This window comes from Desulforamulus putei DSM 12395 (genome assembly GCF_900129195.1).
Lineage (GTDB): Bacteria > Bacillota > Desulfotomaculia > Desulfotomaculales > Desulfotomaculaceae > Desulfotomaculum > Desulfotomaculum putei.
In genome coordinates this window covers 57,672-107,043 of sequence record NZ_FQUY01000009.1, presented here as the reverse complement: position 1 = coordinate 107,043, position 49,372 = coordinate 57,672, and the positions used below count along the sequence as shown (strand labels likewise).

Sequence of the window (49,372 nt, the reverse complement as noted above, 5' to 3'; positions counted from 1 at the left end):
CGGGTGCTGTATCCTCGTTCAGCCAGCTTCTCTTGCAGTGTGCTTCGTTTAAGTTGCCCGGGCAAAGCCAGCCCTTCCCATTCCAAAATTTGAATAATCTGTGCAACGCTGCGGGTAGGAACCTCTCGGCGGAGCAAGATAGCTTGTTCTAAAAGTTGTGGGGTAATAGCATCTTCCTTTTGTTTATTGCCTTTCCCTTTAGGCTTTAAGCCTTCAAAGCCTTCTTTACGATACTGTGCCAGATACCGGCGTAATGTTCGCTCAGATAAGCCCATCTGTTCACAGATTTGGGTTTTAATCTGCCTGGCTTTAGCGGGATCCAGTCCGTCTGCCAAAAGTGGAGATAACAATTGTACCCGCAGGGCTGCTATCTCTTCGGCTTTTTTCTGATCCTTCATGCTGAAAACTCCTCTCCATATTTGGTTTTCAGCATGAGTATATCTTAGGCATTCCCGGACAAGAATGCAGAACGGGTATGTAACCATAAATTTAAATTTGTTATTGGACGGACAATTCTCCCCAGCCAACCGGGAGCATCACCCACAAAATGTCCGATACGTTGGAGCGCGGACTGTGGAGCCACGGACAGGATATCCACAGGGACCTGGAAATTCCGAATGCTAAGTGAAATCAAGCAACCGAGCAGGTAATTGGCCATCACTTGAAACCAATTCCTCCAACGGTACAGAGTACAATCATCCGCAGCGATGGCTTGGACAGAATCATTACTTACCACGGTTTCAATGCTGTCGGCATCGTACCGTTTGTATGGTACTATGAAATCCGGCAGTTCATGATGAATCTTACTACAATGAGTACACCGCAATCTACGAATGTTCAACACGATAATATCACCGGATGGTTTGATCGATTTGCGTAGACGGCTTCCGATTACCCTTAGCTCTCTGCCACAACAAGGGCAAGGGACTATTTCCGCACCCCTAACAAAAAACGCCATTCTCAGGATTCTCAACCAGCGAAAAGTTTGATACAATGATCATACATACTTGGTTGGGGACATCTCTAGTGATACTGTTGGCGCAGTACCACATGCTACAGAGATGTCCTTTTCCTTTCTCTAAGTTATGGTCATTATATCCATCTATTTCTGGACAGGCAATACCGTCAGCTTCTGGGCTTTTCAACTCAGCCCCAACACTATATGTCTGTTAGAAGTATTGCTATATGGAAAAGTTTTTCTTAGTATTAGTGTAAAAAATATCCAGACATGGTATGTCTAGTCGAAATTGTCGTCAAACCATCTTTGTCGTGAGGAAAAATAGCATAGATAATTTATATAAATAAAAAAACAGGCTAAATGCCTGCTTCTGATGAGACTAGAAGTAACTCTTGGAAGGAGTTACCGTATAACCCTTGGAAGGGGTTACCGCCAGCCTCAAAGTTAGATTACCATGAATATTTTGTTTTGTAAATATGTTTTCCAAAATTTTTAATAATTATTCCTAGGCATAAGAAAAATTCCGAAATTCTTGGTATTTCTTTCGTTTAAATAATTATAGGTTAATTGATTGATAATTGAATATAATTCTGCAATCCATTTTTCAAAACCGTTATTTGGAGGATGTTTATCGAGGTCTAATTCATAGAAATGTCTCACAACCCCTGCCATCAAATCAGCAACCTGTACGCCAGGGGTAATTATAGATTTCACAAAAAGAGGCATTTCCAATATGTGTAGTGTTTTACCAATATTATGCTTAAACAAATAATTATTTATAGCTTTCCACATGATCTTGTCCTTGGATTCCTCATCAAAAACAAGTAATGCAAGGTCCTTTCTTCTTTCCGCCTCGTGGCTAATTCTTTCTAACAAAAATCTATATCTATTCGGTAATACGTTAGAGGATTCTATTGGAAGGGGGTTATTAGGTCTTTCCATAACTGCTGCAAATACGGCAACATTATATCCAGCAATTGCATTTAATACTTCATCGGTTAGTTGTTTATTATTTGTTCTTACTGTCAAACTCTTCGGATTTAAAAGGTTAACAGACTTAATCTCTCTTGGGTTATTTTCGTCTTCAGGGCCAAATATACGCTCTTTAATGTTATGTATTCTGCGTGTTAAGTCGCCAACGTCACGTTCATCCATACATAGGGTAAGCAAAACAGGTCTTTTCACTGGATCATTAGGATGAAGACACCCGGACTGATCGGCAAAAGCAAGCATTGTACCCCTCCCAAGAAAAAAATAAAACCATATTCCTTATGAAGATTTTCACAGATATGAAACAATATGTCAAGGTAAAGTCTTATTCTGTAAAGGTGAAGTAAGGGCAAAAAAATACCCGGGGCTTTTTAAAAACCCCGGAATTCCTTCGTCACTGGAGCGGGTGACGGGGATCGAACCCGCAACCCTCAGCTTGGGAAGCTGATGCTCTACCATTGAGCTACACCCGCATCTTATTAATAATTATATCCGCCTGTTTTAAAAAATCAAACATCAGGGAAAACGTTCTGACAACACTGTATCGGGGTATTTTTTATACTGTTGGCAAGAAAAACTTTCTCATATGGCAATACTTTTAACAGGAATATGGGGTATACTGTCAGAATTAAAAAACAGATATATACTAAAATACACGACGAATATTATCACTTTGTGGATTGAGGTGATGATGGCTTGCGGCTTGAGGATATAACCAGGGGTGCCATCGTGAAGGGTATATTGCCGGGTGTCCCGGTAACCATCATTGATGTCAACTGGTATGGTAACACTGTACTGGAAGTTACCTATAAAGGTCCCCAGGGGCAAACCGGACAGGAGTTACTGTTCAGGGACAGAGAACCTTCTCTGGAATTGATAAATGCCGGGCAAACATGGCAATTGGATGGGGATGGAGCCAAATTCCGACTTGTTTCTGAAGCTAGGCGGATCAGGCTGGCCCATCTTTTTGATCCCATGCTGGCCGTGCACACCTCTCAGGTGGAGCCCCTGCCGCACCAGATAACTGCTGTTTATCAGCAGATGCTTCCCAGGCAACCCCTGCGGTTTCTGCTGGCGGATGACCCCGGGGCCGGCAAGACCATCATGGCCGGTCTACTAATTCGAGAATTAATGATGCGTGGAGATTTAAAGCGCTGTCTGATTTGCGCACCAGGCAGTCTGGTGGAGCAATGGCAGGACGAAATGCTGCGGCGCTTCCAAATTCCTTTTGACATGATTTCCCGCCAGTCTTTTCAGGATAGCCGCACCGGCAATCCCTTTTTGGAAAAAAACTTAATTATCTGCAGGCTGGATCATCTTAGTCGAAATGAAGATGTCATAGAAAAACTAAAGCTAACTGACTGGGATTTAATCGTGGTGGACGAAGCTCACAAAATGAGCGCTTCGTTCTTTGGCGGTGAGTTAAAGGCCACCAAGCGGTATAAGCTGGGCAAACTTCTCGGCAGTATCACCCGGCATTTCCTGCTGATGACCGCCACGCCCCATAACGGCAAAGAAGAAGATTTCCAACTTTTTATGGCTTTGCTGGACGGGGATCGTTTTGAAGGAAAGTTCCGGGACGGTGTTCATGTGGTGGACACCTCTGATTTGATGAGACGAATGGTGAAAGAGCAGCTTTTGAAATTTGACTGTACCCCCCTGTTTCCCGAGCGGGTGGCTTATACCGTTACCTACCGCCTGTCGGACCAGGAAGCAGCCCTTTACCGGGAAGTCACCAAGTATGTCCGGGAGGAATGGGACCGGGCCGACGCTTTGGAAAACGAAGGGCGCAAAGGCACCGTGGGGTTTGCCCTGACCATCCTGCAGCGGCGGCTGGCCTCCTCGCCGGAAGCCATTTATCAATCCCTGCGCCGCCGCCGGGAAAGGTTGGAAAAACGGCTGCGAGAAGAAAAAATAAACAAGCGGGGAGCTGATGCAGTCATTGATATGCTGCAGGGACTACCCCAACTGAGTCCGGAAGATATTGAAGATATGGATGAATTTCCTAGCTGTGAGGATCAGGAAAAGGAACAGCAAATTGTGGATCAGGCCACCGCAGCTCGGAGCATTGCTGAACTGGAAGCGGAAATAAAAATCCTCAAGAACCTGGAAACCATGGCCTATCATTTGACCCAGAGCGGCAGGGATAAGAAATGGGAAGAATTGTCCAGCCTGTTACAGGGCCGTGGCCATATTCAAGGGGTGGACCAGGTTTTTGACAGCCAGGGACATCGGCGCAAGCTGGTTATTTTCACCGAACATAAAGATACTTTGCATTACCTGTACCGACGCATTACTAATTTACTGGGCCGGGATGACGCCGTTGTTGCCATTCACGGCGGTATGGGCCGGCAAGAGCGTAAAAAGGCCCAGGAACTTTTTACCCAGGATAAAGATGTCTTTATCCTACTGGCCACCGATGCCGCCGGTGAAGGGATTAATTTACAAAGGGCTCACCTGATGGTAAACTACGACCTGCCCTGGAACCCCAACCGGCTTGAGCAAAGATTTGGCCGTATTCATCGCATTGGCCAGACCGAGGTTTGCCATCTTTGGAACCTGGTGGCCGAGGAAACCAGGGAAGGGGACGTGTTTATCCGCCTGCTGAAGAAACTGGAAACCGAGCGGGAAGCCCTGGGCGGTGCGGTCTTTGATGTTCTGGGTAAAGTATTCCAGGGTACCCAGCTGCGGGAATTGTTAACCCAGGCCATCCGCTACGGGGAACAACCTGAAGTACGAGCCAGACTAAATCAAGTGGTAGATAACGCCTTTAACCGGGACCAGCTGGCCCGGTTATTAGAAGAGCGGGCCCTGGCCAGGGATGCCATGGATACCAGTAAAGTGCTGGCCATTAAAGAAGAAATGGAACGGGCGGAGGCCCGGCGGCTGCAGCCACACTTTATTGCTTCTTTTTTTATAGAAGCCTTTAAACTGCTGGGTGGCAGTATCCGGGAGCGGGAGGCACGGCGTTATGAGATCACCCACGTGCCGTCGATAATTCGCCAGCGGGGCAGGCAAATAGGCAGCGGGGAACCTGTGCTGACGAAATATGAGCGGGTTTGTTTTGAAAAGGAGCTTATTACCCAACCGGGCAAACCCATGGCGGCCTTTATTTGTCCGGGACATCCGTTGCTGGACAGCGTGGTGGACCTCATCCTGGAGCAATACCAGAGCCTGTTTAAGCAGGGGGCGGTGCTGGTGGATGAGAAGGATGTGGGGGCTGAACCCAGGGCTTTAATCTACCTGGAACATAGCATTGTAGACGGTCGCCAGGATCCAAACGGCAACCGCCGGGTGGTTTCCCGACAAATGCAATTTGTGGAAATAGACCGGCAAAATCAGGCCCGGCAGGCCGGCTATGCCCCTTATCTGGACTACCGGCCCTTGAAGCCGGAAGAAATGCCCTTCATCCAATCTTTAGACCTGAACCAATGGCTCCGGGAAACCCTGGAGAAAACATCCGTCAGCTATGCCATTGAGCAGCTGGTGCCTCGGCACCTGGCTGAAATAAAAGAGCGTAAAGAGGAACTGGTGAATAAAACCATGATGGCGGTTAAGGACAGGCTAACCAAGGAAATCGCCTACTGGGATCACCGGGCTGAGGAACTGAAGTTACAGGAACAGGCCGGGAAAATTAATGCCCGGCTGAACTCGGTCAATGCCCGGCGGCGGGCGGACGAACTGCAGGCCCGGCTGACCCAGCGGCTGCAGGAACTAGAACAGGAGAAGCAGTTGGCCCCGCTGCCGCCGGTGGTGGTGGGCGGCGCCCTGGTTATTCCCGCCGGGCTGCTGGCCACCCTGCAAGGAAATAGTACAGACGAACCAGGTCAGTTTGCCCGGGATACCAGAACGGTGGAAAAACTGGCCATGCTGGCAGTCATGGAAAGGGAAATTGCCCTTGGCTTTGAACCCAGGGACGTGTCCGCTGAAAAATGCGGCTACGATATCGAAAGCAGGGTACCGGGCAGCGGCAAGCTGCGGTTTATCGAAGTTAAGGGCCGGGTGGCCGGGGCCCGGTCGGTTACGGTGACTAAAAATGAAATCCTCACCGCCTTAAACAAACCAGACGACTTTATCCTGGCCATCGCCACCGTAGAAGACGGGCGGGTGGCCGGGCTGACCTACGTTACCCGGCCCTTTCAGAGCCCCCCGGATTTTGCCGCCACCAGTGTAAATTATGACTTAGAAGAACTACTTAGCAGAGGAGCACAACCGGCATGACCTACAGCAAGAAACTGATTGAAGTGGCCCTGCCCCTGGAAGCAATTAATAAGGAAAGCGCCCGGGAAAAATCCATCCGCCACGGACACCCATCTACCTTGCATTTATGGTGGTCCCGGAAACCTTTAGCCACCTGCCGGGCGGTACTGTTTGCCAGCCTGGTGGACGATCCCGGTACATATCTGGAGGGAAAAACAGCTGAACAGGAACGGCAGCGGCTGTTTGAACTGATAGAAGAACTGGTTAAATGGGAAAACAGTAATAATGAAGCAGTGTTAAACAAGGCCCGGCGGGAGATTGCCCGTAGTGTGGCCCGGCAAAAGGGGATAGCATTGCCCGACGACATGCCGCCGGAGCAGGTCAAAGCCTTCCTGGCTGAGCAGGCCCCGCCGGTGCTGGACCCCTTTGCCGGTGGCGGCAGCATCCCCCTGGAGGCCCAGCGGCTGGGGCTGAAGGCCTATGCCAGCGACCTGAACCCGGTGGCAGTGTTAATCAATAAGGCTATGATTGAAATACCTCCGCGGTTTGCCAACCTGCCCCCGGTGAACCCCGAAGCCCGCAGCCGCATTGGCAGCGAGGTGGCCTACCAGGGCGCCGCTGGCCTGGCTGAGGACATTAAGTATTACGGCCGGCTGGTGCGGGACCTGGCTCATGAAAAAATCGGCCGCCTGTACCCGCCGGTGCAGCTGCCGCCGGCGCAGGGGGGCGGTGAGGCCAGGGTGATTGCCTGGCTGTGGGCCCGGACAGTGAAGTGTCCCAACCCGGCCTGCGGGGCACAAATGCCATTGGCCAGTAAGTTCTGGCTGTCCAAGAAAAAGGGGAAGGCAGCCTGGGTGGAACCGGTGGTGGATCACCAGGCCGGCCCGCCGGAGGTTAGTTTTCAGGTGCGGACCGGCCAGGGTGGGCCGCCGGACGGTACTGTAAACCGCCGGGGCGCCGCCTGCCTGTGCTGCGGCACCCCGGTGCCCTTTGACCATATCAGGGCCGAGGGACAGGCCGGACGCATGCAGGCCCAGCTGATGGCGGTGGTGGCCGAAGGGCAGCGGGGCCGGGTGTACCTGAACCCGACGGAAGAACAGGTGTCTATTGCCGGCAGAGCGGTGCCGGAGTGGAAACCGGAAAGTGAGTTGCCCAGAAATCCCCGTGATTTTAAAACTCCCAATTATGGGATGTATACCTATGCAGACCTGTTTACCAACCGCCAACTGGTGGCCCTCACCACCTTCAGCCAACTGGTTAACCACATTCGCCGGGTGGTGGAGAAGGATGCCCTGGCAGCCGGAATGGCCAGTGATGAAACACCTCTAGCCCAGGGTGGTACCGGGGCCAAGGCTTATGCCGAAGCCGTGGCGGTTTACTTGGGGTTGGCAGTTGATAGGTGTGCTGATTACTGGTCAACTATTGCAACACCGGGTGATGGTTTTATAAGAAATACATTTGCAAGACAAGCAATACCAATGAGTTGGGATTTTATTGAAGGGAATCCATTTAGTGAATCAACTGGTAACTGGCTAGGAGCATGTAATTGGATAGCTTTAGTATTAAATGAATTACCTAAAAATGGATGGGGTAAAGTTTATCAAGCGGATGCTACACAAAAACAAGAGGTAGTTAATATTAATAACAAAATAATTTCCACTGATCCACCTTATTACGACAATATTGGTTATGCTGATCTTGCTGATTTCTTTTATGTTTGGTTGAGGTATAGCTTAAAAGACATATACCCAGAATTATTCAGAACTATGCTTACTCCTAAGGCTGAAGAACTGGTGGCTACTCCCTATCGTTTTCAAGGTAACAGAGATAAAGCAAAAGAGCACTTCGAAATAGGTTTACAAAAGTCTTTTAAAAATATGTGCAATGTTACAAACTCTAATTACCCGGTGACGGTTTACTACGCCTTTAAACAGGTAGAAAACGACGGGGAAGGCGGCACCGGGAATCTTGGCCAGCACCAGCTGGCTTCCACCGGCTGGGAGACCATGCTTACCGGGCTTGTAACTTCGGGTTTTCAGATCACTGGTACCTGGCCTATGCGTACAGAACGTACAGCTAGAACGGTATCACTGGGTACCAACGCCCTGGCTTCCTCCATCGTCCTGGTCTGCCGCCCCCGGCCCCAGGATGCCCCGGTGGCTACCCGGCGGGAGTTACTCTCAGCATTAAAGAAACAGTTACCGAAATCTCTCAAAGAACTCCAGCACAGCCACATAGCCCCGGTGGACCTGGCCCAGGCGGCCATCGGTCCCGGCATGGCGGTGTTTTCTTCATACAGCAAGGTGCTGGAGGCGGATGGCTCACCCATGACCGTGCGTACCGCCCTGGCCCTCATTAACCAGGTACTGGACGAGTACATGGCCGAACAGGAGGGGGAATACGATGCGGATACCCGCTGGGCGGTGGCCTGGTTTGAACAGTACGGCATGGAAGCCGGCCCCTACGGGGATGCGGAAACCCTGTCCAAGGCCAAGAACACCAGCGTCAGCGGCCTGGTGGCGGCCGGCATCCTTACTGCCCGGGCCGGCCAGGTGCAGCTGTTGGCCCGGGGCGATTATCCTGAAGACTGGCAGCCGTCCAGGGACAACCGCCTGACCGTGTGGGAGGCGGTACAGTACCTGATTCTCCACCTGGAGAAATCCGGCGAAGAGGCAGCCGCCCGGTTGTTAAAGGAGCTGGGTGGGCTGGCCGAAGCAGCCCGGGATCTGGCTTACCGCCTGTACAGCATTTGCGACCGTCAGGGCCGGGCCGGGGAGGCCCTGGCCTATAACAGCCTGGTGGTGGCCTGGCCCCGGCTGCTGGAACTGGCAGCCCGCATGCCGGACCAGCCCCAACAGGGTCGGCTCTTTTAAGTGAGGTGAACTATCATGTCTTTCAGTAATTTAGAACGGGTAGGAAAAGGCCTGGAAGTTTTGCGCCGTGGTCTTATCCCTTATACCATGCGTGAATTTAAAGCCATGTACGGTGACCGCTGGTGGCAGGTGGTGTCAGAGAATTCTCTCACCGGCGCTATCGGGCTGGAAAGAAGGAAGGAAGGCAAAGCCGCCGACGAGGCCTATGCCTCTCTGGATGTACAGGCCCTGCTGGTTTTGATGTGGCATAACTGGAATGAGGTATTCCAGGTGAAGCTGGGCCACGCCGGCCGTAGCTATGTCAGTGAGCTAAGGGAGGTACGGAACCGCTGGGCCCACCAGCAGCCCTTTACCGCTGACGATGCTTACCGGGCCCTTGATACCATAAGCCGCTTGCTGGAGGCCGTCGGTTCCGAACATGCCCGGCTGGCCAAACAGCTAAGCAAAGAATTGTTGAGAAAAAGGTTTGAAGAAGAAGCCAAAAAGGAATTAAAAAGGACCGCCCGGGAAGAAACCAAAACCGGCGCCATGCCCGGCCTGAAGCCCTGGCGGGAAGTCATCACCCCGCACCCGGATGTGGCTTCGGGATGTTACCAGCAGGCGGAATTTGCCGCTGACCTGGCCCAGGTGCTGCACAATGAAGCCGAGATTGAGTACCAGGATCCCAATGAATTTTTCAAGCGCACCTACTTAACCGAGGGCTTAACCCACCTGTTAAAGATGGCCCTGCAAAGGGTGGCGGGTCTGGGCGGCGACCCGGTGGTGCAGCTGCAGACCTCCTTTGGCGGTGGGAAAACCCACTCCATGCTGGCCTTATATCACCTGTTCGGGGGTATGCTGGCCCCGGGGCAAATCCCCGGTTTGGAGCCGATCCTGAAGGATTTGGGATTGTCCCAGATTCCCAGGGCCCGCCGGGCCGTGCTGGTGGGCACTGATTTGTCCCCGGCCCAGCCCAGAATAAAGCCGGACGGCACCGTGGTGAATACCATGTGGGGTGAAATGGCCTACCAGTTAGGTGGCAGAGAGGCTTACCGGTTGGTGGAGCAGGAGGACCGGCAGGGAGTATCACCGGGTTCCGGCACCGTGAAGGAACTGTTCGACACCTTTGGTCCCGCCCTGGTGCTGATTGACGAGTGGGTGGCCTTTGCCCGTAATATTTACGGCGTCAGCGGGTTATGCGCCGGCACCTTTGATGCCAATATGACCTTTGCCCAGGCCCTTACCGAAGGGGCCAAGCGATCCCGCCAGTCCATGGTGGTTACCAGTATCCCGGCTTCGGACATTGAAATTGGCGGTGAAGGGGGCCAGGCTGCCCTGGAGCGGCTGCAGAATACCTTCGGCCGGCTGGAATCCGTTTGGAAACCGGCGGCCATGGAAGAAAGTTTTGAGATTGTGCGCCGCAGGTTGTTCAGCCATACTGTTGATTATGCCGCCAGAGATGCTGTTATTGAGGCATTTATCAGGATGTACCGGGAATTGCCCAGAGAATTTCCCCGGGAATGCGGGGAAGCGGAGTACCGGCGCCGCATGCAGGCGGCTTACCCTGTGCATCCGGAATTATTTGACCGGCTGTACTTGGACTGGTCCACCCTGGAGCGGTTCCAGCGCACCCGTGGTGTGCTGCGCCTGATGGCTGCCGCCATTCACCAGCTCTGGGAACGGGAGGACAAATCCCTGTTGATTATGCCCGGTACATTGCCCCTGGACAGCCCGCCGGTACGCTATGAGATGACCCGTTACCTGCCGGACGGCTGGCCCCCGGTATTGGATGCCGACATTGACGGGCCGGTATCCAGGCCGCTGGCCCTAGACCGGGATAACCCCAACCTGGGGCGTTATTCAGCCTGCCGCCGGGTGGCCCGGACCATCTTTGTAGGCAGCGCCCCTTCGGTGGCGGCCCAGCGGATCAGGGGTTTGGAGGAGGTCAGGCTGAAACTGGGCTGCGTGCAACCCGGGGAATCCCCCGCCACCTTTGGCGACGGCCTGCGCCGGTTGAGCGAGCAGCTTACTTATCTCTACAGTGATAACAGCCGGTTCTGGTTTGATACCCGGCCCAGTGTGAACCGCCTGGCTGCTGACCGGGCAGAACAGATGGGGGAATGGGTGGACGAAGAAATTAAAAACCGCCTGTGCAAAATCAGGGATAAGGGAGACTTTGCCGGGGTCCATATGGCACCGAGCAGCAGCGCCGATGTAGCCGATGAGCAGGCTGTCCGCCTGGTGGTATTAAATTACCGGCAATATCACAGTAACGGCGATGCTGACTCCCCGGCTTTGCAGGCAGCCCGGGATATCCTGGAAAACCGGGGCAGCGGGCCGCGGCAATACCGGAATACCCTGGTCTTTGTGGCCACAGACAAAAACAGAGTGGCTGAACTGGACCGGGCGGTCAGACAGTACCTGGCCTGGCAGTCCATTGATAAGGACAAGGAGGAGCTGAATTTAGATGCCTTCCAGACCAGACAGGTGGAAGCCAATGTCAGACGCGCCAATGATACGGTGGACGCCCGGATGCAGGAGGCCTATGCCTATTTACTGGTGCCCACCCAGGAAGGCACCGCCCCGGTGGAATGGGAAGTAAGCCGTATTTCCGGCGGTTCCGATAGCATGGTCATCCGGGCCAATAAAAAGCTAAGAAATGCTGAGCAGTTAATTACCCGCTGGTCCCCGGCCCTGTTAAAAATGGAGCTGGACCGCTGGCTGTGGCGAGAAACCCCGCATATCGGTATTAAAAACCTGTGGGGATATTTAACCACCTACTGTTATTTGCCCAGGCTGAAGGACGAACATGTTTTGCTGGAGGCAATCCGTGAGGGGATTTGCGGCACTGAGTATTTCGCCTATGCGGCCAATGTTTTAGAAGATGGCAGATACCAGGGATTAAAATTCGGTGATCTGGCTGCCATTGTACACATTGACAACGCCAGCGTTCTTGTGAAGCCCGCTGTAGCCAGGGAACAACTGGGACGGGAGGCTGCGGCGAGAAAGGCAGCCGCAGAAATCCGCAACGGTGGTGTATCCTATACTCCCGGTACAGACTCCGGTGGAAGATGGACAGGGATGGAAAATGGCAGAACAGGAACCTCAACTGCAGAAGCAAATGTTTCGGATGAAGATATTGTTATCAATGTAGCAACCCCTGTTGCCCCCAGACCCAGACGTTTCTATGGTAATGTTAACCTGGACAGCACAAGGGTGACCCGTGATGCAGGAACCATTGCTCAAGAGGTCATTTCACACCTGACAGCATTAATGGGAGCTGAGGTGGAAATAACCCTTGAGATCAATGCCAGGGTTCCCAGCGGTGTGCCCGACGATGTAGTGAGAACCGTCACGGAAAACTGCCGCACCTTAAAATTTATCAGCCACGGATTTGAAAACGACTAGATACCGTGACTCTGCTGCATAGCCCTTCGGGGCTATTTTTTTGTATAGACCGAAGAATAACAGAAGGATTTTAGTAATTTATGGAGAAAAGGGAATAAAAATTTTTGTGGAGGAAACGATGACCACTATAATTGGACTAACTGGGTCTTTTGGAAGTGGTTGTACTCATATAGCTAAAGATTACCTTGAAAAAAGAGGATTTAAGTACATTTCATTATCTAGCATATTAAAAAATAAATATTTTACAAACAACAGGAAAGAAGCAGAAAACAGGCAACAGTTGCAGGACTACGGTAATAAATTAAGGTCTGAGAATGGGCCTGAATTTTTGGCTAAAATTGCTGTAGAAGAAATACAGAAAGGTTCTAAAGAGACTAAGTGGGTTGTAGACAGTATAAAAAACCCTGGCGAGGTCAAGTTTTTTAGAAATTTATACCCTCACTTTTATTTATTTGGTGTATTTGCCGATTACGAAGTCCGATGGAAAAGGAAAAAGGATAAGTACCAAGAAAATGAAGGGATTTTTAAAAAAGATGACAAGCGAGACAGCAGTGAAGAATATGAATATGGACAAAGGGTGAGGGACTGTTTCTCATTATCCGATGTAATAATATCAAACAACATTGATTATAGTCCAGGTAATGACGATCAATTAGCAATGGAGGCTAAAATTGATAGTTATCTCAAACTAATAGAAAGACCTTCCTCTAGACCTCCTACCCAAGAGGAATCCCTGATGGCTATGGCTTATGCAAACAGCCAGAGATCTTCCTGCCTGAAAAGAAAAGTGGGTGCAATAATTGTTGACGAAAATGGATTTCTGTTTAGTTCAGGATATAATGAAGTGCCTCTAGGAGAAAAACCATGCAAAAACGGTTACGGGAGGTGTTATAGAAGTCTTATTAAAGACCAGTTCAACAAAGTAATTGATGATTTAGAAAAGGATCCCGAAAAAAATAAAGCTTTAAAGACGCAATTTATTACAAAAATTAAGATATTAGATCATTGTAGAGCCTTACATGCAGAGGAAAACGCTATTCTAAATGTTGCAAGGTTTGGAAGTTCCATTGCATTAAAAGGAGCTACTTTATATACAACAACCTATCCCTGTAACTTATGCGCCAATAAAATTGCACAAGTAGGAATTAAAAAGTTAGTTTATTTAGAGCCATATCCAATGGAAGAGGCTAAAGTAACGTTAAATTCAAGCGGTATTGAACAGAAGCCTTTTGAAGGAGTATCTTTTATTGGGTTCTTCAAGTTTTTCGGAGGAGAGATCATATGATAAAAATTTGCCCAAAATGTAAAAATATTGCACATTTTAATTCATATTTTAAAGCATATATGTGTTTAGATCCTCAGTGTTCTTGGATGGAGGAAGTAATTCCTAAACGAATTGAAAAGTCCCTGCATGAAAGAAAGATTGCTGTTAAAAGAACACACCAGTTTGCGTGTGCTAAATAATCAGCTTCCCAAGCTGAGGGTTGCGGGTTCGATCCCCGTCACCCGCTCCAGTTAACATGAAACTGCTCAAAAGCGAGCGGTTTTTTTGTGCTTTCTTTCCCTTGGCAGCCAAAGACCTGTGAACCAACTTTTGCTTGCCTTGGACAAACCAGGTGCTTTATAATTGAATGCGGAAAGGGGATGAAAGACTCATGAAGCATATTAAAACATTAAATAAGAAGTCCTTAACAGCAACCTTGAAAACCGGCGGTTGCGGTGAGTGTGCCACTTCCTGTCAGTCCGCTTGCAAAACCTCTTGCACCGTGGGCAACCAGGTTTGCGCCAAGCAAGCGTAGGCAGTTCAAGTGGGAAACACGGCAAAACCAACCTTGTCTCCGCGGGATCCTTTTCCCCTGGGGATAAGGTAATTTTTTTTGGAGGGACTTTATGATACATAAATTTATCTTTGACGGTGTCCGTATTGTCTTAGATGTCCACAGCGGGGCAGTCCACGTGGTGGATGAACTGGTGTGGGAACTTTTAGAACTCTACCGGAGTAAATCCAAAGACGAAATCTTGCAGGCCCTGTCCGCCGGCTACGCCCCGGCAGAGATTGAACAGGCCCTGGCTGAAATAAAGACGCTGCAAGAGGAGGGCCTTTTATTTACCGCCGACCCGCACCAGGAGGGCTACCGGCCCCGGACTGACGGTGTGGTCAAGGCCCTGTGCCTCCACGCAGCCCACGACTGCAACTTGCGGTGCAAATACTGTTTTGCCGGCCAGGGCCAGTTCGGCGGCCCCGGCGGCTTAATGTCCGCCCAGGTGGGCCGGGCAGCCATTGATTTTCTAATCAAGCAATCGGGCAATCGCAAGCATATTGAAATTGACTTTTTCGGCGGAGAACCGCTGCTTAATTTTAAAGTAATTAAGGAACTGGTGCCCTACGGCAGGGAAAAGGCCAAACAGGCAGGTAAAGAAATCAAGTTTACCCTGACCACCAACGGCATGCTTTTAAACAAGGAAGTACAGCAGTTTCTCCTGGACAACCAGATGGCCGCCGTGTTAAGCCTGGACGGCCGGCCCGCCGTCCACAATGCCATGCGGCCCACGCCGACCGGCAAGGGCTCCTATGACAGGGTGCTGCAGGCCTTTCAGGAGTATGTGCAGCAAAAGCCGCCGGGAGGTTACTACATCCGGGGCACCTACACCCGGCACAACCTGGATTTTAGCCGGGACGTCATCCACATGGCGGAACTGGGCTTCCGGGACATTTCTGTGGAACCGGTGGTGGCCGGTAATGAGACAGATTATGCCTTTCGGCAAGAAGACCTACCTGTCCTGCTGGAAGAGTACGAGAAGCTGACCCGGGAGCTCCTGGCCCGCCGGGAGGCAGGAGATCCGATTAATTTCTTCCATTTTAATATCGACTTAAACGGCGGTCCCTGTTTGCCCAAGCGTTTGTCGGGCTGCGGCGCCGGCTATGAATACCTGGCAGTTACGCCGGAGGGAGACCTCTACCCCTGTCACCAGTTTGTGGGCAGGCCGGAGTTTTGGCTGGGCCATGTGACCGAAGGTATTAAGAAACCGGAAATTGTAGAGAAATTCCGCCAGGCCCACATTTACAACAAGCCCCGGTGCGTCAACTGCTGGGCAAAATTTTACTGCAGCGGCGGTTGCCATGCCAACGCCCAGGCCTTTAACAACAACTTGCTGGAGCCCTATGAAATCGGTTGTCAGTTGGCCAGAAAGCGTTTTGAGTGTGCCATTTATTTGCAGGTCAAACAAGCAGGACTAGCATAAATATTGAAAGAACTCCGTTTTCTGCCTGGAAACGGGGTTCTTTGTCTTTTACAAAAACTTTACCTGGACAAAATATTGTGATAAAATATACGTGCCTTATTTTGCCTTTCTACGACTTCTTTTCCAACTAAATAGGGTTCCATAGAGAATTAGCGGATATGTTCTCGAAAGGAGTTGAACCATGCAGTTACAAGAAAAGTTAGCGTCTTTGAAAGTTTGGCTGGCGAAACAGCCCAAAGCCTTCCAGCAGGGTATGGGTGCGTTGTTGGTAGCGGTATTGGTTTTCGGCGTGGTTTTCGCAGCAAGGGCCAATGGGGCCTGTGCTGTTGCGGTGGACGGTCAGGTTGTGGCAGTGGTGAAGAACAAGGCTGTTGCAGAAGCGGTTGTTAACTCGTTAGTGAAGGAACATCAAGAGAAAGCGGCCAATGTAAAGCCCCTGCAGAAGATTACATATAAGACAACTGATGCGAAAACTGATTTGGTAAGTGAAGAGGAACTCAAGCAGTTGCTGGCCCAAAGGTTAACCTTTGAAGCCACGGCTGCAGGCATACAGGTTAACGGCAGCTTAAAGGCAGCCGTAAAAGATAAGGCAACGGCGGAAAAGGTGCTTGAAAAACTGAAGCAGTCCTACCAGGTTGGCCCTGACTATAAGGTGGACTTCCAGGAAAAGGTTGCCGTGGTGGACGTGCCTGTCCAGGCGGACAAAGTATTATCGCCGGAGGCCGCCTTAAAGCGCCTGAAGGGTGAGTCGGACACCCCTAGGTATTACACGGTAAAAGAAGGCGACACCCTGTGGGACATTGCCATGGCGTGCAAAGTAAGCCCCGACGATTTGCTGGCCAACAACCCCGGTTTTGAGCCTGAAAAAATGCAGATTGGCCAGAAGATTAAAATGGTTGGCGTACCGGAGCCCATCATCAATGTGGTGGCCGTGGCCGAGAAAACCGTCAAGGAAGAAATTGTGCTGGCCCAGCAGGTAAGAAAGAACCCTAAGCTGCCCTTTGGCAAGACAAAAGTGATTCAGAAGGGTGAAACCGGTCTTAAGGAAGTTACTTATCAGATTATCGCAGTGAACGGTCTGGAGACCGAACGTAAGATTTTAAGCGAAAAAGTGCTGAAAGAAGCCAAACCGCAGATCATTGAACGCAGCGCCCAAACCATGGTGGCCTCCCGTGGTTTCAGGCCCGGCGGCGCAATCTTGTCCCCCTTCGGCATGAGAAACGGGCGCATGCACACCGGTGTGGATTTGGCAAGGCCTTACGGTTCCCCTGTGGGGGCCTACAACGCCGGACGGGTCATCCGGGCGGGTTGGTACGGCGGCTATGGCAAATGTGTGGACATCAGTCATGGTAACGGTATCGTAACCCGTTACGCCCACTTATCCAGCATCAATGTCAGTGTGGGTCAAACCGTTGAAAGAGGGCAAAACATCGGTCGGGTGGGTTCCACCGGCAGATCCAGCGGGCCGCACCTGCACTTTGAAGTGATCGTCAATGGAGTTCCAAGAAACCCCATCGGTTACATATAAGACGTATAATACCTCCCGGATGTTGCACGGGAGGTTTACTTTTTTTAAACAATTTGTTATGATTGTCCATAGCAATTACCGGCAACAGACTGAGGTGATGACCTTTGTTCTTTAAGAATTTATCTCCCCGGGCCAGGCAAAAACGCCTGCAGCGGATTGTTTTCGGAGTCCTGGTGGCGGTTCTGTCACTGGGCTTAATCGGTTCCTCAGTGGTCTGGTCCGGTTTAGGCGGCGCTCAGAAAGAGTCCCAGGCCCCCGCCACCCCGGAAGAACGGATTAAATTACTGGAAGAACAGTCCAGAGAGAAACCCAATGACAAGGGGCTGCTGCTCTCCCTGGCTTCCTATTACAGTCAAGCCGGCAAAGTGGATCAGGCAAGGGAAACCTATCAAAAAGTGATAAAGCTGGACCCCGGGGATGTCGCTGCCCGTCAGGACCTAGCGCTGTTGTATTACACACAGGGCGACCTCGGGGCAGCGGAGCAGGAATTAAAGAAAGCGCTGGAGATTGAACCCGCCAACCCCGATGTCAATTTTCAATATGCCAAGCTGCTGGCGGCCAAAAAGGACTACACTGCTGCCATAGCCCATATGGAAAAGGTTCTGCAGACACAAAAGGAAGGACCAAAGGCGGCAGAAGCACGCAAATCCATTGAAAGTTGGCAGACGGAAGTCGGACAATGATTGTCCGGCTTCTTTATATTTCCACTAGGACCGGCGCCTCCATGGTAATATAATAGAACTGATTAATTGGTTAGAAGGAGGTGCTGCTATGCCCGGCATTGTGCAAAACACTGATGCGGCTGGAATGCACCGTTTTTTAGGAATTACCCTGGCTGCCTTCATTGTCCTGGCGGCCTTTTTTGTGAAACTGCCAAACGCCGTGCGATCCGCTGCCTATACGGTTTTCAGGGAGGGTTTAAAACAAAAAGCCCTGTGGACCACCCGCCATATGGAGACTCTAAACGGGGAGCATTTTATCGTTCGCTACACCGAAGGAAATGAGGCAGACGCTCAGTTAGTGCTGGCAGCCGCCGAGAAATTCTACAGCCCCATTGCCGAGAAATACGGGTATGCCGGCCGGTCAAAGATCCCTGTGATTGTTTATCCTTCCAGAGCGGAGTTGAACCGTAATTTCGGCTGGCAGGCCAACGAAAGCGCCATGGGCGTCTACTGGACCGGCGTTATTCGTGTTCTCTCCCCCAACGTATGGGTTACCGAAGAAGACCCTCATTTCTACCGGGAGGAGTTTATGAATGCAGGTCCTATGGCCCATGAGTTTACCCACCTGGTAGTGGACTATGTCACCGCAGGCAACTACACCCGCTGGTTTACCGAGGGAATCGCCCAGTATGAAGAATATAAGTTAACCGGTTTTGAATTTCAAGATATGGAAGCCTCATTGGACCAGCCCCTGTACCGCCTGGATGAAATGGACATGTATTTTGATAACCTGCCCAACCAGCCTCTGGCCTACCGGCAGTCCTATTTGGCCGTCCGTTATGTGGCAGAAGTCTATGGCGAAGCATCTATAAAAAACATTCTGAAGAGTCTGGCCCAAAACAATAAAATAGACCGTGCGATACCCGAGGTACTGGGAGTAAAAATGGAGACATTTGAAAAAAATTATCAGCACTGGTCGCGGGAGCAAGAAAAACTGCGCAAATTGTAGGACTTTTGGCCTGAATTACTGAACAAGCAGGAATTATCCGGTAACTTAGAGAATACATTACTGTTGATTCGGGGAGCGATACCTAATTAGGAGGTCAAAACAGTTGAGCAACCTTATAATTGCAGGAGGACAACCGCTCCATGGTAAGGTCAGGATAAGTGGTGCCAAGAACGCTTCCCTCGCTATTTTATGCGGCGCTTTGTTGGCGGAGGATGAGGTTGTTTTAGAGAACGTCCCGGATATCAGTGATGTCCGGATTTTGCTAGAAATTTTGGGAACCATGGGTGTTAAAGTTCGCTGGTTGGAGGAAAATACATTATCCCTCCGCAGCCCCGAACAGTTGACGGAAGAGGCGCCCTACGAACTGGTAAAACAGCTCAGGGCATCCAACCTGTTGCTGGGACCCATGCTGGCCCGTTACGGCAAAGCGTCCGTCTCTCTGCCCGGCGGCTGCAATATCGGGGTCCGACCCATGGACCTGCACTTTAAAGGCCTGGTTGGCCTGGGAGCAAAACTAAATCTGGAACGGGGCTCTATTCAGGGAAAAACCGGACGCCTGACAGGAACTAGGATTTACCTGGACTTTCCCAGTGTAGGGGCCACCGAAAACATCATGATGGCCGCCTGCCTGGCCGAAGGCCAGACAGTTATTGAAAACGCAGCCAAAGAGCCGGAAATTGTTGACCTGGCCAACTTCCTCAACGCCTTGGGGGCCAGAGTTCGCGGGGCCGGTACCGATTTAATCAAAATTGAAGGTTTGCCTCGCTTAAAGGGCGGTCGCTATTCCGTTATTCCCGACCGCATCGAGGCAGGGACCTTCATGGTTGCCGCCGCTGCCACCAGGGGCGATGTGCTGCTGGAAAACGTCATTCCTCGCCACCTGGAACCTCTCAGCGCCAAGCTGCGGGAAGCCAATGTGGAAGTCCTGGAAGGGGAGGATACCATCCACATCAAGGCAACCAACCTGCAGCCCAAAAACATTGATATCAAGACCATGCCTTACCCCGGCTTCCCCACCGACATGCAGTCTCAAATGATGTCTTTCCTTTCCACGGTACCCGGTACCAGCATCATTGTGGAAAACATCTTTGAAAACCGCTTCCGGGTAGCCGATGAACTAAAACGCATGGGCGCTAACATCAAGGTGGAAGGCCGTATGGCCGTCATCGAAGGGGTACCCTCCCTGCAGGGGGCCAAAGTCAAAGCCTCCGACCTCCGGGCGGGCGCGGCGCTGGTGATCAGCGGCCTGATGGCCCAGGGAGAGACCGAGATCAGCAATGTAAACTACATCGACCGCGGCTACGCAAACCTTGAACAAAAACTCACCAGCCTCGGCGCCCGCATCCGCAGGGAATAATCTAAAGACATCAGGAAAAACTACCAATGGGCGTGCCACAGGCACGCCTTTCTTTATAACCTTTATTCAGGAGACCACCATGAGAATATCCATCCTGGCCGTCGGTAAACTCAAAGAAAAATATCTCTCCGAAGGGATTAAAGAATACCTCAAACGCATGACCCCCTATGCCAGAGTAGACATCACCGAAGTTCCCGACGAACCCTGCCCCGAAAACGCCTCCCCGGCCATCGCAGACCAGGTCCGCCAAAGAGAAGCCGACCGTTTGCTGAAAAAACTCCGGCCGGGAACTTTCCTTATTGTCCTCGATCCGCGGGGCAAAATGTACTCGTCGGAGGAAATGGCGGACAAGCTCCAGGCCCTGGCCCTTAACGGCCGCAGCGATGTCACCTTTATTATTGGCGGCTCCGTCGGGCTGGCCTCAATGATCATTGAACGAGCCGATCTGCTGTTATCTTTCTCCAAGTTAATCTTTCCGCATCAGTTGATAAGATTAATGCTGATGGAGCAAATTTACCGGTGGTTTAAGATAATGAAAAATGAACCATACCATAAGTAACGGCAAGACTCACGGACTCACGGGGACGGTTCTCTTGACTCACGGGGACGGTTCTCTTGAGTCTCAAGCGTCGGGAAACTTAATATTTAGCGCCAAGAGTTTAGCGAATTTCAAGCTCCTATTTTATCTTGTCACAAGAACACACCCAATATTAAATTTTGCTTAAGCGGCTGATGGTTACGTATACATGTGGGGTGAGAACATGCCAAGGCAAGCCCGGCAAAGCAGTAAAACAGGGATTTACCATATCATACTCATACTTCTACTTGTTATCCTTTTGAGCCCAGCCCAGGCCTTTGCTTCAAACTTCAACGATACACAGAATCACTGGGCGAAGGAAGACATTGATTCTATATCTCAGGAAGGTATTATGAAAGGCACTGGCCCTAACACATTTAACCAACCAGGCAGAAATGGCGGGAATATTAAACCGAACAGCCAGGGTTATAAATAACTACACTCCCCCGCAGGTTGATGCAGAAACCTTTAAAGGGCAAGGACAACTGGCCTTTATCTGGCAGGATTCCCTTTACAACTTGGATGGGAATGCAGCATGAATCATAATTTATGTGAATAAATAATGTCCGAATACGAGAATAAACTGCCAGGCTATCAACATGTACTTGGCGCTATGCATGAAAACTGAACAACCTATCTTGCTATTTTAAAAAGATTAAGGCAAAATAGGGTTGTTGGTATGTAGTAGATAGTCGCATCTTATAGGGAGGACGTTATGTCGGTACAAGCTGTAATTGAGTTTTTCAATCAGCGAAAAAAGCCTGTGGAAATATTAACCTTTGAAGATACAAGTACCGTTGCGAAGGCGGCCGAATCCTTGGGAGTAACCCATGGAGAAATTGCCAAGTCATTGTTATTTAAAGTTAAAGATGATTATATAATGATTGTGATGGCCGGGGATAAGCGTTTGGATAACCGAAAGTTTAAAGATGTTTTTCAAACTAAGGCAAAAATGCCCGAAGTTGACGAGGTCATGGCGGTGACAGGACATCCCGTGGGCGGGGTATGCCCCTTTGGGTTGAAACAGCCAGTTCCTATTTATTTAGACAAGTCCTTACAAGTATATGAGCGTGTTTTTCCGGCAGCGGGGGAAACAAATGCTGCCGTCGAGTTAAAAGTGGATGAACTGAAGGACATCACCGGGGGACAGTGGGTGGATGTATCGAAAGATTAAGTGACTCAAGGGGACGGTTCAAAGAAAGCAACCTCCGCAGTTTCCATGCTGTTCGCTCTCGTTTGTTGCCTGATCAACCCTTAGTCCGATGCAGGGGGGAACTATTACCGTGATTCTCTGCCTTTCCCATCGGATATCATTATGAAACTATATCTCAACAAATGCTATATCTTCAGCTTGTAGACTAAATGAGCCTCCTGGAACCGCAAGAATTTACGGTATCCAGGAGGCTTTTTTCTGCACAAGATCTTACCTTGACACCTGAAACACTTCACGGGTGATTTTTAGTTATAGCGAGTCCCGGTAGATGGTTTCCACTGTCTTTCTGTCGGCGGTAATGGGCGCCAGGCTTAATAATAAATCTAAACTGGGTGTGGTAAAGGCCAGGTCTGTTAATTTAGCGATGTCTGTTTCCTTAAATCCTATATCCGTTAATTTTTCTGTCACCCCCACGGTAAACAGCCACTTTTCTACCCCCCTGGCAGCTTTTTCGGCTTCCGCAGGAATTCCCTGGAGATCTGGAACAATGGGTGAAAGCACATCGGCCAGTATTTCGGGTTTAGCGGGGTAAATTTGCTTGACTACCGCTGGAAGAATAACCGCTAAACCCAGGCCGTGGGCCAAATTTGGTTGCACGGCGCTAAGGGGGTGTTCCAGGGCATGGGTAAAGTGCAGCATGCCGTTGTCAAAGGCGATGCCTGCTATTAAGGAAGCATACAATAGATAATACCTTGCAGTTAAGTCCCCCGGATGGGCCAGTGTCTGGGGTAAATACCTGGCAATCAACCGGACGGTCTCCTTGGCCAATAAAACAGAAAACGGACTGGCTACCTTGGTGGTGGCTGCTTCAATAATATGGTTAAGGGCATCAATGGTTACGAAGCGGGTTTGATTCTCCGGAAGTTTTACCATTAGGGCGGGGTCATCAATGGCGTAGAGGGGGTAAATGCAATCATAGGCGATGGCCGGTTTGTAGTCCTTTTCGGGAATGCTGACCACCGCAAAACGGTCTGCCTCTGTACCTGTACCATGAGTAAGGTTAATGGCAATGATGGGAACAGCCATATCCGGACTAAATTTATATTCATATAAATCCCTGGCATTTTTGTCCGGATACTTCATCAAAATGGCAACACTTTTGGCTGCATCAATAGGGCTGCCACCGCCGATGGTAATCACACCCGTGGCCCCGAATTCTAATGCCAGCTTGGTAGCTTCATCCACTTGATCCACCGTAGGGTTGGGTGTCACCTTATCGTATAAAACATAATCGATAGCGTTGTCATCCAGGGCTTTCTTAACATCATCCCAGGCTCCGGTTTTAATGTAGGACGCTTTTCCGCAGACAACAACAACCTTGCTTAGACCCCTTTGTTTTATCTCACTGGCGATATCGTAAATTTTCTTGATGGCACCAACGCCCAGGTAGACCGTAGTTTTAACTCTAATCTCCCTTACTTCGTTTATGGGTATCTTTGTTTCCCACATGACAAGCCCTCCTATCTTCTTTTAGCGATTCATTTTAACCCGATTATATTGTTTCCTGGAAGATTTATTTTAATGACTGGGAGACTCAAGGGGACGGTTCTTTCGAGTCTTTGTTTGCCGGCAAATTTAATTTTTCGCACCAGATAGCTTAAGGTAAAACTTCAAGCTTCTATTTTTTACTTGGCACAAGGATTATTTGTTAATATATAGAAGAAAACACCCTATATTAAATTTTGTTTTTAAGCGGCTGATGGTTAGGAAAACATGTGGGGTGAGAGCATGCCAAGGCGGGCCCGGCAAAGCAGTAAAACAGGGATTTACCATATCATGCTGAGAGGTATAAACAGACAGAGCATATTTGAAGATGATGAGGATAGAGAGAAATTTTTGCAGGTACTTAATAAATACAAAGAAATATGCAGGTACCTGGTGTACGGATACTGCTTGATGGACAACCATATACACCTTCTAATAAAAGAAGGTGAGGAAATTTTAGCCGACGCAATGAAAAGAATTGGTGCCAGTTATGTATATTGGTATAACAGGAAATATGAACGGTGCGGGCATCTGTTTCAAGACAGGTATATGAGTGAACCTGTGGAAGATGATAGTTATTTGTTAACCGTACTAAGGTATATACACCAAAACCCACTAAAAGCGAAGATAGTTAACCATATTAAGGAATACAAATGGAGCAGTTATGGCGAGTATCTTGGTAAGGAAAAAATCATTGAGCCCGCACTAATATTTAATATACTCTCAGAGGATCTTAGCAGGGCGAAGGGCATATTTGTTCAATTTATGAATCAAAGTGATGACAGCCCATTTCTTGATATAAATGAGACGAAAAAAATATCGGATAAAGAGGCTAAGGAGATAATAGAAAGGTATGGAAACTTAAAAGCAGCCGGAGAACTCCGCAAACTTGAGAAAGATAAGCGCGATGAAGTGTTAAGAAAGCTTAAGCAGATTCAAGGGATATCCACCAGACAAATAGCGAGAATAACCGGGATATCCCAAAGTGTCATTACAAGGGCATAGACTCAAGAGAACCGTCCCCTTGAGTCTCTTGGAGTCGACTCAAGAGAACCGTCCCCTTGAGTCTTCCCCAAGGGCATAGACTCAAGAGAACCGTCCCCTTGAGTCTTCCCCTTGAGTCTTCGAGGAGAATACAATGAATTTAAAGAAAAATGCTGCAAAACTAAACAATTTCCATTCAGACAGGCTGCAGACTGGTACGCGTGTGCTGGTGATGACCGCTGTGTCGGGGGAGAGGGATGCAGTGCTGCGCGGCCTGGATGGCGATGCAAGATTTGATGTCATGGTGGCGGGCGTCGGCCCGGTCATGGCCGCAGTGAGTACTGCAAAGGTATTGGCATCTGCCGAATATGACCTGGTTATCAGCGCGGGTATCGGCGGGGGCTTTCCTGGAAAAGCTGAGGTGGGTTCACTGGTGGTGGCAAATGAGATTGTTGCCGCTGACTTGGGTGCAGAAACCCCGGAAGGCTTTTGCAGTTTGGACAAGTTGGGCTTTGGCTCCACCCGTATCCCGGTCGATGCGAACCTGGTAAAGGGTGTGACTGAGGCACTGTTCGCCGCCGGGTTGTCGGTCCATACTGGCCCTGTGCTTACTGTATCGACGGTGACGGGCACCGATGAAAGTACTGCTGAGCTGGCTGCACGGGTGCCGGGGGCCGCCGCCGAGGCGATGGAGGGGTATGGCGTAGCCCTTGCTGCACAAGACCGTGGGATACCAATTCTGGAGATTCGCGCCATCTCAAACCTGGTCGGCCCACGGGATCGGGCTGCCTGGCGTATCAAAGAGGCGCTGGATGTTCTAAAAACTGCCAGCTCGGTATTATCGGAGGTGTTACGATGAAAATCGCTTTCTCTACCTGCCCCAACGACACATTTGTTTTTTACGCCTGGGTACACGGACTGATCCCCGGTGCGCCAAAGCTTGATGTTACCTACGCGGATATCAACATTACGAACAGTTTGGTTGCTGGCTCCGACGGGCCGGAAATAGCCAAGATCTCATACGCAGCTCTACCTTGGGCATTATCCCGGTACGCACTGCTGCCATGCGGTGGTGCGCTGGGTAGGGGATGCGGGCCACTGGTGCTGGTGTCAACCAGAGCAGGGAGCATCAAGGACCCAGCAATGCTCGCCGGCAGACGGGTGGCCGTACCCAGTGAACGATCAACGGCCTACCTACTTTTTCGGTTATGGGCGGCTCAACATGTGCTAGGGGGAGTGGGCGAGATTGTAGTTCTACCGTTCCACGAGATTATGCCGTCGGTACGTGATGGCTTTGTTGATGCGGGGCTTGTGATTCATGAGGCGCGCTTCACCTATCCTTCCTATGGACTAAACCTGTTGGTCGATTTAGGCAGTTGGTGGGAGGCTGAAACCAACCTGCCCATCCCCCTGGGAGCCATTGTTGCCCGACGGGAACTGGACCTGGCTGCCATCGCCGGCTGGATTCGGTCATCGGTGAAATATGCATGGGCGCACCCGGAGGAGTCGCAGCGGTACGTACTACACCATGCCCAAGAGATGTCGCCTGAAGTAGCACAGGCACACATCAATCTGTACGTAAACGAGTTCACTGAGAATATCGGGGAGACCGGCTACCGGGCGGTAGCAACCCTGCTGAGCCGCGCCGCTCAGGAAGGGCTCGTACCAAAGGTGGATTTGGCAGCGCTGCATTATAAATAAGCCTTTTGTCGATTTCAACGTTGTACAGCGCCATCACAAGAGTTATAGCAAAAAACTGCCTTTAACAACATTTGTTAAAGGCAGTTTTTTCACAACCCAAAGAAAGATAGATATCAGTGTGACAGTAACAGCAGCAGCAGATTAACTGCCAGGTTTGTAATATTGGCGGTATTAACAGATCCAGTTAACAAACCAGGCGCCAGGCACCCTAGCTTGCAATAACAACACCGCCGTGTCCGAAAAACTCCTGGGCAAATAATATCAGGAAAATTTTTTTCGTTGGGATTTCCTGTTTTAAATTTGGGTGCTGACACACTGTATTTATCATTAAGGTTGTTTGATAAAAAATTCTAAATGCGTTATAGTATATACATACATTAACATACATTTAAAAAGCTTAATTTCCGGTTGGTATACTGGAAAGCGGGGGAACCACTTATTGGGGCGAATCAGTGGCACATAGCTTACTGTAGGGAACCATCTTCCCGAGCCCGTCAGCTAACCTCGTCAGCTTAGATGGGTCAAATGACGCTTTAGTTCTATAGCTATTCTACTTTAGTTATTCTACTTAATTATTCTACTTTGACCCTAATCAAATGGCAGGGTCCTTTTAATTTTCCTGCCGTTTTGTTGGGGTCTTACCTTTTTTGGCCCTGCCTTTTTGCTAGGGCTTTTTTATTATCAATACTGGAGAAAAGGAGGAACGATTTTGCGAGATGCTATTGTGTTTAAAAACGTACGTAAACAATATGGCAATTACGTTGTGATTGATAACCTTAATCTATCAATCCCAGAGGGCAATATTGTAGTCTTTGTTGGCCCTTCCGGCTGTGGGAAAACGACCACCATGAAAATGATTAATCGGTTGATAGAATACACTTCCGGAATGATCTTAGTAAACGGACAGGACATCCGGGAGGTTGATCCTGTGGAGTTGCGGCGTGGAATAGGCTATGTGATTCAGCAAATCGGGCTTTTTCCACATATGACCATTGCTGAAAACATTTCTCTGGTTCCCCGTTTGAAAGGCGGTAAAAAAGCAATTGACATCCATAAAGTTAATCAGTTGCTAGAAATGGTAGGACTGGATCCGGAATTCTACAGAGACCGTTATCCGGCAGAACTGTCAGGCGGTCAACAACAGCGCGTTGGTGTTGCCCGCGCTTTGATGAGTGATCCCCCTATTATTCTTATGGATGAGCCGTTTTCAGCCTTGGACCCGATTACCCGGGAACAACTTCAGGACGAGCTGATCCGGCTCAATGAAGAGCTTCATAAAACTATCGTTTTCGTAACCCACGACATGGATGAGGCCCTAAAGATAGCAGATCAAATTATCGTTATGCAGAATGGTAAAGTGGTTCAACAGGGCAAACCCGATCAAGTTTGGTAGACGTGCTTGCCAAACCTTATTTACAGGAGGTGGCTAGCCAGTGAATGAATTGCTTGTGATTTTAGTGGATCGTTGGCCTGATATCTTAGGCGCTACCGGTCAACACATCCTATTGTCGGCAGTGGCAATGTTTTGGGCTGTTGTTATCGCAGTACCCCTGGGGATTTTATTAACCCGTTACCGCTACCTGGCTGGAGTTGTACTGGGAATTGTATCTGTTATTCAAACGATACCCAGTCTGGCCTTGCTGGGATTTATGATTCCCGTTTTTGGAATTGGAAAACTTCCCGCCATCATTGCCATGACATTGTACGGGCTGCTGCCAATTATGCGAAATACGTACACAGGGATTCTTGATGTAGATCAATCCTTGTTAGAAGCAGGCCGTGGGATGGGAATGACCAATGCACAGATGCTGAAAATGGTCGAACTGCCTCTGGCACGTCCGGTAATTTTCGCCGGAATTCGGACTGCCACGGTGATGACCATTGGAATGGCTACGCTGGCTGCTTTCATTGGGGCAGGGGGACTGGGAGATCTAATTCTGCGAGGTATTGCCATGGTAGATACCGGGATTATACTGGCAGGTGCCATACCGGCAGCTGTGTTGGCCGTTTTATTTGACATTGTGCTGGCCTTAATAGATTGGCGCGTAACGCCAAAAGGGCTTCGGATTCGTAAGAAACAAACAGCCTGATTGTGCTTGCACAATCGGCTTAAAAATCTAACTAAAGGAGATGGTTACATTATGAAGAAGGGTATGCTTAGAGAAATAGGGTTTCTCATGTTGGCGCTGGTTGTGACTACGATCGTGGGATGCTCCAGTCTGACAGGTTCCAAGGCGACGGACGAGATCACCGTTGTAGGGAAGAACTTCACAGAACAGGATATTATGGCAAACCTGGTAGGGGTATTGATTGAAAAGAACACAGGCCAAAAGGTTTCCGTTAAGTCCTTCCTTGGCGGTACGGATGTTTGCTTTAACGCTGTTAAGAACGGCAATGCGGATGCATACGTTGAATACACTGGTACTGGCCTCGTTAACATCATGGGCGAAAAAGTAATGTCTGACCCGCAAAAGGTATATGAAAAGGTGAAGGCTGCATTTCCCCAAAAATATAAATTAGAATGGTTAGAACCCATTGGTTTTAACAACACCTACGCAATTGCTGTAACTCAGGAAACAGCACAAAAATACAATCTCAAAAAAATATCAGACCTGCAAGCCGTTGCTAATAAACTTACTTTTGGTACCGAGCAGGAGTTTTTGGAGCGTGCTGATGGACTGAAAGGTCTGAAGGAAACCTACAAACTTAATTTTAAAGATGCCAAAGCAATGGATCCGGGCCTTAAGTACAAAGCGCTGGTTGAAGGACAAGTAGACTTAATTGACGCGTTCTCCACAGACGGTATGCTGGTTAAGCATAATCTGGTTATACTGGAAGATGATAAAAATTTCTTCCCGCCCTATTACGCGGCACCTCTGGTACGAATAGAAACTCTCAAGAAGCATCCGGAACTTGAAGAGGTTTTAAATAAACTGGCAGGAAAGATTGATGACCGGGAAATGGCAACATTAAACGCCCAGGTTGATGTTGAGAAGAAAAAAGCCAAAGATGTAGCTGAAGCATGGCTTAAGAAGGAAGGGCTGATTTAAAAATAAAGGTAAATAGGTAAAACAGCTGCCCCACGAACAAAACGGTAAATTATGCTGCCTGGCCGATGTCTTTATAAGGATTTAGTCAAGGTAAATTTGTTATATAATGAAGTAAAATGTGCAGGAGGGTTACGGATGAAATATAAAAGATTCGGCAACAAGTTTGTGGTGCGTTTGGACAAAGGGGAGGAAATCCTGACGTGCCTCAAAATCCTTTGCAAAGAAAACGGCATACGGCTGGGGGCTGTGTCGGGCATTGGCGCAGTCAATAAAGCCGTGGTGGGTTTGTTTGAAACCGCCACCAAAACATACCATCCTAAAGAATTCATCGGAGATATGGAAATCTCCGCCCTAGTAGGGAACATCTCCGAAATGAACGGGGAAGTTTATTTGCACCTGCATGTGACCCTAACAGACCCCTCCTACAATGCCTTTGGCGGGCACTTAACTTCGGCCGTTGTAAGCGCCACCAGTGAAATCGTCATAGACGTGATTGACGGCCACCTTGACAGAGCTTTCAGTGAGGAAATCGGCTTAAATCTTTTTAAGTTTTAATCACGCCATTGATTGCAAGCCCTTGGGGTTACACCCTGCTGTTTGTATGGAAGGTGCAATAGGTAAAATTTATACTCTGGTGCGAAAGATGACTTGTCTATTTAAAGGTCCCTCCATAGCGGAGGGCTTTTTGTTCTACATATGAGTAGATATTAAAACATTGTGTGAGTTTGATGTTATTTTGAATGTTGTGTCATCAAAGTGCGTGCAGCTAAGAAGTTGCACCTTGTTACGCAAGTTCTAACGATATTTTGTGGACTTATGTACTAATCGCACTATTGATCGGATTGGGTATTTACTTTACCTTTAGAACCAACTTTGTTCAATTCAGATATCTTGGAGAAATGGTGAAATTGCTGGGTGACGGGGTAGGTGGATCGAAACAGCAAAAAGGAATTTCATCATTTGGAGCCTTCTGCATCAGTGGGCGTATTTGTGGACACGCTGCTGGTTTGCAGCGCCACCGCCTTTATCGTGCTGCTGTCCGGCACCTATCAACCCGGGGGCAAGCTCACCGGCGTTGAACTTGTGCAGGCGGCCCTCAGTTCCCATATCGGTGGTTGGGCCAGCAGTTTTGTAGCCATCGTGGTATTCCTCTTTGCCTTTAGCTCCGTCATTGGCAACTACTATTACGGGGAAACCAATATTGAATTTATCAAGGAGAGTAAAACCTGGCTGACGGTTTACCGGCTGGCTGTTATCGGCATGGTTTTGTTTGGGTCGGTGGCAAAGATCGGCATTGTCTGGGACATGGCCGACCTGTTTATGGCGCTGATGGCCATCACCAATTTAATTGCCATCGCGTTGCTTGGCAGCACAGCCATAAATGCGCTCAATGATTACATGCAGCAGAAGAAACAGGGCCTTGATCCTGTGTTTTACAGGGACAGCATCCAGGGGCTGAAGAATATTGAGTGCTGGGGAGAAAAGAAACAATACAGTAAAGCAAGCCAAGCCGTTTAAAGTAAAAGACATAGTCACCCGGGAGGGCTGATTATGTCTTTCATCTTTATTTAACCGGGAAAACCAGCCAAGGACCATAACTCAGGTATAATTTGACGAAATATTTAGAAAAGTTTCTTAACGACAGCCTGCCTTGCCGTGGTATGATACTGCCAAAAGAGCAGGTGAAAAGATGGATAGGCTGCCCCTAAATTATGAACAGTTATATGCCAAGTGGCACCGTATGGCGCCTGAGATACGATCGGGTCATAAATTTTTTCCCCGGTCAGCCACCACCGAAATCTGGGAGAACAAGCTTCATTTAATGCATAATATTATCCAAAGCCATCCGGATGCCGACGGGTGTGACCGCTGCGGTCAGTGCTGCAGGGACTTTCCCTTTGCCTGCCGGCCCATCGAATTTTTCTACTTGCTGCCCTACCTGGCAAGCCGGACGGAAGAACGGCAACGGCAATTCTTTTACCGGCAATTGGGCCGCTTGCGGGGAGACGGCAGAAATTACTGTCCCTTTCATGAAGCAGCCGGTTGCTCCATCTACCCAGTACGCCCCCTGCTTTGCCGCCGGAGTATTTTTGGCGATCATATTTGTAACAAACGCAGCAGGCAGTTTGCAAGCTTCGGGGAATGGTGCAATTTCGAATCGGTGGTAAAACAGCTTACCATTACCAACCTGGTTTATTATTATGATGATGGTCCTAAAGGCAGTGTGGAGCTGAACTGGCCCCTGACATGGAGCAACCGGCAGGGAATTGTTTCGCTAACCGTGGCGCCCTTTGAAATCTGGTTGCTTCTGCTGCTGGGTGAACAAAATATTTGCCGTAAAATCATGACCCTGGAAAACTTTCAGCCCATCCTGGGATTTTTACAGGGAGGGGGCTTGGCTTATACCGGTCTGTCCCATGAAGGGGTTTTGACGTAGACAAGAGAAATAAACACTTTTACAAAAGCAACTGCTGCACCTCAAAATATTATGACCGCTGCTCTTTTTTTCGGGACAAGGTAAAAACCATCAAGGAAAACAAGTACTTTAAGGCATCCTAATTGTTGCCCTTGTCGGCGCTATACAAAACAAAATATTCCAGGTAAAATAATTCTAATTGGGTTTTAATCCTAATCATGCGAGGAGAGAACAAAAAATGGACCATAGATTGCATCAACTCATCGACCATACTTTGCTCAAGGCAGCGGCCACTCCGGAAGAAATTGAAAAACTCTGTCAGGAAGCCAGGGAACACCGTTTTGCTTCGGTATGTGTCAATCCCTGCTACGTGGGACTGGCGGCAGCGCTGCTGAAAGACAGCGGCGTGCCGGTTTGTACCGTCATCGGCTTTCCTCTGGGGGCCGCCACCCCGGAGGTCAAGGCCTTTGAGACTGCCCAGGCCCTCCTGCACGGGGCGACGGAATTTGATATGGTCCTGAACCTGGGGGCTTTAAAAGCAAAGGATTATGAATATGTGGAGCGGGACATTGCCTCGGTTGTCCAGGCAGCCGGCGGTCACACGGTAAAAGTGATCATTGAGACCTGCTGCCTGACGGAGGAAGAAAAGGTGATGGCCTGCCGTCTAGCCCAAAGGGCCGGGGCCCATTTTGTGAAAACCTCCACCGGCTTTGGAACCGGCGGGGCCACCCCGGAAGACGTGGCCCTGCTGCGGCGGACCGTCGGGGAAACCATGGGCGTAAAAGCCTCCGGCGGCATCAAAACTGCCGCCGAGGCCCTGCAAATGGTGGAGGCCGGCGCCAACCGCATTGGCACCAGCAGCGGGGTAAAGATTGTTACAGAATAAGCAATTGCTAAAGGGAATAAGCCCCTTTTGTTTGGGAGATGGAAAATTTGCAGTGGAAGTTAAAGCTTCTTATATTTACTTATTTTACCACCGTGGGGATTATTGTCCCTTTTTTGCCGTTATATTTTGACTCCCGGGGTTTGACCAACAGTCAAATCGGCATATTATTGGCCCTGGGACCCTGTGTGTCAATCCTGGTGCAGTCTCCTTGGGGCTATCTCAGTGACCGCCTGCAGACCGTGAAGAAGCTTCTCTTACTGCAGTTTACCGCCTGCCTGATACTCAGTTTCCTACTTTTTCATTTGCGTTCCTTTAGCCTGCTGGTACCCACGGTAATTGGCTTTTATGCCTTTTTCCTGCCCTCCTTCCCCCAGTTGGACTGCCTGATCCTGGCCAATTCAAAGAAATCAGGGAAACATTTTGGCAGCTACCGGCTTTGGGGTTCCCTTGGTTTTGCCGTTACTGCTTTAGCCGCCGGGGAATTACTGGCGGTGGTGGGCATAGAATGGATGAAAGGGCTGTACCAAGGGTTGCTGCTGATTTCCATCCTGCTCATCTTTTTGGTCAAGGACGTGCCGCCCTCCGGTAAGACAACCACGGCCTCCCAATTTAAAGAACTATTACAGAGACCGGAAGTACTGTATGTGCTGATTTTTATAGCCCTTGTCAATACCACCAACAAGGCCAATGATGCCTTTATGGGTATATTAGTCCGCAGCATTGGCGGCACCGAGGCCGAGGTGGGTTGGGCCTGGACAACGGGGCCTCTGAGCGAAATTCCTGTCTTTGCCCTGTTTGGCTTGCTGCTGGCCCGCTATAACGAAACGGTGCTGCTGGCCTTGGCGGCGGGCGCCTATGCGCTGCGCTGGTTCCTGTTTGCCATTGCCGGCGACCCACAACTAATTATTGTCATCCAACTGCTGCACGGGTTGTCCTTCGGCTTGTTTTACATGGCAGGGGTTTCCTACATGGGCAAGATTGTACCGCCGGCTTTACGGGCCAGCGGGCAGGGCCTGCTGGCCACCTTTGGGGGAGGACTGGCCGGCATTGCGGGCTCCTTGCTGGGCGGCTTTATCATGGATCACTTCGGGCCGCAGCTTTTGTATGCTGCCTCTTGCGGTCTGGTGCTTCTGGCGGTGGCGGCGTTTAACCTGCTGGTGATAAAACACCGGGCCAAAACCGCAGCTTCCGCTGACCGCCCATGAAACACTCGTACAATCCTTTTGTATATTGTATATTTATAACGTTACCAACAAATACATTAAATTCTGCTATTCAGCACAGCAGGATTTTTTGTTGTTAACACAAAATAGTATATATGTATAAATAACTAGACAGCCAAGGGAACAAAGTGATTAAAATATTATATCAAAGGGGGGGCAGCCAAAAATACAGATTACAAAATACACCAACCAAACTACATAAAAGGAGAGGATTACATGCTGAAATTAAAAAAACACGGACTGGTCCTGCTGGCAGCCATTACCATGCTGGCGCTCTTGATTACCGGATGCTCCCAATCCGGGGGCCAAAAAGCAGCGGAAAAGAAGTTTATTAACATTGCTACCGGCGGTACAGCAGGCGTCTATTACCCCCTGGGCGGCGCCATTGCTGAAATTTTAAATAAGAACCTCCCCGGCGCCAACGCCACCGCCCAGTCAACCGGCGCTTCCGTAGCCAATATAAACCTGTTAGCCCAGGGCAACGTGCAAATGGCCTTCGTGCAAAACGACATTGCCTATTATGCAGCTAACGGCACCGAAATGTTTAAGGATAAAAAGGTGGACGGTTTAAAATGCCTGGCGGCCATTTATCCCGAAACCATCCAGATTGTAACCCTGGATAAGACCGGTATTAAGAGCATTGCCGACCTGAAGGGCAAGCGAGTGGCTGTGGGCGCCGCCGGCAGCAGCGTCACCGCCAATGCCCAGCACGTGCTGGAAGCGCACGGCTTAACCTTTGCAGACATCAAACCCCAGTACCTGTCCTTTGGCGAAGCAGCCAACGGCCTGAAAGACGGCAACATTGACGCCGCCTTTGTCACCGCCGGTTTCCCCACCGCTGCCATCCAGGACATTTCTGCCCAGCACAAGGTGGTTCTGTTGTCCATTGCCGATGATAAAGCAGATCAACTGACCAAAAAATATCCTTTCTACTCCAAGGTTGTGATCCCTGCCGGCACTTATCCGAACCAGGACCGGGATGTAACCTCCTTGGGCGCCAAGGCCATGCTGGTGGTGACCGATAAAATGGACGAACAAACCGCCTATGATATTACCAAAGCCATTTTCACCCATTTGGATCAACTGAAGGCTGCCCATAACGTGGGCAAACTGATTAGCAAGGAAACCGCCAAAGAAGGCATCTCCATCCCCATGCACCCGGGGGCAGAGAAATACTTCAACGAGAAGTAAGGATCCGGTGTAAAAATGACAGGGTTATTCAGGCGGCGGACCGGCCGGATTTGGGTGCTGGCATCAATTGTCCTGGCAGTTTTATTATTGGTACCGCTGCCCACCCTCCTTTTAAGCAGTCAGCAGGGAGAACCGGTTCTCCTGTTGCCCATGTTATTTGATCAAAGTTTTACCGTTGAATATATTCATTCCGTTAATAAAACCCCGGTGCAGGAGCATTTTATTCTCGCACCGGGGAATGATTTGCTGCTCACTTCCACCACCTTTAAAGCCCTGGGTGTGGGAACCCCCTTTTTGCCGGAGGAAGGCAAACTGGAAAATCGCAGCGGCGTGTATGTTTTATCGGGCATCAACCGGCATTTTAAACAAATAAACATGGCTTTTATGCCCCTGACCCGGCATGCGCTGGTTTACCGGGGCAAGCGATATGATTTCAAAGATTACTTCCCGCCCGGTTCATTAATCGCACTACAGGCCAAACCCTGTTCCCTTGCCAAAATCATAGCGCTAAACATCTGGAAGGAGGTAAAGCTTGACAGATCGCAATTATAAACCGCAAGACCAGTTTAATATAGACCAGTTCATGGCCAAATACGACCGTGAGTCGGACTTCCGGCGTATCAGCGGCTTGGGCGGCATCGCCATAGCGGTCATCGCCGTGGCTTTTTCGCTTTTCCAGCTGTACACAGCCGTCTTCGGGGTGCTGGACGCCCAGATACAGCGGGCGGTTCATTTGTCCTTCGGCCTGGCTCTGGTATACCTCCTGTACCCCGCCAGAAAAAGCTGGCCCCGCAATCGCCTGCACTGGTTTGACGGGCTTTTAGCCATACTGGCCGTGGCTGGACCCCTGTATATTGTTATTTTTTATAAAGACCTGATCATGCGTGCCGGCATTGTCACCCCCGCCGACATGCTGGTGGGCACCCTGGGCATCTTGTTTGTTATGGAGGCGGCCCGTCGGGTGGTGGGGTGGCCCATTGTCATTGTGGCAGCCCTCTTTCTGGGCTATGCCTTTGCCGGCCCTTACCTGCCGGGGGCCTTTGCCCACCAGGGAACAACTCTGAGCGGTCTGGTAGGTCACCTGTTCTATACCACCGAAGGCGTGTTCGGGATTCCCTTGGGAGTTTCAGCTACCTTTATTTTTCTGTTTATTTTGTTCGGGGCTTACCTGGAAAAGACCGGCTTGGGCAAGTTTTTCATTGACCTGGCCAATGCTATCGCCGGCTGGGCCAGCGGCGGCCCGGCCAAGGTGGCGGTGCTTTCCAGCGGGTTGATGGGTACGGTTTCCGGTAGCTCCGTGGGGAACGTGGCCGGCACCGGCAGTCTGACCATCCCGATGATGAAAAAACTGGGGTACCGGCCGGAATTTGCCGGGGCGGTGGAAGCAGCCGCATCTACCGGCGGCCAGTTGATGCCTCCCATTATGGGCGCCGCCGCCTTTTTAATGGCTGAAATGGTGGGCACACCCTATGTAAATATCGTAAAAGCAGCGGCCATTCCTGCACTGCTGTATTTTACCGGTATCTGGATCGGCGTTCACCTGGAAGCCAGGAAGACCGGGTTAAAAGGGATTCCCCGGGATCAGTTGCCCAAAATTGGCAGCATCCTGGCGGAAAGGGGTCATTTGGCTATTCCGCTGGTGGCCATCGTTTACCTGCTGGTATCCGGCCGTTCGCCCATGAATGCCGCTTTATGGGCCATTGCCCTGGCCATCGGCGCATCCATGTTGCGCAGCTCCACCCGTATTTCCTTAAAGGATATTGTAAAGGGTCTCGAGGAGGGGGCCAGGTCAGCCCTGGGCGTGGTGATTGCCTGCGCCACCGCCGGCATTATTATCGGCGTCGTTACCAAGACAGGCCTGGGCCTGAAACTGGGCTCCGCCCTGATTGACCTGGCCGGCGGCCAACTGCTGCCCACGTTGTTCTTTACCATGATTACCTCCATCATTTTGGGCATGGGCGTACCGACCACCGCCAACTACGTCATTACCTCCACCATCGCAGCGCCAATCCTGGTCCAACTGGGAGTGCCTGTGCTGGCAGCCCATATGTTTGTATTCTACTTTGGCATTATCGCAGACGTCACGCCGCCGGTGGCTCTGGCCGCCTTTGCCGGAGCGGGCATCGCCAAAAGCAACCCCATGAAAACCGGCGTCGAAGCCTCCAAGCTGGCTGTCGCAGCGTTCCTGATCCCCTATATCTTTGTGCTGTCCCCGTCCCTGTTGCTCATTAATACCACCTTGCCCAAGGTGCTGCTGATGATGACCACTTCCTTGATTGGCATGACAGCGGTTGCAGCAGGCATCTCCGGCTACCTGATCGCCCAGGCCAGCCGGGCGGAACGGATCCTGTTCTTCGTCGGCGGGTTGCTGATGATTGATCCCAACCCGGTAACCGACCTGGTGGGCCTGGGATTGCTGGTCATCGCCTACATCCTAAATTCAAGCCGGGGACGGTTCTTGACTTGAATTCATGTATACACGCCAGCCATTTACAAAACAGCCAACCGCTGGTACAGTTACTATAACAAATAATACGGTATTACCCTTATCGGGTTCCAATATCCTCTGCACCGGGCCACCCTGACCCTAGGCCACTCCCTGGGCATCAGCAAAGTTTTGCAGGAGGAAACAGGGAAAGTGGAGATCGCCACAGGCCAACTGCTCATCATAAAAAGCAAAGACTAAGAACCGTCTCCCAATTCAAGTGGGGGACGGTTCTTGACTTGAATTGGCAGTTAGCACTACCATGAAACCGACGCCAAAAATGACTTTTTACAACGGGGTACATAACAATGGACTGGGTTAAACTTTTACTGAACTGGTACTTGGAAAACAAAAGGGACCTGCCCTGGCGGCGACAAAAGGATGCCTATGCCATCTGGATTTCGGAAATCATGCTGCAGCAAACCAGGGTGGATACGGTGCTGGCATATTATACTCGGTTTCTGGAGCGCTTTCCTACGGTGAGGGATCTGGCGCAAGCAGATATCGATGAGGTTCTCAAATACTGGGAAGGACTGGGCTACTATACCCGGGCCAAGAACATGCATAAAGCAGCCGGAGAAATCGTCCGGCACCATCAGGGGGTGTTTCCGCAAACCTACCGGGAGGTTCTGGCCCTGCCGGGGATCGGGCCATATACCGCAGGGGCCGTCATGAGCATAGCCTACAACCAACCCTACCCGGCCGTCGACGGGAATGTGCTCCGGGTGATGTCAAGATTATACTTGCTTAAAAAAGACATCAGTCAACCTGCTGTCAAAAAGGAAGTAGAAAATCTGGTCAAACAAGCGTTTCCTGCTGAGCAGGCCTGCGACTTTACCCAGGCCCTCATAGAATTAGGTGCGCTGGTTTGTTTGCCGACCGCCCCCAAGTGCTTCGGTTGCCCCATCCGGCAAGATTGTAAAGCCTTTCAAGAAAACCTTCAAAATGCCTTGCCTAGTAAGCAAAAGAAGCCCGCCCGGAAAAGCGTCATTCGATATATTGCCCTTATTCAACAGGGAGATCGGATTTTGATGAACAAGCGGCCTGCGGATGGTCTCCTGGGGGGACTTTGGGAGTTTCCTGGTGTTGAAGGAAAAAATAAGAAGGAATTTTGCGAAAAATTTAAAATAAAGTATGGAGTAGACATCTTTCCGGACTCTCACTGGATGGACACAAAGCATGAGTTTACACATTTAATCTGGGAAATGAAAATATACCGATGTCGGCTTGATCCCGCAGAGACAATCAAAGAGACCCGCCTGCAGTGGATTCCCCTGCAAGAACTTAACACCATCGCCATCCCCACAGCCTTCCAAAAAATCAAAAACACCCTCCTCAACACAAATTCAAGTCGGGGACGGTTCTTGACTTGAATTTGTGTTTGGGACTATTACTAATTGAAAGGAGGACAGGTAATGCCCAGAATTCCACGGCTTAAGGAGAATATTGTACCTACCATGTCATCCAACGGGGCAATGAACGAAAAAATATCTTCCTGGATGATCGGGACAAGCAGAGGTTTCTTGATACACTGGCCGGAATAAAAGATAAATTTAACTGTAAATTCTATGCCTATTGCCTTATGAACAACCATGTCCATCTAGTCGTGGACACAAACGGCAGTGACATTTCCCAAATTATGAAGAGCCTCAACGTTAGTTATGTCATGTATTTCAACCGTAAATATGAAAGGTGCGGACATTTGTTTCAAGATCGCTTTAGAAGTGAAGTGATTGATAATGACCGGTATTTGCTCGAGGTTACACGATATATTCATTTGAATCCGGTGCGGGCCAAAATGGTAAAGGATGCGGCGCATTATCCATGGAGCAGTTATTCCGTCTACATAGGCAGGGATGGTAACCCCCGGAACCTGGTTGACACTTCCCTGGTCCTGAAATATTTTTCTGATGATGATGCTAAGGCATGCAGGAAATACATGGAGTATGTTCAACGTGGCACAGATGGTGAACCCGCAGGGGAACAATGTCCGGCCATCTTAGATTTTCCGGATGCAGAAGACGAAACAACAAAGGAACCGGTCAACAACTTGCAAGTGATGTCCCTCATAGAGGCCGTTGCCAACCAATATAATGTACGGGCGTCTGACCTGATAAGCAAAAGAACACCTCATGCGGAAGCGAGAAACGAGGCCATTAAACAAGTAAAAAGAAGTTTTAACTTTGGGATGCGTGATATTGGAATATTATTCGGAGGCCTGAGCGAATCTTCTGTGAGTAAAATCCTCAAGAGATAAAATAAAAGTCCGGACCAAAACGGTTCACCTAATGTAAGGACGTGAAATTGTGTTAGATCGGGCACGGGAGATATTAAAACAGTATTATGGTTATTCTTCCTTTCGCAGCGGGCAGGAGAAAATCATTAGCAGTGTTTTACAAGGATCAGACACTCTGGGTATTATGCCTACAGGCGGGGGAAAATCCCTTTGCTATCAAATACCCGCACTGATGTTTTCCGGGATCACCATCATTATTTCACCATTAATATCCCTTATGAAAGATCAGGTGGATGCTCTCAACAGCCTGGGTATTGAAGCCACCTATATCAACAGTTCCCTGGACCAGGAAGAATTCGAAGAAAGAATCCGCCGGGCCTGTCAGGGGAAATACAAACTTATCTATGTGGCCCCTGAACGTCTGGAGTCCCCGAGATTTCGCGCAAAACTGAAATCCCTGGAGGTATCCATGCTGGCCGTCGACGAAGCCCACTGCATATCTCAGTGGGGCCACGACTTTCGAACCAGTTACCTGGCCATCGCCCCGTTCATCCAAGAACTGCCCCGCAGGCCGGTGGTGACAGCCTTTACGGCCACCGCAACGCCGGAGGTAATACAGGATATCGTGCGGTTGCTGTCCCTAAAAAATCCCCTGGTATACAGTACCGGTTTTAACCGGGAGAACTTGTTTTTTTCCGTGTTGCGGGGCGAAAACAAAAGGGATTTTCTGGTTAACTACCTGGCATGCCGTCGGGGACAGGCCGGGATCGTTTATGCAGCCACCAGAAAAGAAGTGGATGCCCTGCACGAGTACTTAAGAAAAAAAGGCTTTGCGGTGGGAAAGTACCACGAGGATTAAACGATGCCGAAAGAATCAGAAACCAGGAGATGTTTTTATATGACGATATCTCCCTCATGGTAGCCACCAACGCATTCGGCATGGGTATTGATAAATCAAATGTACGGTATGTCATTCATTACAACATGCCGAAAAGTATGGAGTCCTACTATCAGGAAGCAGGCCGGGCCGGCCGGGACGGTGAACCGGGTGAATGCATCTTATTATTTAACCCCCAGGACATTCAGGTGCAAAAATTTTTAATTGAACAAAGTTCACTTTCGGAAGCAAGAAAAACTTTTGAATACCGGAAACTCCAGGCCATGGTTGACTATTGCCACACCTCGTGGTGTTTAAGAAAATATATTCCTATATTAAAAAACCAGGAAAAATTTTTACTGAAAGTACCGAGAAAAGAACAAAAACATACCACCAGCGACTTGCTGTTTGAAGAACTCCGCCAATTGCGACAACAAATTGCCCGGCGAGAACAAGTTCCCCCCTATATCGTCTTTGCGGACAGCACTTTACGGGAAATGTGCCGACACCTTCCGCAAAACAAACGGGCGATGCTTTCCGTCAAGGGCGTGGGACAGGCCAAATTTGAACGTTACGGACAGGAATTTTTAGAAGTCATTCTCAAATACGCAGGCCAAAACAGTATTTCTACACAGACGGTACAAACCGGGGCAGGGGAATATGCCAAAGAGAAGGCCCCCCCAGCCATGTGGTGACATGGCAGCTGTTCCGGCAGGGTTATTCCGTTCAAGAGATTGCGCGAAACGCGAAAAAGGAATCTCAAACCTGCTACGGTTCAGGATCACTTGGTAAGGTGCGGGCTGGAAGGCTATCAGGTTAATTGGGATACCATGATTCCCAAACAGTATGAGACTTTAATTCTGGAAAAAATCAAAGAACTGGGAGCGGAACGGTTAAAACCCATAAAAGATGCATTACCCGAAGAAGTAGATTATCTGGCCATTAAGGCAGTGCTTTGCAAATACAAGAAGTTAGGGTAAGGGCAAAACTCCACAGTTTGGCTCCGACTGTTTTTAGCCGCTTAAAGGGATGCTTGTAGGCGCAAGCAGTTAAATTTGGACGGACAGGCTTAACCAAATTCAAGTCAAGAACCGTCCCTGACTTGAATTGAGAAGATTAAGAGGTTGGGAGATCTCCCAACCTCTTGGTCTGGTTGCTGTGAATTCAAGTCAAGAACCGTCCCCGACTTGAATTGGGTTAGCAGCCGGAGCAGGAACCGCCGCAGACGCCGTCGTCGTTGGAGGTGCAGCTGCAGCCGCCCTGGCTTTGGGTTTGTTCTGCCGCCGGAGCGCCCTTTAAACCCTCTTGTATTTTTAAGTTTACTTCGTTGACAACCTCATAAAAATTGGCCTGAGCAGCCAGGTAATCCTTCACTAAAGGATGAGCGGATGCCTTTTTCTCCGCCTCCTCCAGGGTCTTCAGGTTTTCCTGGGTCAGCCGGTGGCCCATCATCTGCATGCGCTGGTAGGACTGCTGCAGTTGTTGAAAGTCCTTCACCAGGGCACGGGCCTCTTTATCCTGGGCAACCGCCCGTTGAGTTTCCAAAACCCTTTGATATTCCTCGGTGGTGGATAACTTTTTACCCAGTTCAATGGCCATATCATAAACCGACATATCTCTCACCTCCACATTGTTATTTTCTCCAACGATACAGAAAATCCTACTCAAAAAAGCCAAAACAAGCTTTAGAATGAAAAAACCTGGAATAAATTGAGAAGGCCAACCTTATCTTTGATTATACAACCATACCGGAGAAAATCCGAAAAACGTGGTAATTCTGTCCTGGCAAGACAATAAGAACATCTTTACGCAGTAAGGGAATCAATGTTATATTTCTATAGTAGTTGTCCTACTGTATGTAATATCGACTTTCTTTGCCTGTGCCAATCATTGCAGCAGCTCCTTTGTCAAAAAAAAGTGACGATTTAAGAAGGAATAATTTAAGTTACAACGAAATAGGCATTATATATGCATGTCCGTCCCAGACTTCAGATTGTAGCCAACTGATCATCTGAGGTATAACCACCCCAAGCCCACCCCAATGAAGTTTAAAATACTCATCAAAAGGAGGTAAAAGCAGCTTCCGAAAAACCTATGTAAAATCAATTAAACATAATCATTATATTATTAAGAAAGGAGAAAGGTTTCTTGGTAGTGCAGCCGATGAAACGTCGCAAAGACACATAGTGAAAGTCGGACGTGGAGGCATTAGGAAACAGGCGGGGGTAACACCCTTTCCGGGCAGTACGGACAGCATAAGCTGACGGCGGTGAATCGCAAGGTAATCACCCGGAACATAGACGAGAGTCTATGGCCCAGCAGTTGAATCCTGTGACACTGCCGCCCGTTAGTCGGACGGGTAAAAACTTACGCTATATTTTGAGTGAGTATGCGCAAGTTTTAGAGACCAGGGATGTGGAATGTATGTTGTATCAATAAATGCCGACCAATGTGAAGGCTGTGGCGAATGTGTTGATGCTTGTCCGGCAGGTATCCTGGGCATGGTTGACGGCAAAGCGGAGGTAACAGGGGCAGAGACAGACTGCATGGGGTGTGAAACCTGTGTGGTAACCTGTCCGAACGAAGCCTGTTCCCTGCAGGAAGTATAATAGGCAGGTGCCATATTCGGTTTGGCGTTGGGTTGGGAAGTGGTTTGCGGATGCGAGGTTACAATTTTACAAACCAGAATTTATTCACTAATTACGCAATGAACTTCGATAAGCAGCTTTGGTAAAACCAAAGGAGGTGTAGCAGTGACCTATTTTATTTTACAAATCCTTCCTTATATTTCCGTGAGCGTTTTAATCATTGGTCTCCTTTACAGAATGGGCAGATGGGCCAGCGGACGTATTGTTCACAACATTACCCTGACCCCTGCGCCCACTACCCAGGCCGGCGCCCTGCTGGACATTGCTGCAGAGGTTGTTTTCTTCAAGAGCCTCTACAAGGCTGACAAGAGCCTCTGGAGCGGCGGCTGGATTATGCACGTGGCTCTGTTCTCTATTTTAGGCGGGCATATCATGGGTATTGGCTTACTGGGCTTACAGTTCTATTACATTGGCCTTACTTCCGAGCATACCAGTGAATACCTGTCCAACCTGCTGGGCACTTCCTTCGGCGTGGTGGTACTGCTGGCCCTGTTGTACCTGCTGTACCGCAGGATGGCCATTAACGAAGTGAAGCAGCTTTCTGCTCCCAGCGACTACTTGCACCTGCTCATGCTCATTGCCATCGTGACTGTCGGCAACATTATGCGCTTTGTTCCCGAGTGGGGCATTCACTATGAGCCCGTGCGGGACTACGTTGCCAACCTGCTGACCTTTACTCCTATAACACCGGATATGGAAGTGATGCACAAGCCGCTGTTTGTGTTACACTTGCTGCTGGTGCAAATTCTGATGATTTATTTACCCTTCAGCAAACTGCTGCATATTCCCGGCATGTTTGCCCACCGCTGGATCATCAACCGGCCCTATGTTGAACCTGCACCGGGAATGCCCGGCGTAGCCGTAGGAGGCACCGGTCATGCCGTTTCCGGCGGCCAATCCGCTTCAGGGGGGGTGCAGTAAATGCCATTAACTGAAACCGGTTTAAAGCAGCCTGTGAAAGCCAGCGCTGCGGATATGCTGAAAATTAACATCAATCCCGTTCCCGACGATCAAAAGGTGGAAGCCGCCATTAAGCACCTGAACGAACTGGGCCAGAAGTTCCGCTCCTTAATGCTTACTTTTGAGTCCTGTGTCAAGTGCGGCGCCTGTGCGGAAAACTGCCATACCTATCTTGGTACCAGAGACCCTTACAACATTCCCGCCAACCGTGCCGACCTGCTGCGTAAGGTTTACAAGCGGTATTTTACACCGGAGGGCAGATTTTTCCCGCGCCTGATCGGTGCCAAAGACCTCGAGCTGGAAGACCTGGAGAAAATGTTCTCCTACTTCTACCAGTGCAACGAGTGCCGCCGCTGTGCTCTGGTCTGCCCCTTCGGTTTGGACACCTGTGAAGTTACCATGGCTGGCCGCCAGCTGCTGCACTGGCTGGGCATGGTACCCAAACTGCATGCGGCCGTAGGCGCTGCCATGGCCAAAACCGGTAACCACACCGGCTTAACCAAGGCTGGTATTGTGGACACCTGCGAGTTCCTGGAAGAGGAAATCATGGATGAAACCGGCGTCGAAATTAAAATCCCTGTTGACCAGCCGGCGGACATCCTGTATATTCCTTCCTCGGCGGACTTCCTGCTGAACCCCAACACCATGACCGGCGCCGCCAAGTTCTTCCACTACCTGGGCGTTAAGTGGACTATCAGCAGTGAGATCACAGAGGCCGGCAACTTTGGTTTGCTGTTTGACCAGCGGGCTACCCTGCGGGCCAACTGCATGCGCGTTATCGACGAGGCCCTGAAGCTGGGCGTTAAGAAGATTGTGTGGGGCGAGTGCGGTCACGGCTGGCGTGCCGGTAAGATGTACCTGCCCGGTATGTTGGACCGTCCTGGACGTATTCCCATTGTGCACATCCACGATGAGGTACGCTACTACATTGAAAAGGGCGCCCTCAAGCTGCACAAGGAAGTTAACTCCAGACCGGTTACACTGCACGATCCCTGCAACTTTGGCCGGGCCTGCAACATGTGCGACACCCTGCGGGTGGTTATGAACGCCTGTGTGACCAACTTTGTTGAAATGACCCCCAACCGCGAGCGCAACTTCTGCTGCGGCGGTGGTTCCGCTATTCTGTTTGACGATCCCGAAATGTACGACCTGCGCATTAAATTCTCTGCTAAGAAAGCAGAGCAGGTGCGGGAAACCGGGGTTGGTAAAAACGGCGACGGCATCCTTTGTGCCCCCTGTTCCATCTGTAAAGCCCAGCTTTACCCGATGGTGGAAGAACACGAACTGGGCGTAGAAGTAAAGGGTCTTATCGACCTGGTTGGCTTGGCGCTCTACCCGCCGCTTAACAAGTAAACTATATTGTATTGCTTTTCTAAAAAATATGTGCTAGAGTACTACAAAAAAAATGCTAAAGCGTATATAATATAAACTGGTAATAATGTTCCGCCATTGCGGTACGTTTAAAAAATAAAAAAATTCCTGGAGGTGCTCTTTCCAAATGGCATTTATTGAAGTTAATGGCCAGCAAATTGAAGTTGATGAGGACGGTTTCTTATTAAACCCCGACACCTGGAGCGAAGACGTAGCTAGATACTTCGCCAAAGAAGAAGGTATTGATGAATTAACCGAAGACCACTGGAAAGTAATCAAATACCTGCGTGACTACTTCTTCCAGTTTGGTATTGCTCCCATGGTACGCAAGCTGTGCAAAGACACCGGCTTTAGCCTGAAGGGCATCTACGAACTGTTCCCCACCGGCCCTGCCAAAGGCGCCTGCAAACTGGCTGGTCTTCCCAAGCCCACCGGTTGCGTATAATAACCGACTTTTCGTTCACCCTCACCTGGAAACTTCCGGGTGGGGGTGTTCTTATCTGGCCGTTGGCCATTAGCCAAGACTCAGGGGGACGGTTCTCTTGAGTCTTTTGCCAGGGACTCAGGGGGACGGTTCTCTTGAGTCTTTTGCCAGGAATTTCCGAAAGGTGCCTGGCACTTCTTATAACATCCTTCGAATAATAAAATGAGAATAAGGGATGATAAGCTTTAGGGAACAACTGTAAATTTGGGATGTTCTTTACCAGACATATAAAAGTCAAAAGCCAATGGCTAACGGCCAACATCCAAAAAATGAGGTGAATACATTGTCCCACACCTATCATATTCCCCGGTTGCTGGTGGGCGCTCCCCAGGGCCGGTCCGGAAAAACCACCATTACCTTGGGGTTGCTGGCTGCTTTAACTGCCCGGGGGTTAAAGGTACAGCCCTTTAAAAAGGGGCTGGATTTTATCGACCCCAGTTGGTTAACCAGGGTTGCCGGGCGTACCTGCCGTAACCTGGACAGTTATCTCATGGCAAGGCAGTCCATCCGGCACACCTTTATCAGACATGCCCAAAGGGCCGATATTGCCGTTATCGAGGGAGCCATGGGGCTGTTTGACGGGGTGGATCTGCAGGGCAGCGGCAGTTCCGCGGAGGTTGCCAAGATTGTACAGGCCCCTGTCCTGCTGGTGGTCAACTGCACACGGATGACCCGCAGCGTGGCTGCCATGGTAAACGGTTTTGCCAACTTTGACCCGGAGGTTAAGATCGGCGGGGTCATTTTAAACCAGGTGGCCCGCAGCCGCCATGAAAAAATGCTCCGGTCCGCCATCGCAGAGTACTGTGACGTGCCGGTACTGGGGGCTATGCCCAAGGGAACCCAATTTACCATTCCCGACCGGCACCTGGGCCTGATTCCCGCCGGCGAAAACGAGGCCCTTATGAATGCAGTACGGCAAATCGGGGAAGCCGCGGCACATTACCTGGACATTGACGGCATTCTTAAATTGGCCCGGTCATGGCCGGGGCTGGCAGGAGACCGGGACATCCCCCCAGCGGTAGAAATCAACTGGCTGGAACCCCGCCAACTGCAGGCCGCAAGGCCGGAGACGGTGATCGGCGTCATTCGGGACCGCTCCTTCTCTTTTTATTATCCCGAAAACCTGGAAGCCCTGGTGGAAGCCGGCGCAAGTTTGGTGGAGATCAGCGCCATTGACGACCCCGCCTTGCCGGATATAGACGGTCTGTACATCGGCGGCGGTTTTCCGGAGGTGCTGGCCCGGGAGTTGGAGAACAACCGTTCCTTCCGGGATAATTTACGGCAAATGATCGAGCAGGGGCTGCCGGTATATGCTGAATGCGGCGGGTTGATGTATCTGGGCCGTCGCATCCACTGGGCGGACAAGTCCTATGAAATGGTGGGGGCGCTGCCTTTGGAAGTGGAAATGGTAAAGAAACCCCAGGGCCATGGCTACATGCACCTGGAAGTGTTGGAGGGGACGCCGTATTTTCCCGCAGGCAAAGTAATCCGGGGGCACGAGTTTCACAACTCCCGGGTCATTGGTCTGGAACCTTCCCGCTGCCAATTTGCCTTCCGGGTTCTCCGGGGGCACGGCATCAACGGGGAATATGACGGCCTGAGGTACAAGAACGTACTGGCGCTGTACAATCATATTCATGCGGTGTCAGAGCCGGACTGGGCCCGTTATTTTGTAAGGCTGGCCCGCAGCTGGCGAAAAACGCGTCAACCGGATTAGCAAAAACTTCGGGAACTTCCCGGAGTTTTTATTTTTTCAGGGTCTGGCAAATTACATAATTTAAGGTTCCCCAGGCAAAAATACCAAAAAAAAGACGGGGTGATTTTTATGCAATGGGGAAACGGAATCAAATCCAGATGGAAAATATGGGTTTCCATAGTGAGCCTTTGCTGCTTTGTCCTGGGGGGCTTATTGGTTTACAGCAAGGCCTTTGCCCAGGATACTCTCTACTGGGGAAGGAGCGGCAGCAAAGTGAGGGCGGTACAGCAGAGATTAAAGGACTGGGGTTATTACACAGGGCCGGTTGACGGGTACTACAGCGGGCAGACAGCCGCTGCGGTAAGAAAATTTCAGGCCCGCAACGGTCTGCGGGTGGACGGTGTGGTGGGCCCCCAAACATACCAGGCCCTGGGATTGTATACTCCGCCCCAAAGGACCACCTATACCACTACATCCAGGGGGTTTATATCCAACCGGGACGCTGTAAACCTCCTGGCGAGGGTGATCATGGGGGAGGCTGCGGACGAACCCTACATAGGTAAGGTGGCGGTGGGAGCAGTCCTGTTGAACAGGGTGAGAAACTCACAATTCCCCAATACACTGGCAGGAGTGGTTTACCAGCCCTTAGCCTTTGAATCAGTAGCCAACGGTCAGTATAACAGGCCGCTAAGCCCGGAGGCCATCCGGGCGGCCCAGGACGCCCTGGCAGGATATGACCCCACCGGGGGGGCGCTGTTTTTCTGGAATCCCAGCAAGCCCGTCAGCCGCTGGATCTGGTCGCGCAGGATCATATCACAAATAGGCAACCATGTTTTCGCACACTAATCGGAAGGGGATACCGCAATGAAAAAATGGGGATTACCGGCCCTCATTGGTGTTTTAATCCTGACAGCCGCAGGGGTTTGGGGGTTTAAAGAATACAGGGACAGAATTCTGCTGGAAACCTATATGAACAACAGATACCAAATGTCCTTTTACAATCTGATCAGCCGTGTTCAGAGCATGGAAGTTTTACTGGCTAAAACCCTGGCTGTGTCCGGCCAACCGGATGATACGCTGATCTTTTCCGAAATATGGTTGCAGTCCGAGGGGGCCAGGGAAAGCCTGACCCAGCTGCCCTTAACATCCAATGTGGTGGCCAGGACCGCCAAGTTTTTAACCCAGGCCGGGGACTTCGCCCGGGTCAAGGCCAGGGAAATTAATAACGGCGAAATAATGTCCGAAGAGGACTATCGAACCTTGAATACTCTTTACCGGCAGGCCGAACAACTGAACAAAGAACTGCATACCATGGAGGTAAAGGTTGCCGACGGGAGGCTGAGTGTCAGTGAACTGGCTAGGGCCGGGCGGGAAGAACTGAAAAAAGGCAGTCCTACCGCCGGGGCAGTTGACTTTCAAAGCATTGACAGGGATATGCAGGGCTTCCCCACCCTTATCTATGACGGTCCCTTCTCAGATCACCTGGACAGGGCACAACCGGCAGGCTTAAAAGATGAACCCACCGGCGCCGATGAGGCCAGAAACATCCTGCGGCTGTTTGTTGACATCAAAGAAGACATAGACTACCGGGCCCAGGTAACCGGCCGTATCAGGGAGAAAATACCCGGTTACCAGGTGGAACTTTTGCCCCGACGGGGCGGGGATAGACGCATTTCCGGCAG

General features: G+C 50.0%; 42 protein-coding genes, 2 tRNA genes, 3 pseudogenes and 1 riboswitch (1 of these 48 running past the window's edge). Of the genes and pseudogenes, 41 read left to right on the top strand and 6 right to left on the bottom strand.

Annotated features, from left to right (window positions below):
- From BUB67_RS07960 to BUB67_RS07945, 4 genes are all read right to left on the bottom strand, one after another.
- A partial coding sequence (locus tag BUB67_RS07960; RefSeq protein WP_143157022.1) for a helix-turn-helix domain-containing protein occupies positions 1–398 on the bottom strand: 398 nt, incomplete at its 3' end.
- 44 nt (positions 399–442) lie between these two features.
- Positions 443–958: a DUF6431 domain-containing protein gene (locus tag BUB67_RS16880; RefSeq protein ID WP_073238395.1), complete on the bottom strand. Its 516-nt coding sequence runs from the start codon at positions 956–958 to the stop codon at positions 443–445.
- Between the two features lie 492 nt (positions 959–1,450).
- A complete protein-coding gene (locus tag BUB67_RS07950) occupies positions 1,451–2,191 on the bottom strand; it encodes a DUF3800 domain-containing protein (RefSeq protein ID WP_073238392.1) in 741 nt (246 codons plus the stop codon).
- 155 nt (positions 2,192–2,346) lie between these two features.
- Positions 2,347–2,421: transfer RNA gene (locus BUB67_RS07945), tRNA-Gly, on the bottom strand.
- A gap of 223 nt (positions 2,422–2,644) precedes the next feature.
- Here BUB67_RS07945 and BUB67_RS07940 point away from each other — a divergent pair.
- From BUB67_RS07940 to BUB67_RS07870, 14 genes are all read left to right on the top strand, one after another.
- Positions 2,645–6,169 carry a helicase-related protein gene (locus BUB67_RS07940; protein WP_073238388.1) on the top strand — a complete coding sequence of 1,175 codons (3,525 nt, stop codon included), beginning with the start codon at positions 2,645–2,647 and terminating at the stop codon, positions 6,167–6,169.
- Positions 6,166–9,021 carry a DUF1156 domain-containing protein gene (locus tag BUB67_RS07935; RefSeq protein WP_073238385.1) on the top strand — a complete coding sequence of 952 codons (2,856 nt, stop codon included), beginning with the start codon at positions 6,166–6,168 and terminating at the stop codon, positions 9,019–9,021. The genes BUB67_RS07940 and BUB67_RS07935 overlap by 4 nt, the downstream gene beginning before the upstream one ends.
- Before the next feature lie 15 nt (positions 9,022–9,036).
- Positions 9,037–12,408 (top strand): Swt1 family HEPN domain-containing protein, encoded by a 3,372-nt coding sequence (locus BUB67_RS07930; protein ID WP_073238382.1) that lies wholly within the window; start codon positions 9,037–9,039, stop codon positions 12,406–12,408.
- A gap of 40 nt (positions 12,409–12,448) precedes the next feature.
- Positions 12,449–13,693, top strand: a complete 1,245-nt coding sequence (locus tag BUB67_RS07925; RefSeq protein ID WP_143157021.1) for a deaminase — start codon at positions 12,449–12,451, stop codon at positions 13,691–13,693.
- Between the two features lie 164 nt (positions 13,694–13,857).
- Positions 13,858–13,922, top strand: a tRNA-Ser gene (locus tag BUB67_RS07915).
- 141 nt (positions 13,923–14,063) lie between these two features.
- Positions 14,064–14,207, top strand: coding sequence for a six-cysteine ranthipeptide SCIFF (scfA, locus tag BUB67_RS07910; RefSeq protein ID WP_073238373.1), 144 nt, complete (start codon positions 14,064–14,066; stop codon positions 14,205–14,207).
- Positions 14,208–14,298: 91 nt separating this feature from the next.
- Positions 14,299–15,651, top strand: coding sequence for a thioether cross-link-forming SCIFF peptide maturase (gene scfB, locus BUB67_RS07905; RefSeq protein WP_073238370.1), 1,353 nt, complete (start codon positions 14,299–14,301; stop codon positions 15,649–15,651).
- 181 nt (positions 15,652–15,832) lie between these two features.
- Positions 15,833–17,179: a peptidoglycan DD-metalloendopeptidase family protein gene (locus tag BUB67_RS07900; protein WP_073238367.1), complete on the top strand. Its 1,347-nt coding sequence runs from the start codon at positions 15,833–15,835 to the stop codon at positions 17,177–17,179.
- A 104-nt stretch (positions 17,180–17,283) separates the two neighbouring features.
- Positions 17,284–17,862: a tetratricopeptide repeat protein gene (locus BUB67_RS07895; RefSeq protein WP_073238365.1), complete on the top strand. Its 579-nt coding sequence runs from the start codon at positions 17,284–17,286 to the stop codon at positions 17,860–17,862.
- Positions 17,863–17,950: 88 nt separating this feature from the next.
- Positions 17,951–18,850: a peptidase MA family metallohydrolase gene (locus BUB67_RS07890; RefSeq protein ID WP_073238362.1), complete on the top strand. Its 900-nt coding sequence runs from the start codon at positions 17,951–17,953 to the stop codon at positions 18,848–18,850.
- Positions 18,851–18,953: 103 nt separating this feature from the next.
- A complete protein-coding gene (gene murA / locus BUB67_RS07885; RefSeq protein ID WP_073238359.1) occupies positions 18,954–20,207 on the top strand; it encodes a UDP-N-acetylglucosamine 1-carboxyvinyltransferase in 1,254 nt (417 codons plus the stop codon).
- 79 nt (positions 20,208–20,286) lie between these two features.
- Positions 20,287–20,766 (top strand): 23S rRNA (pseudouridine(1915)-N(3))-methyltransferase RlmH, encoded by a 480-nt coding sequence (gene rlmH, locus BUB67_RS07880; protein WP_073238357.1) that lies wholly within the window; start codon positions 20,287–20,289, stop codon positions 20,764–20,766.
- Between the two features lie 202 nt (positions 20,767–20,968).
- Complete coding sequence (locus BUB67_RS07875) at positions 20,969–21,220, top strand: S-layer homology domain-containing protein (protein WP_073238354.1); 252 nt, start codon at positions 20,969–20,971, stop codon at positions 21,218–21,220.
- 279 nt (positions 21,221–21,499) lie between these two features.
- The gene (locus BUB67_RS07870) at positions 21,500–21,958 is read left to right on the top strand and encodes a YbaK/EbsC family protein (RefSeq protein WP_073238349.1); all 459 of its coding nucleotides are present in this window, start codon (positions 21,500–21,502) and stop codon (positions 21,956–21,958) included.
- Positions 21,959–22,246: 288 nt separating this feature from the next.
- Here the strand turns inward: BUB67_RS07870 and BUB67_RS07865 are convergent, their stop codons facing one another.
- Entirely contained in the window at positions 22,247–23,446 is a 1,200-nt protein-coding gene (locus BUB67_RS07865; RefSeq protein WP_073238346.1) for an iron-containing alcohol dehydrogenase, read from the bottom strand.
- A 264-nt stretch (positions 23,447–23,710) separates the two neighbouring features.
- Between BUB67_RS07865 and BUB67_RS07860 the strand changes: the two genes are divergently transcribed.
- The 20 genes and pseudogenes from BUB67_RS07860 to BUB67_RS17390 all read left to right on the top strand — a co-directional run bounded on the left by BUB67_RS07860 (position 23,711) and on the right by BUB67_RS17390 (position 41,511).
- Positions 23,711–24,487 carry a transposase gene (locus BUB67_RS07860; RefSeq protein WP_420795740.1) on the top strand — a complete coding sequence of 259 codons (777 nt, stop codon included), beginning with the start codon at positions 23,711–23,713 and terminating at the stop codon, positions 24,485–24,487.
- Positions 24,488–24,620: 133 nt separating this feature from the next.
- Complete coding sequence (locus tag BUB67_RS07855) at positions 24,621–25,325, top strand: futalosine hydrolase (protein WP_073238340.1); 705 nt, start codon at positions 24,621–24,623, stop codon at positions 25,323–25,325.
- A complete protein-coding gene (locus tag BUB67_RS07850) occupies positions 25,322–26,167 on the top strand; it encodes a 1,4-dihydroxy-6-naphtoate synthase (RefSeq protein ID WP_073238337.1) in 846 nt (281 codons plus the stop codon). Before BUB67_RS07855 ends, BUB67_RS07850 begins: the two co-directional genes overlap by 4 nt.
- A gap of 384 nt (positions 26,168–26,551) precedes the next feature.
- Positions 26,552–26,695: riboswitch (cyclic di-AMP (ydaO/yuaA leader) on the top strand.
- Positions 26,696–26,876: 181 nt separating this feature from the next.
- A pseudogene (locus BUB67_RS07845) lies at positions 26,877–27,554 on the top strand (ABC transporter ATP-binding protein); the annotation flags it as partial.
- 46 nt (positions 27,555–27,600) lie between these two features.
- Positions 27,601–28,257 carry an ABC transporter permease gene (locus BUB67_RS07840; RefSeq protein ID WP_073238334.1) on the top strand — a complete coding sequence of 219 codons (657 nt, stop codon included), beginning with the start codon at positions 27,601–27,603 and terminating at the stop codon, positions 28,255–28,257.
- A gap of 51 nt (positions 28,258–28,308) precedes the next feature.
- The gene (locus BUB67_RS07835; RefSeq protein ID WP_073238332.1) at positions 28,309–29,217 is read left to right on the top strand and encodes an ABC transporter substrate-binding protein; all 909 of its coding nucleotides are present in this window, start codon (positions 28,309–28,311) and stop codon (positions 29,215–29,217) included.
- Between the two features lie 135 nt (positions 29,218–29,352).
- Positions 29,353–29,772, top strand: coding sequence for a PPC domain-containing DNA-binding protein (locus tag BUB67_RS07830; protein WP_073238329.1), 420 nt, complete (start codon positions 29,353–29,355; stop codon positions 29,770–29,772).
- A 420-nt stretch (positions 29,773–30,192) separates the two neighbouring features.
- A pseudogene (locus BUB67_RS07825) lies at positions 30,193–30,735 on the top strand (alanine:cation symporter family protein); the annotation flags it as partial.
- A gap of 172 nt (positions 30,736–30,907) precedes the next feature.
- The gene (locus tag BUB67_RS07820; protein WP_073238325.1) at positions 30,908–31,654 is read left to right on the top strand and encodes a YkgJ family cysteine cluster protein; all 747 of its coding nucleotides are present in this window, start codon (positions 30,908–30,910) and stop codon (positions 31,652–31,654) included.
- A gap of 217 nt (positions 31,655–31,871) precedes the next feature.
- Entirely contained in the window at positions 31,872–32,519 is a 648-nt protein-coding gene (deoC, locus tag BUB67_RS07815) for a deoxyribose-phosphate aldolase (protein WP_073238322.1), read from the top strand.
- A 47-nt stretch (positions 32,520–32,566) separates the two neighbouring features.
- On the top strand, positions 32,567–33,724 hold the full coding sequence (locus BUB67_RS07810) for an MFS transporter (protein ID WP_073238319.1): 1,158 nt from the start codon (positions 32,567–32,569) through the stop codon (positions 33,722–33,724).
- 234 nt (positions 33,725–33,958) lie between these two features.
- Positions 33,959–34,933 carry a TAXI family TRAP transporter solute-binding subunit gene (locus BUB67_RS07805; protein WP_073238316.1) on the top strand — a complete coding sequence of 325 codons (975 nt, stop codon included), beginning with the start codon at positions 33,959–33,961 and terminating at the stop codon, positions 34,931–34,933.
- A 15-nt stretch (positions 34,934–34,948) separates the two neighbouring features.
- Positions 34,949–35,485, top strand: a complete 537-nt coding sequence (locus tag BUB67_RS07800; RefSeq protein WP_073238313.1) for a DUF1850 domain-containing protein — start codon at positions 34,949–34,951, stop codon at positions 35,483–35,485.
- Complete coding sequence (locus tag BUB67_RS07795) at positions 35,466–37,400, top strand: TRAP transporter permease (RefSeq protein WP_073238310.1); 1,935 nt, start codon at positions 35,466–35,468, stop codon at positions 37,398–37,400. The genes BUB67_RS07800 and BUB67_RS07795 overlap by 20 nt, the downstream gene beginning before the upstream one ends.
- A gap of 72 nt (positions 37,401–37,472) precedes the next feature.
- Complete coding sequence (locus BUB67_RS17195; RefSeq protein ID WP_084127674.1) at positions 37,473–37,619, top strand: hypothetical protein; 147 nt, start codon at positions 37,473–37,475, stop codon at positions 37,617–37,619.
- Positions 37,620–37,726: 107 nt separating this feature from the next.
- On the top strand, positions 37,727–38,791 hold the full coding sequence (mutY, locus tag BUB67_RS07785) for an A/G-specific adenine glycosylase (protein ID WP_073238307.1): 1,065 nt from the start codon (positions 37,727–37,729) through the stop codon (positions 38,789–38,791).
- A 42-nt stretch (positions 38,792–38,833) separates the two neighbouring features.
- Positions 38,834–38,962: a hypothetical protein gene (locus BUB67_RS17190; RefSeq protein WP_274377231.1), complete on the top strand. Its 129-nt coding sequence runs from the start codon at positions 38,834–38,836 to the stop codon at positions 38,960–38,962.
- The gene (locus BUB67_RS16875; protein WP_338011674.1) at positions 38,908–39,675 is read left to right on the top strand and encodes a transposase; all 768 of its coding nucleotides are present in this window, start codon (positions 38,908–38,910) and stop codon (positions 39,673–39,675) included. Before BUB67_RS17190 ends, BUB67_RS16875 begins: the two co-directional genes overlap by 55 nt.
- Before the next feature lie 49 nt (positions 39,676–39,724).
- Positions 39,725–41,103, top strand: a pseudogene (locus BUB67_RS07775) (RecQ family ATP-dependent DNA helicase); the annotation flags it as partial.
- A 162-nt stretch (positions 41,104–41,265) separates the two neighbouring features.
- The gene (locus BUB67_RS17390) at positions 41,266–41,511 is read left to right on the top strand and encodes a helix-turn-helix domain-containing protein (RefSeq protein ID WP_159431818.1); all 246 of its coding nucleotides are present in this window, start codon (positions 41,266–41,268) and stop codon (positions 41,509–41,511) included.
- A gap of 217 nt (positions 41,512–41,728) precedes the next feature.
- Here BUB67_RS17390 and BUB67_RS07770 read toward each other — a convergent pair whose 3' ends face one another.
- Positions 41,729–42,145, bottom strand: a complete 417-nt coding sequence (locus BUB67_RS07770; RefSeq protein WP_073238302.1) for a YlbF/YmcA family competence regulator — start codon at positions 42,143–42,145, stop codon at positions 41,729–41,731.
- An 806-nt stretch (positions 42,146–42,951) separates the two neighbouring features.
- Between BUB67_RS07770 and BUB67_RS07765 the strand changes: the two genes are divergently transcribed.
- The 7 genes from BUB67_RS07765 to ypeB form a co-directional block, all read left to right on the top strand.
- A complete protein-coding gene (locus BUB67_RS07765; protein ID WP_073238299.1) occupies positions 42,952–43,140 on the top strand; it encodes a 4Fe-4S dicluster domain-containing protein in 189 nt (62 codons plus the stop codon).
- 144 nt (positions 43,141–43,284) lie between these two features.
- The gene (locus tag BUB67_RS07760; RefSeq protein WP_073238296.1) at positions 43,285–44,100 is read left to right on the top strand and encodes a respiratory nitrate reductase subunit gamma; all 816 of its coding nucleotides are present in this window, start codon (positions 43,285–43,287) and stop codon (positions 44,098–44,100) included.
- Entirely contained in the window at positions 44,101–45,492 is a 1,392-nt protein-coding gene (locus tag BUB67_RS07755; protein WP_073238293.1) for a (Fe-S)-binding protein, read from the top strand.
- 145 nt (positions 45,493–45,637) lie between these two features.
- The gene (locus BUB67_RS07750) at positions 45,638–45,955 is read left to right on the top strand and encodes a TusE/DsrC/DsvC family sulfur relay protein (protein WP_073238290.1); all 318 of its coding nucleotides are present in this window, start codon (positions 45,638–45,640) and stop codon (positions 45,953–45,955) included.
- A 322-nt stretch (positions 45,956–46,277) separates the two neighbouring features.
- Positions 46,278–47,711: a cobyrinic acid a,c-diamide synthase CobB gene (locus tag BUB67_RS07745; protein ID WP_073238287.1), complete on the top strand. Its 1,434-nt coding sequence runs from the start codon at positions 46,278–46,280 to the stop codon at positions 47,709–47,711.
- 108 nt (positions 47,712–47,819) lie between these two features.
- A complete protein-coding gene (gene sleB / locus BUB67_RS07740) occupies positions 47,820–48,536 on the top strand; it encodes a spore cortex-lytic enzyme (protein WP_073238284.1) in 717 nt (238 codons plus the stop codon).
- A gap of 18 nt (positions 48,537–48,554) precedes the next feature.
- Positions 48,555–49,372, top strand: partial view of a germination protein YpeB gene (gene ypeB, locus BUB67_RS07735; RefSeq protein WP_073238281.1) — the 5' portion only. It continues 538 nt past the right edge of the window; 818 of the gene's 1,356 nt are visible here — the first part of the coding sequence; it begins with the start codon at positions 48,555–48,557; its stop codon lies off the right edge, out of view.

Excerpts from the sequence above, each read along its gene's own strand:
- rlmH (WP_073238357.1), top strand. The coding sequence starts at position 20,287 with ATGAGAATATCCATCCTGGCCGTCGGTAAACTCAAAGAAAAATATCTC.
- deoC (WP_073238322.1), top strand. The coding sequence starts at position 31,872 with ATGGACCATAGATTGCATCAACTCATCGACCATACTTTGCTCAAGGCA.
- BUB67_RS07805 (WP_073238316.1), top strand. The coding sequence starts at position 33,959 with ATGCTGAAATTAAAAAAACACGGACTGGTCCTGCTGGCAGCCATTACC.
- scfA (WP_073238373.1), top strand. The coding sequence starts at position 14,064 with ATGAAGCATATTAAAACATTAAATAAGAAGTCCTTAACAGCAACCTTG.
- scfB (WP_073238370.1), top strand. The coding sequence starts at position 14,299 with ATGATACATAAATTTATCTTTGACGGTGTCCGTATTGTCTTAGATGTC.
- BUB67_RS07830 (WP_073238329.1), top strand. The coding sequence starts at position 29,353 with ATGAAATATAAAAGATTCGGCAACAAGTTTGTGGTGCGTTTGGACAAA.
- BUB67_RS07850 (WP_073238337.1), top strand. The coding sequence starts at position 25,322 with ATGAAAATCGCTTTCTCTACCTGCCCCAACGACACATTTGTTTTTTAC.
- BUB67_RS07755 (WP_073238293.1), top strand. The coding sequence starts at position 44,101 with ATGCCATTAACTGAAACCGGTTTAAAGCAGCCTGTGAAAGCCAGCGCT.
- BUB67_RS17190 (WP_274377231.1), top strand. The coding sequence starts at position 38,834 with ATGCCCAGAATTCCACGGCTTAAGGAGAATATTGTACCTACCATGTCA.
- BUB67_RS07950 (WP_073238392.1), bottom strand. The coding sequence starts at position 2,191 with ATGCTTGCTTTTGCCGATCAGTCCGGGTGTCTTCATCCTAATGATCCA.
- BUB67_RS07890 (WP_073238362.1), top strand. The coding sequence starts at position 17,951 with ATGCCCGGCATTGTGCAAAACACTGATGCGGCTGGAATGCACCGTTTT.
- BUB67_RS07855 (WP_073238340.1), top strand. The coding sequence starts at position 24,621 with ATGAATTTAAAGAAAAATGCTGCAAAACTAAACAATTTCCATTCAGAC.
- BUB67_RS07750 (WP_073238290.1), top strand. The coding sequence starts at position 45,638 with ATGGCATTTATTGAAGTTAATGGCCAGCAAATTGAAGTTGATGAGGAC.
- BUB67_RS16880 (WP_073238395.1), bottom strand. The coding sequence starts at position 958 with ATGGCGTTTTTTGTTAGGGGTGCGGAAATAGTCCCTTGCCCTTGTTGT.
- BUB67_RS07860 (WP_420795740.1), top strand. The coding sequence starts at position 23,711 with ATGTGGGGTGAGAGCATGCCAAGGCGGGCCCGGCAAAGCAGTAAAACA.
- BUB67_RS07820 (WP_073238325.1), top strand. The coding sequence starts at position 30,908 with ATGGATAGGCTGCCCCTAAATTATGAACAGTTATATGCCAAGTGGCAC.
- BUB67_RS07930 (WP_073238382.1), top strand. The coding sequence starts at position 9,037 with ATGTCTTTCAGTAATTTAGAACGGGTAGGAAAAGGCCTGGAAGTTTTG.
- BUB67_RS07865 (WP_073238346.1), bottom strand. The coding sequence starts at position 23,446 with ATGTGGGAAACAAAGATACCCATAAACGAAGTAAGGGAGATTAGAGTT.
- BUB67_RS07770 (WP_073238302.1), bottom strand. The coding sequence starts at position 42,145 with ATGTCGGTTTATGATATGGCCATTGAACTGGGTAAAAAGTTATCCACC.
- BUB67_RS07870 (WP_073238349.1), top strand. The coding sequence starts at position 21,500 with ATGTCGGTACAAGCTGTAATTGAGTTTTTCAATCAGCGAAAAAAGCCT.
- sleB (WP_073238284.1), top strand. The coding sequence starts at position 47,820 with ATGCAATGGGGAAACGGAATCAAATCCAGATGGAAAATATGGGTTTCC.
- BUB67_RS07765 (WP_073238299.1), top strand. The coding sequence starts at position 42,952 with ATGTATGTTGTATCAATAAATGCCGACCAATGTGAAGGCTGTGGCGAA.
- BUB67_RS07900 (WP_073238367.1), top strand. The coding sequence starts at position 15,833 with ATGCAGTTACAAGAAAAGTTAGCGTCTTTGAAAGTTTGGCTGGCGAAA.
- mutY (WP_073238307.1), top strand. The coding sequence starts at position 37,727 with ATGGACTGGGTTAAACTTTTACTGAACTGGTACTTGGAAAACAAAAGG.
- BUB67_RS07800 (WP_073238313.1), top strand. The coding sequence starts at position 34,949 with ATGACAGGGTTATTCAGGCGGCGGACCGGCCGGATTTGGGTGCTGGCA.
- BUB67_RS07875 (WP_073238354.1), top strand. The coding sequence starts at position 20,969 with ATGCCAAGGCAAGCCCGGCAAAGCAGTAAAACAGGGATTTACCATATC.
- BUB67_RS07935 (WP_073238385.1), top strand. The coding sequence starts at position 6,166 with ATGACCTACAGCAAGAAACTGATTGAAGTGGCCCTGCCCCTGGAAGCA.
- BUB67_RS07835 (WP_073238332.1), top strand. The coding sequence starts at position 28,309 with ATGAAGAAGGGTATGCTTAGAGAAATAGGGTTTCTCATGTTGGCGCTG.